Consider the following 57,671-nt stretch of genomic DNA (forward strand, 5'->3'; position numbering starts at 1 on the left):
AAGCCCTGGAGAAGGGGATGGAGACCAAGGCGGTGGAATTCGTGAAGAGCGGCGCGGAAATCTACCGCAAGGTCTGATCGTCCTCGGAATCGCTGACGAAAAAGCGGGGCGTGCCGGAAAGGCACGCCCCGCTTCGTTTTCCAATCACCCTGCCCGCAGAACCAGGCCAGGCGCGGCGTTCCACGATGGCACGGCGGAAGTCCGCGCCAGTCCTTGCGTTTCAGGCAGTCAGGTTTTTCAGCACTTGTTGGCGGTAAGCCCCGCCCGCTTGCACAAGGGGGCGAAAGCCGCCTCCACCGCCGGGTCCTCGCGCCCCGGGGGCAGGCCCGCCAGACGCCGGGCCGAGCGCAGTTCGGCGCGGCCGGTGGAGCCTTGCAGTTCGAGCCAGGCCCGGGGCAGGGTGTCGAGCATGGCGGTACCGATGCGGTCGAGCTGGGGGCGGATTTCCTCGGCCAGGTCCGGCGCCGACTCGGGAGGCAGGACCGTGCCTTTCTTCCAGGCGGCGAAATGGGCTCGCTGGCGCACCTTGGCGGCACTGATCTGGGCTTCGAAAAAGGCCCGCGCGTCGGCCCGCCGGGCCTTGCCCATGCCCCGCGCCGCCGCCCGCCGGTCCAGGGATTCGAGCAGGGCCGCCTCCCGGGGCGGGTCCTCGATGGCGCCGTGGTGCAGCCACTTGTAGGCGGCTACGTCGTCCATCAGGGCCAGCCGCTCGGCCATCAGCCCGGCCAGCCGGTCCAGGGATTCGCCGGCCTGGGCGGGCGGGGCGCACAGGGCCAGGCAGGCGAGCCAGGGGGCCGCCCCGCGGACGGCGCGCCGCCAGGAAAACAACGGAATGGTCGTGGTCATCGGGGTATCCATCGGGCCTGGATGCGCTCGAACTCGCCGGAGGCCTGGGCCAGGTGCAGCCACTGGTCCACCCAGGCCTTGAGGGCGAAGTCCCGGGGCAGCAGGAAGGCTTTTTCCGAGTAGTCGAAGGGAGCGTCGGGATGGACGGCGCACAAGGCCGGACGCAGCTTCTGTTGCAGGCGCGCCTCGACCGCGTCGGTGATCATCAGGTCGGCGCGCCCGGCGACGATCTCGTCGAAGATGGTGGTGTTGTCCGGATGGACGCTGATCTGGGCGGCCTTCAGGTAAGCCCGGGCAAACCGTTCGTTGGTGCCGCCCGGGTTGACCACCGCCCGGACACCCGGCCGGTCGATTTGGGCCAGGGTCTGGAAGCGCTGCACGTTCTCGCAGCGGGTGATCGGCGTCTTGCCGTCATGCAGGTAGGGGGCGGAGAACAGGGCCCGCTTCTGCCGCTCCAGGCTCACCGAGACGCCGCCCACCGCCAGGTCGAACTTGCCGGCGGCCAAGTCGGCCATCAAGGCGGGCCAGGAGGTCTTCACCCACTGCACCTTGACGCCGAGGGCCGCCCCCAGGGCTTCGGCCAAGTCCACGTCCATGCCGACCAGGGTCCCCCGCTCCACCTGCCAACGAGCGAACGGGGCGTAGTCGCCGGGGGTGCCGACGCGCAGCACGCCGCGCTCGAGCACCGCATCGAGGCGGCTCGCCTCCTCCGCCCCGGCACTGCCCGACACGACAGCGGCCCCGACACCGAAGGCCAGCGCGCCCACCAGCGCCAGGCGGCGCAGGGCCGCCCGCGGCGTCATTCGCCTGCCTCCGGCGACACTTCCGATACCCCCGACGTTCCCGCCGTCATAGCCTCGGCGGTCCATTCCTGGAGCAGCCGGTAGCCCACCGCCAGCAGGGTCGGGCCGAGGAAGACGCCGATGAAGCCGAAGGCCACCACGCCGCCCATCACCCCCATCAGCACCAGCACGAAGGGCAGACTGGCGCCCCGGCTGATCAGGAAAGGCTTGAGGAAGTTGTCCACGCTGCTCACCACCAGGGTGCCCCACAGGGCAAGGAAGATGGCCCAGCCGGTTTCGCCCTGGGTGTACAGCCACAAGGCCGCCGGGCCCCACACCAGGGGCGGGCCGACGGGCACCACCGAGAGGAAGAAGATGGCCAGGCCGAGCAGCACCGGCGCCGGCACCCCGGCGATCCAGAAACCGATGCCACCCAAGACGCCCTGGGCCAGGGCGGTGCCGAGGATGCCGTAGACCACCCCGGTGACCGTGTCGCCGGCCACCCGGGTCAGGCGTACGCCCTTTTCCCCGGCCATGCGCTCGAATACGGCATTGAGGCGCACCGCCAGGTGTTCGCCGTGCACGAACATGAAGAAGGCGATGAAGATCGACAGGGACAGTTCCAGCAGGCCCGTGCCGAGCAGGCTGCCGGCCTTGAGCAGGGCGCCGCCCAGGGGGGCCTGGATTTCCTTGAGCTGCATGGCCAGCCAGGCTTCGTCGTGGATCGCCAGCAGCCAGTAGGCCTCGGCCCGCTCGCCCACCAGGGGCAGGTCCCGCACCCAGGTTGGCGGCAGGGGCAGCCCCTTGGCGCGCAGGTTGAGCACCAGGTCGCGCAGTTCGCCGGCGTTGTCCGACAGGGTGACGCTGACCACCGCGAAGGGCGCCAGCAGCACGCCGATGGTAAGCAGGGTGAAGACCAGGGTGGCCAGGGTGCGCCGCCCCCCCAGGCCCCGTTCGATCCAGCTGAGCAGGGGCCAGCCCGAATAGACGAGGATGGCGGCCCAGACCATGGCGGTGAGGAAGGGGCGCAGCACGGCGAAGCAGCCGACGATGAGCAACGCCAGGGCAACGAAGGCGAGCCAGCGGTCGGCGATCTTGGCAAACATGGTCATGACGGAATTCCGGAAGGTCCGGCGACAGGGGCCGGGCACCGGCGATTATAGGGTCTAGCCCCGGCAGCCGGAGGCCCGCGTCGCGTCCGGAACTTCGCCCGCCGCCCCTATTCCAATGGTTTGCCGCAACGTCAGGCGCATGTGCTTGTGGAATGACCATTTTCCTGCCATGTTTATGACGTTCGGGCGATCCGCCCCAGCGGCTGCTGGCGGCCCGGGCACCGGACCCGGGCAAGGGCCGGCGCTGTGGCGGACAACGATCACGGGAGCCAAGATGGTCACCTCCAGCACGACAGCCGCCTCCGACGACGAAGGCGGCGACGAACTCCTTGCGTTCGCCGACGAAGGCGCACCGGCCAGCGCCATTCCCGGCGAAACCCGCTGGAAGGTCCTGGCCATCGACGACGACCCCGATTTCCAGCGTTCCATGGCCTTCAGCCTGCGCCACTTCGCCTCCCGGGAAGGCGGGATCGAACTGCTGCAGGCCTACAACACCGCCGAGGCCGCCGCCATCCTGGCCCGGGAGCGGGACATCGCCGTGCTCCTGCTCGACGTGGTGATGGAATCCGACGACGCCGGCCTGCGTCTGGTCCGTTCCGTGCGCGAGACCATGGGCAACGCCGAGGTGCGCATCGTCCTGGTCACCGGCGCCCCCGGGGTGGCGCCGATGAAGGACGTGATGGCCGGCTACGACATCAACGACTACTGGACCAAGTCCGAACTGTCGGTGGACCGGCTCTACACCCTGCTGGTGGCCAACATCCGTGCCTACCAGCACCTCACCAGCGTCTCCCGGGCCCGGCGCGGGCTGCAAATGATCGTCGAATCGAGCAACACCCTGGTGGCCTCCCGCACCCTGGGCGAATTCTCCAGCCGCATCCTGCGCGAGATCGCCCAGCTGATCGGCGTGCCCCCCGAGGGCATGATCTGCGTCGAACAGCGCGGCGAGTACGACCCGATGCCCCAGGTGCAGATCATCAGCGCCGCCGGGCGCTTTTCCCCGGCCATCGACCACCACCTGGAAGAACTGGGCGAGCCCGCCATCGAAGCGGCCATCCGCCGCTGCCTGAGCGAACGCGGCCACATCGCCCTGTCCGACTGCCGGGTGCTGTTCTTCCCCAGCTCCCTGGCCTCGGCCAATTACGCCGCCTATCTGAGCACGCCGCGCCCCCTGGACGACACCGAGGAAGAATTGCTGCGGGTGTTCACCGTCAACATTCGCAGCGGCCTGCACAACGTGGCCCTGGTCAGCCGGCTCGACGAAATGGCCTTCCAGGACCCCCTGCTCGGCATCGCCAACCGCAACGCTCTGGAACGGTCCTTGGAAGACCTCTACAACGTACGCTGCAAGAGCGGCTCCTGCCCCGGTAGCTGTTACACGCCGGGCTACGTGCTGTTCCTGCTCGACATCGACGAGTTCTCCACGGTCAACCTGACCCTGGGCTTCGAGCAGGGCAACCGGCAACTGCGCGAGGTGTCCCGCCGGCTGCGCGCCGGCCTCAGCCCCACCCTGCTGATCTCCCGGCTCCACGACGACATCTTCGCCATCCTCGGTCCGGCGTCCGAAGTGACGGAGGAGCGCATCAACCACCTGCTCGGCCTGCACGGCGGCGACGGCCCGCCCCAGTTCGTCAGCATCGGCTCGGCCCGGCTCGACCTCACCCAGTTCCGCGGCACCCCGGCGGACGCCATCGTGGTCGCCTCCCTGCTGCTCAAGACCGCCAAGCGGCGCGGCTTTTCCCAGCACGAGGACTACGTCCCCGGCCTGGAAACCGCCACCGCCGAGCGCTACCGCCTGGCCATGGCCCTGCGCGATGCCCTCGGCCGCGACGAAATCCGCATCGCCCTGCAACCCCAGGTGGAAATGGCCACCGGCCGCCTGACCGGGGCCGAAGCCCTGGCGCGCTGGACCCTGCCCGACGGCGAAACGGTGTCGCCGGGCCTCTTCATTCCCCTGGCCGAGGCCACCGGGCTGATCGTCACCCTGGGCGAGCGGGTGATGCGCCTGGCCGCCCGGGCGGCAGTACAGATGGCAGCGCACGGGCTGGCCGGAGTGCGGGTGGCGGTCAACGTTTCCACCATCCAGTTTGCCCGTGAAAGCCTGCTCCAGGATTTCCTGCGCATCCTCGGCGAAGAGGGTGCCAGCCCGCGGCAGATCGAGATCGAGATCACCGAATCCCTGGCCATGCAGGACACCCAGTCCATCCAGCTGCGCCTGGAAGCTTTCCGCGCCCAGGGCTTCGAGATCGCCATCGACGACTTCGGCACCGGCTTCTCGTCCCTCTCCTACCTGCGCCGCCTGCCCATCGACCGGCTCAAGATCGACCAGGCCTTCGTCGCCGAGATCGGCACGGTGCCCGACGACTGCGCCATCGCCGACATGGTCATCCAGGTGGCCCGGCGCATGGGCATGGGCGTGGTGGCCGAAGGGGTGGAAACCCCCGACCAGGTCGACTGGCTGCGCCACCGGAACTGCCTGGACGCCCAGGGCTACCACTACGGCTGCCCCATGCCCCTGGAGGACCTGCTGCGGTGGCAGACGGCCCGGACCTGAACGGCAGCGCGCCATCCCCGGCCGTCGGCCGCACCCGCCGGCGGAGACCGTTGCGGCGCCTGTGGCGCACCGGCCTCCGCCTCTGGCGGGTGCGCCGTGCCTTCCTGCTCAACCTCCTGCCCTGGGCGGCGGCCACGGTGCTGATCTGCGCCCTCACCTACGACCGCCTCTCCGCCGTCCGCCTCGAACCCTTGCGCCTGGCCCAGAACGACCTGGCGGTGCAGGGCATGACCGTGCTCAGCCGCTGGAGCGGCTTCCTCAAGCGCGACCTGATGTTCCTCGCCCGGGACCCGGCCCTGGCCCGGGCCCTGTCCAACGGCGACCTGGGCGAAGTGGCCGCCCGCTGGCAGAGCTTCGCCGACACCTCGGGCATCTACGACAAGATCCGCTGGATCGACGAAACCGGGCAGGAACGCCTGCGCGTCAATTTCGAGGACGGCCGCGCCGTCCAGGTGCGTACCGACAAGCTGCAGGACAAGCGCCACCGCCCCTTCTTCTTCGAGACCATGACCCTGCACCCCGGCCAGGTCTACTACTCGCGCCTCGACCTAAACAGCGAGAACGACCAGATCGAGCTGCCCTACAAGCCCACCCTGCGGATCGCCACTCCCCTCTACGACAGCAAGGGCAACGCCCGGGGCATCCTCACACTCAACTTCCTCGCCAAGGTACTGCTCGAACGCCTCGGCCAGATGCCCAGTTCCTTCGGCCTGGAACTGCACCTGGTCGACCACGAGGGCTACTGGCTGCTCTCCCCGGACCCGCAGCAGGCCTGGGGCTTCATGCTCGGCCACCCGGAACACGCCCTGCCGCGCAGCCAGCCCGCGTTGTGGCAGACCATGCAGCTGCGGACCTCGGGCCAGTTCGCCGATGCCGGCGGACTGTGGCTGTTCGACACCTATTCGCCGGTGGACGGAGACCCGGCCGCCCTGCTCGAAACCGGCGGCATCACGCCCCCCACCTGGCGGCTGGTGGTGCACGCCCCCCAGGACATCATCGACGAGCTGCGCCAGGGCATCCTGCTGCGCTGCGTGCTGATTGCCATACTGCTGCTCGGCATGATCAGCCTGTTCACCGCCCGGGTCGTCCTCGCCACCCACGAGCGCAACCAGGCCCTGGCCCGGCTGCGCCGGCGCAGCGACGAGCTGAACACCGCCAACGCTTCCCTGAGCGATGCCCTGGAACGGCAGCAGGCCATGCAGACCGAGCTGGTGCGGGCCGAAAAGCTCTCGTCCCTGGGGCTGCTGGTGGCCGGGGTGGCCCACGAGCTGAACACCCCCATCGGCGCCGCCGTGGTCGCCAATTCCACCCTGGAAAAGGCCCGGGAAGCCCTGGACCAGGAACTGGCCGCCGGCCTGCGCCGCTCCACCCTTGCCGAGTTCCTGGCCCAGGTCGCCGAGGGCAGCCGCATGATCGGCCACAACCTGGGGCGGGCCGCCGGCCTGATCCGCCTGTTCAAGCAGCTGGCGGTGGACCGGGCCTCGGTGGAACGGCGCAGTTTCACCCTGGCCGACGCGGTGGACGACACCCTGCACATCCTGCGCACCCGCTTCAAGACCAGCCCCCACAGCCTGGTCACCGACATCCCCGCCGACCTGATCCTGGAAAGCTACCCCGGCCCCCTCGGCCAGACCCTGGAAAACCTGGTGGGCAACGCCCTCACCCATGCTTTCCCCAACCAGGGCAGCGGCGAGGTGCGCATCGCCGCCCGGCGCCTGCCGGACAGCGGCCAGATCGAAGTGACGATCCGCGACAACGGTACCGGCATCGCCCCGGACCAGCTCGAACGGATCTTCGACCCCTTCGTCACCACCCGGCGCAGCCAAGGCGGCACCGGCCTGGGCCTGCATCTGGCCCACCACCTGACCACCGAACTGCTCGGCGGCAGCCTCACCGTGACCAGCGTGCCGGGCCAGGGCACCTGCTTCACCCTCACCCTGCCCCTGCGCGCCCCGGGCAACGGCGCCTGACCCGCCGCCCGCGCGGGCGTTGCGGCGGGCCGGGTATCATGGCCGCCATGAACTGCCGTCCCGCCTGTCGTCCTCACTGCGCCGCCTGCTGCATCGCCCCCTCCATCGCCGGACCGATCCCCGGCATGCCCGGGGGCAAGCCCGCCGGAGTGCCCTGCGTCCAGCTCACCGCCGATCTGGGCTGCGCCCTGTTCGGCCGCCCCGAGCGGCCAGCCTGCTGCGGCGGACTGCAACCGTCGACGGAAATGTGTGGCGACAGCCGGGAAGCGGCCCTGGCCTGGCTGACCGAGCTGGAAGCCCTGACCCGGCCCGACTGACCTCCCTATCACCCTCACCCGCCACGCCGCCACCGCGCGCGGCGCCGGCTTCGCCACGTCGAGGATTCCCATGAGCGCTCCCCGCCTGTTCACTCCCCTCGCCCTGGGCCGCCTGACCCTGGCCAACCGCATCGTCATCGCCCCCATGTGCCAGTACTCGGCCGAGGACGGCAACGTTGGCGACTGGCACCTGATGCACCTGGGCAACCTGGCCCTGAGCGGCGCCGGGTTGCTCATCGTCGAGGCCACCGGGGTGACGCCGGAAGGGCGCATCTCGCCCTTCTGCGCCGGCCTGTGGAGCGACGCCAACGAGGCCGCGTTCGCCCGGGTGCTGGCCGCCCTGCGCCGCCACTCCCCGATCGCCCTGGGCATCCAGCTGTCTCACGCCGGGCGCAAAGGCAGCAGTTCGGCGCCCTGGACCGGCATCCGCCAGCTTTCCCGGGCCGAGGGCGGCTGGCTGCCCCTGGCGCCCTCGGCCCTGGCCGGCCGGCCCGGCGAAGCACCGCCGGCGGCCCTGGACGCCGCCGGGCTGACGCGCATTCGCGACGCCTTCGTGGCCGCCGCCCGGCGCGCCGACCGGCTCGGCTTCGACCTGATGGAGCTGCACGCCGCCCACGGCTACCTGCTGCACCAATTCCTCTCGCCCCTCTCGAACCAGCGCGACGACGCCTACGGCGGCTCCCTGGCCAACCGCATGCGCTTTCCCCTGGAGGTGTTCGACGCGGTGCGCGCCGCCTGGCCGGCGGGCAAGCCCCTGGGGGCGCGCATCTCCGCCACCGATTGGGTGGAAGGCGGCTGGAGCGTGGACGAGAGCGTCGAATTCACCCGGGCGTTGCAGGCCCGGGGCGCCGACTTCATCCACGTTTCCAGCGGCGGCCTGGATTCCCGGCAGCAGATTCCCGCCGAGCCCGGCTACCAACTGCCCTTCGCCGCCCGCATCAAGGCCGCCACCGGGCTGCCGACCATCGCCGTGGGCCTGATCACCGACCCGCACCAGGCGGAGCGGGTGGTGGCCGAGGGCAGCGCCGACCTGGTGGCCCTGGCCCGGGGCATTCTCTACGACCCGCGCTGGCCCTGGCACGCCGCCCAGGCCCTGGGCGCCCGGGTGAGCGCCCCGCCCCAGTACTGGCGCTGCGCCCCGGCGGAAGCGCCGCACCTGTTCGACACCGGACGGCCCGGCTGATAGCCCGGTCCCGCGCCGGGTCAGCTCCGGGGCCGGGAGCCGGGGCGGGCCTGCCGGTATAATCGTCGCCTTTCATTTACGGCCTTCGCCCCCGGCCCCCCATGGACCTCCTGCTCCTGCTCAAAGCCCTCATCCTCGGCCTGGTCGAGGGTTTCACCGAATTCCTGCCCATTTCCTCCACCGGCCACCTGATCCTGGCCGGCGACCTGCTCAACTTCAACGACGACCGGGGCAAGCTGTTCGAGATCGTCATCCAGTCCGGCGCCATCCTGGCGGTGTGCTGGGAATACCGGGCGCGCATCGTCCACGTGCTCGGCAACCTGGGCCAGACCTGGGCCCAGCGCTTCGTGCTCAACCTGGCGGTGGCCTTCCTGCCCCTGGCCCTGATCGGCCTGGCCGTGGGCAAGGCGATCAAGGCCCACCTGTTCAACCCGGTGGCGGTGGCCACGGCCTTCATCGTCGGCGGCCTGATCATCCTGTGGGCGGAAAAGCGCCGCCACACGGTGCGTGTCCAGGAAGTGGAAGACCTGACCGTGGTCGACGCCGTAAAGCTCGGCTTCGCCCAGGCCCTGGCCCTCATCCCGGGCACCTCCCGTTCCGGCGCCACCATCATCGGCGGCCTGTTCATCGGCCTGTCGCGCAAGGCGGCCACCGAGTTCTCCTTCTTCCTCGCCATTCCCACCCTGACCATGGCCACCCTGTACGAGCTGTACAAGGAACGGGCCCTGCTCTCCGCCGACGACCTGGGCATGTGGGTGGTGGGCTTCGTCGCCGCCTTCGTCTCGGCCTTCCTGTGCGTGCGCTGGCTGCTGCGCTACATCGCCAGCCACGATTTCACCGTATTCGCCTGGTACCGCATCGTCTTCGGCATCGTCGTGCTGGCCACCTGGCAGATGGGAGCGGTGAGCTGGTCGGCGGGCTGACCGGCACCGCGGCGCCGGACGGGGCCCCGCCTCAGCCGGCACTGCCCGCCGCCCTCGCGCCCTGGGCCGCCCCCGGCCCCTGGGCAGTGACGGTGGAGGACGGCGAGGTTCCCGGGCTCACCCCGGACGCCCCCCTGGCAATCCGCGCCTACCGGCCCCGGCCCGACGTCCGCCTCCCCCTGCGCGGCGTCATCGCCTACTCCCACGGCCTGGGCGGGGATCGCCGCTCCGGCGCCGCCTGGCTGTCCCACTGGTCCAGCCACGGTTTTCTCGGCGTGGCCCTGACCCACCGCCACGAACGGCCGATCGACGGCTCGCCCCTGCAACTGCGCCGCGCCCTGCGCGAGGCCCTGGCCGCAAAGGCACTACGCACGCGGGTTGCCGAGATGCATGCCCTGATCGCCGCGCTGGTGGCCGATCTCCAGACCACCCCTCTGGAAACGCCCGTCCCTATTGGAGTTGCCGGCCACTCCTTCGGCGGCGTCACCGTCCAGGCCCTGGCCGGCGAGCGGCGCATCCACGACGACCTGGCCCCGGCCGAGGCGGCTCATCCGGGTGCCGCCGCATCGGGCACACCCGCCAGCGCCGCCAACGCCACCAACGTTTTCCACGCCCCGGTGGCGAACCTGGGGGCCGCCCTGGCCTTCTCCCCCTCGGCCCGGGCCAACCCGCTGCCCCTGGCCGAGCGTTTTGCCGGAGTGGCCGCGCCCTTCATGTCCCTGACCGGCACCCAGGATGCGGGCCTGTTACGCGGCGACATCGACGCCGCCAACCGTTGCCTGCCGTTCGAGCACATGCCGGCGGGCGGCAAGTACCTGTTCGTCGCCGCCGACGGGCGCCACCCGGACTTCGCCGGCGAGGCGGTCGAGGCGGGCACGGCAAGGAGCGCCCCGCCGTTCCAGCCCTGGCTGCTCGCCCTGTCCACCGCTTTCTGGGCCGCCCATTTGGGCAACGACCCCGCCGCCCGGAATGCCCTGGCGGCCCTGGCCGGCGATCCCTCCGCCCTGGCGCCGCACCGCTTCGCCGCCAAATAATCCGGGCCGGTCCGGACGCCCCGGCCCGCCCCAGACCACCCCATTCCCCGAGATTCGCCATGCCTCCCATGCTCCTGTATCTGCACGGTTTCCGCTCCTCACCCCAGTCCTGGAAGGCTCGCCTGCTCGGCGAGGCGATGGCCGCCCGGGGCCTGGCCGATGCGTTCGTCTGCCCGACGCTGCCCGACCGGCCGGCAGAGGCCATCGCCCTGGCCGAAGCGCTGATCCAGCAGGCCCAGGCGGCCGGCCGCCCGGTGGTGCTGGCCGGCAGTTCCCTGGGGGGCTACTACGCCACCTGGCTGGCGGAAAAGCACGGCCTCAAGGCCATCCTGATCAACCCGGCGGTGGCCGCCCCCACCTCCCTGGCCGACTACCTGGGGCCCCAGACCAACCTGTACACCGGCGAGGTATTCGTGTTCACCGCCGCCCACATCGCCGAGCTGGAAGCCTTGCAGGCACCCCGCATCACCCCGTCCCGCTACCTGCTGCTGGTGGAAACCGGCGACGAGGTGCTCGACTACCGGGAGGCGGTGGCCCGCTACGCCGGAGCCGAGCAGCGGGTATTCGACGGCGGCGACCACAGCTTCACCCGCTTTCCCGAAATGATTCCCCAACTCCTTGAGTTCGCGGGGATTGCCGCGTCACACGAGGGCGGGAACGGCCCGGCGGCAAAGGTATAATCCGCGGATGTTTATCCTGTTTGAAGAAGACGGCGCCTTCAAGGCCGGTTCCGTGCTTGCCGACAACGACGCCACCCTGCAGGTGGAGTCGGCCTCGGGCAAGCGTTCCAAGATCAAGGCCGCCAACGTGCTGCTGCGCTTCAAGGAGCCGTCGCCCACGGCCCTGCTCGGCCTGGCCGAGAGCGAGGCCGCCGGCATCGACCCGGAATTCCTGTGGGAATGCGCCGGCGAGGGCGAATTCGCTTTCGCCGAGTTCGCCCAGGACTACGTGGGCCACGCCCCCGGCGCGGTGGAAGCCACCGCCGTGCTGCTGGCCCTGCAAGCCGCCCCCATCTACTTCCACCGCAAGGGCCGCGGCCGCTTCCGCAAGGCGCCGCCGGACATCCTCAAGGCCGCCCTGGCTGGCGCCGAAAAGAAGCGCCTGCAAGCCGAGGCCATCGAACGCATGGCCGGCGAGATCGCCACCGGCACCCTGCCCGACGAGTTCCGCAACCAGGTGGACGCCCTGCTGTTCAAGCCGGACCGTAACCGTCCCGAGGTGAAGGCCCTGGAGGCCGCCATGGAGCGCAGCGGCAAGTCGGCCCAGGCCCTGCTGTTCGCCGCCGGTGCCTTCCGCTCGGCCTACGAGCTGCACTACAAGCGCTTCCTGTTCGACCAGTTCCCCCAGGGCACCGGTTTCCCCGAGATCGAGATTCCCCACGCCCCGGACGACCTGCCCCGGGCCGAGGTCCAGGCCTTCTCCATCGACGACGCCGCCACCACCGAGATCGACGACGCCCTGTCGGTGACGCCCCTGCCCGGCATCGGCTGGCGCATCGGCATCCACATCGCCGCGCCGGGCCTGGGGTTCGGCCTGGGTTCGCCCCTCGACGGGGTGGCGCGCAAGCGCCTGTCCACGGTGTACATGCCGGGTAACAAGATCACCATGCTGCCCAGCGAAGTGGTGGACCGTTTCACCCTCTACGGCGGCCGCGACTGCCCGGCCCTGTCGCTCTACCTGACCGTCTCCGACACCTGGGAGATCCTCTCCCACGAGTCCCGCTGCGAGGTGGTGCCGATCGCCACCAACCTGCGCCACCAGGATGTGGAGCCCCTGTTCAACGCCGAAACCCTGGCTGGCGGTCTGGCCGAGTTCCCCTTCCGCGACGAGCTGCTCACCCTCTACCACTTCGCCTGCGCCTGCGAGGGCCGGCGCGGCAAGCCCTCGGCCACCCAGGGCGTCAACGACTACAACTTCGACATCGAGGGCGACCTGGAGAACGATCCGGACGGCTGCCGGGTGCATATCAGCGAGCGCCCCCGGGGCAGCCCTCTGGACAAGCTGGTGGCCGAGCTGATGATCGTCGCCAACTCCACCTGGGGCCGGCTGCTCGCCGACCAGAAGATTCCCGCCTTGTACCGGGCCCAGGTCGGCGGCAAGGTGCGCATGACCACCTCGCCCCTGCCCCACGAGGGCCTGGGGGTGGACTGCTACGCCTGGAGCACCTCGCCCCTGCGCCGCTACGTGGACCTGGTCAACCAGTGGCAGCTGGTGGCCGCCGTGAGCGGCAAGACCCCGACCTTCTCGGGCAAGTCTGACGTGCTCTTCGCCGCCATGCGCGACTTCGAGCTGACCTACGCCGCCTACGCCGACTTCCAGCGCGGCATGGAGCGCTACTGGGTGATCCGCTGGCTGGCCCAGGAGGGTATCGCCCAGCTGGACGCCACGGTGCGCAAGGAAAACCTGGTGAAGGTGGACCGCCTGCCCGGCCTGCACCGGGTACCGTCCCTGCCCGAGCTGGCCCCGGGCTCCCGGGTGACCCTGGCGGTGGACAAGACCGACCTGCTCGACCTGACCCTGGACTTCCGCTTCGTCGCCGCCCTGGGCGCCACCGCCGAGGTCCTGCCGGCCGACCTGGATGGGGACGATGGGGACGCCGGGGAAGAAGTGGAAGCGGCGCCCGCCGCCACCGCCGTACCGGGGGAAGCGGCAGCGCCCGACGCCCTCCAACCCGCCCAAGCCGACGGAGCCGCCTGAGATGAACAGCACCGCCCTGCCCTTCGCCCCCATGCCGCCGGCCGCCAGTTCCCGGCCGCTGATGGTCGGCATCGGCGCGTCGGTGCTGCTCCACGCCGTGCTGCTGTCGCTGCACTTCCAGTTCCCCGACGCCTCCCGGGCCCTGCGCGACAAGGCCCTGGACATCGTGCTGGTCAATGCCAAGTCAAAGCGACCGCCCAGCAACGCCCAGGCCCTGGCCCAGAACAACCTGGACGGCGGCGGCAACACCGAACAGGAGCGCCGCGCCAAGACGCCCCTGCCCCCGGCGCCGGAACACCGGGACGGCAACGAGCTGGAGCGCAAGCAGCGCCGCGTCCAGGAGCTGGAAGCGTCCCAACGGGCGCTATTGAGCCAGGCCCGCAAGTCCCCGGCCAGTACCGCCCGTGAGGCCCGGGAAACCGCGCCGAACGCGCCGCCCCCGTCCCCCGTGTCGGGCAAGGACCTGGCCAGCAGCGCCCTGGCCATGGCCCGCACCCTGGGCGAGATCGACCGCCAGGTGGACGACTACAACAAGATGCCGCGCAAGCAGTTCGTCGGCGCCCGCACCGCCGAATACCGTTTCGCCAGCTACGTGGAAGCCTGGCGGCAGAAGGTGGAGAAAGTCGGCACCCTCAACTACCCGGACGCCGCCAAGGGCCGCACCTACGGCACCCTGGTGATGACCGTGGTGATCAAGCCCGACGGCACCGTCCACGACGTGGAGCTGAACCGCCCCTCGGGCTTCAAGGTGCTGGACGAGGCCGCCCGGCGCATCGTCCAGCTCGCCGGTCCCTACGCGCCCTTCCCCCCGGAAATACGCCGCGACACCGACCTGCTCTACATCACCCGCACCTGGTCCTTCACCCAGGGCGACCAGCTCCAGTCCAAATAACCACGTTCCCACGTCCGCCATGACCGACCGCTACTGCGTCTTCGGCAACCCCATCGGCCACTCCAAGTCCCCCGCCATCCACGCCGCCTTCGCCGCCGCCACCGGCCAGGACCTGACCTACGAGGCCCGTCTGGCACCCATCGACGCAGCCGACGGCTTTGCCGCGGCGGTGCAAGCCTTCGTCGCCGAGGGCGGCCGGGGCGCCAACGTCACCGTGCCGTTCAAGGAAGACGCCTACCGGCTGGCCGGCGCCCCGGGTAACCGGCTCACCCCCCGGGCGCAACTGGCCGGGGCGGTGAACACCCTGGCCTTCGGCATGGACGGCGTGCCCGTGCTCGGCGACAACACCGACGGAGTGGGCCTGGTGCGCGATTTGACCGATTTCCTCGGCGTGTCCCTGGCCGGCAAGCGCATCCTGCTGCTCGGCGCCGGCGGCGCCGCCCGGGGCGCCCTGGGGCCCCTGCTCGATGCCGGCCCGGCCGAACTGGCCATCGCCAACCGCACCGTGGCCAAGGCCCAGACCCTGGTGGAACTGGTGGCCGCCAGCCATCCCCGGGCCCAGGTCAGCGCCTGCGCCTTCGCCGACCTGGCCGGGCGCCGCTTCGACGTGGTCATCAACGCCACCAGCGCCAGCCTGCAAGGCGAGCCGGTGCCCCTGCCCGCCGGGCTGTACGCCCCCGGCGGCGTCGCCTACGACATGATGTACGGCGCCGACACGCCTTTCCTCGCCCAGGCCCGCCAGCTCGGCGCGGCGATCTGCGCCGACGGGCTGGGGATGCTGGTGGAGCAGGCCGCCGAGGCCTTCGCCCTGTGGCGCGGGGTGCGCCCCGACACCGCCGCCGTGCGCCGCCTGCTGCGCCCGGCCTGATCCCAAGTCCCCCATGCTGTTCCTGCTGCGCTGGCTGAGACGGGGCGTCGTCGCCCTGGTGGCCGTGGCGCTCCTCTACCAGCTGTGGCTGTTCGGTTGGGTGCTGTGGTGGAACTGGGTCAATCCGGACATGACCCGCTTCATGGAAATCCGCCTCGCCGAGCTGCGCGCGAAGGACCCCAAGGCCCAACTGAAGAAGCAGTGGGTCGATTACGCCCGCATCTCGCCCAACCTCAAGCGCGCCATCATCGCCGCCGAGGACGCCCGCTTCGTCGATCACGAAGGCTTCGACTGGGAAGGCATCCAGAAGGCCTTGGAGAAGAACCAGCGGCGCGGCAAGGTGGTGGCCGGCGGTTCCACCATCTCCCAGCAGTTGGCCAAGAACCTGTTCCTCAGCCCGGACAAGACCCCCTGGCGCAAGGCCGAGGAGGCGCTGATCACCCTGATGATCGAGGCCGTCTGGGACAAGCGGCGCATCTTCGAGGTCTACCTCAACGTCATCGAGTGGGGCAACGGCGTGTTCGGCGCCGAGGCCGCCGCCCGCCACTACTACGGACTCTCCGCCGCCCAGTTGGGCAGCGAACAGGCCGCCCGCCTGGCGGGGATGGTGCCCAACCCCCGCTTCTACGACCGCAACCGGGGCGCCCCCGGGCTGGGGCGCAAGACGGCCATCATCCAGGCGCGCATGCCGGCGGCGGAAATCCCCTGACCCGGGGGCGCGGATAGCCCCACCGGCCGGAACTCCGCGCCCTGCCTTGTTTTCCGCTCCCCTGGTCCGCCGTGCCGCGACCGGCGCGGCCCCCGCGGCGACCTCGCCCCAGCCCCAGCAACGGCGCGCCTCTTCGCCCTGGCCGGTGTCAAAATTCTGTCGCCGCCCCGGTGCTAGAATCCTGGGCACCCCGCCGCCCCTTTCTTCCCTCCGCCCAGGCCCGCCATGCCGCCCTTCAACAACGACCACGAGCCGACGCCCCTGGGAGACGCCGACGCGCTGCAGACGCGCCTGTCCGAGGTGCAGACCCTGCTCGCCCGGCACCGCCTGGTGGAAGACCTGGTGCACCGCCAGGAAATGCCCCGCCACGATCTGGTCGAATCCATGGTGCACAAGCGCCACTTGGCCGAACTGCGCGGCAAGCTCGACAAGATGCACCCGGCGGACGTCGCCACCATCCTCGAAGCCCTGCCCCTGGACGACCGCCTGGTGGTGTGGAACCTGGTCAAGGCAGAGCGGGACGGCGAAATCCTGCTCGAAGTCTCGGACGCGGTACGGGAAACCCTGATCGCCTCCATGGCCCCGGCCGAGCTGGAGGCCGCCGCCCAGTCCCTGGATGCGGACGAACTGGCCGACCTGGCACCGGACCTGCCCCGGGAGGTGGTGCAGAACCTGTTCCAGACCCTGCCCCGGGAAGAGCAGGAACAACTGCGCGCCGCCCTCTCGTACCCGGAAGGCACGGTGGGGGCGCTGATGGACTTCGACATGGTGACGGTGCGCGAGGACGTCACCCTGGAAGTGGTGTTCCGCTACCTGCGCCGCTTCGACGAACTGCCCGACCACACCGACCAGCTGTTCGTGGTGGACCGCAACGACCTGCTCAAGGGGGTGCTGTCCCTCTCCCGCCTGCTCGTCACCGAACCCGAGACCGAGGTCACGGCGGTGATGCGCAGCGACGCCCTGCGCTTCACCCCCAACGACCCGGCCGACGACGCGGCCGAGGCCTTCGACCGCTACGATCTGGTGTCGGCCCCGGTGGTGGACGCCGAGGGCAAGCTGGTGGGGCGGCTCGCCGTGGCTGCCGTACTCGACTACTTCCGCGAGGAAAGCGAGAGTGAACAGCTGGCGCAGGCCGGCCTGCGCGAGGAGGAGGACATCTTCGCCCCGGTGTGGAACTCGGTGAAGAACCGCTGGGCTTGGCTGGCCATCAACCTGGTGACGGCCTTCGTCGCCTCCCGGGTGATCGGCCTGTTCGAGGGCTCCATCGAGAAGCTGGTGGCTCTGGCCACCCTGATGCCCATCGTCGCCGGCATCGGCGGCAACTCGGGCAACCAGACCATCACCATGATCGTGCGCGCCCTGGCCCTGGGCCAGCTGTCCACCGACCGCGCCCGGCGCCTGTACCGCAAGGAGATGGGGGTATCCCTGATCAACGGCCTGGTGTGGGGCGGCCTGCTCGGCGTGCTGGCCTGGGTGCTCTACGGCTCCCCCGCCCTGGGCCTGGTGATGACCTCGGCCATGACCCTCAACCTGCTGCTGGCGGCCACCGTCGGCGTGGCCATCCCGGTCACCCTGGCGAGCCTGGGCCGCGATCCGGCGGTGGGCTCCAGCGTGATGATCACCGCCGTCACCGACTCCGGCGGCTTCTTCATCTTCCTCGGCCTGGCCACCCTGTTCCTGCTCTGACGGGTAGAGCCCCAGAAGTACAAGGGCGGCCTTAGGCCGCCCTTTTCATTTTTTGCCCCCCGCCCTTGCCCGGCACGGGGGCCGCCCAAAGCGGCCGGTTCCAGACTCCGGATCAGGCCACCTTCACGGCGCGGGTCTTCTCCAGGCGCACCAGGGTGTCGTCCACGATGTCGTCCAGATCTTGCTCGGACAGGCCGAAGAAGGCGCACACGGCCTGCTTGCCCTTGTCCCACTCGGCCTCGTCGTTGACCCGCAGGAACAGGTTCACGATGCGCTCGGCCAGCAGGTTGATGGCGATCAGGGTGCAGGCTTCGTCGGACAGCCCGGCCTCATGGTCGAGGGAGACGAAGTCGTGGTGCGACAGGATGGCCTGGCAGATCACGTCGGCCAGCCCCCACTGGCGGGCGAACAGGTAGCCCACCACGGCGTGGTTGGTGCCGTAGGCCCCATCCTCCACCTGGGTGTAGCGCAGCCCCTCGGCGGTATTGGCCTGCTTGAGGACGTCCTTGTAGTCCGGGTACTTCTGCATCAGCAGCGGGATGCCGCAATCGTGGAACAGGCCGAAGGAGTAGGCGTTTTCCCGGGACGAGCCGGGCAGTTGCGCCGCCAGCAGGGCGCAGACGCTGGCCGAATAGGCGGCGCTGTCCCAGAAGCGGGCCATGGTCGGGGCCCGGGGGCCGGCAGCCTGGCTGGTCCGCACCAGTTGGCTCACCACCAGGTTGAAGACGTTCTTCAGGCCGAGCAGGTTGAGGGCCTCGCCGACCGAGCCCACCTGGCGGCCGCCGAACAGGGGCGAGTTGGCAATCTTCAGCACCCCGGCGGCCAGGGCCACGTCCTGGCTGATCAGGCGGCCGATGCGTTGCAGGTTGAGGTCCTCCTGCTCCATTTCCCGGGACAGCTGGGTAAGGACGGCAGGGCAGGGAGGAATCTGGACGCCCTTCAGGAGCGTGTCGATCTGGCTTTCGTCGATGGCGTGCATGGGCGGCGGCTGGACGCAGGGTTGCTTGCGTGGATCGCGGCGGGGGCGGGCCCATGCCGGCGGCAAGGTGGAAGACCGCCACCCTAGCACCGAAGTGGTGCTAGGGAAAGAGCAAGGAAAAGGGCGACGAAAAAGGCGGGCTTGCGCCCGCCTTTTTCGTTCCGTTGCCGAGGTTTCCCGGCAGGCCGTTCAGACCGGGGAGCGCAGAGCCGGCGACAGCGGCAGGGCGCAGGCCAGCCGGTATTCCTCCGCCAGCCGGGCGGCCAACTCGGCCACCGTGGGCACGTCGTGGATGTTGGCGACGCCGTGGCCGGCGCTCCACACGTCGCGCCAGGCCTTGGCCTCGTCGGCGTAGTCGTGGTTGGCCGGCTTGCCGCCGGCGGCCAGGCTTTCCTGGGTGTAGCCGGCCTTCTCCAGGCTGGGCCAGAGAAAGTTGGCATTGGTGCCGGACACGACCGGGGTATAGACGATGTCGCGGGGCCCAGCGGTGGTCAGCATGTCCTTGTAGGCCGGCTGGGCCATGGACTCCTGGGTGGCGATGAAGCGGGTGCCCATGTAGGCGAAGTCGGCGCCGAGCACTTCGGCGGCGCGGATGCTGGCACCGTCGGAAATGGCGCCGCCCAGGATCAGGGTACCGTTCCAGAATTCGCGAATCTCGCGGATCAGGGCGAAGGGGCTCTGGGTGCCGGCATGGCCGCCGGCGCCGGCGCCCACGGCGATGATGCCGTCCACGCCGGCCTCGATGGCCTTCTTGGCGTGGTAGGCGTGGATCACGTCGGAGAACACCACGCCACCATAGGCGTGCACCGCCTCCACCACCCGCGCCGGGTTGCCCAGGCTGGTAATGACGAAAGGCACCTTGTGCTTGACCACCAGGGCCAGGTCGTCGGCCAGGCGGGTGTTGGACGGATGCAGGATGAGGTTGACGCCGTAAGGGGCGTGGGTCTCGTCCAGGGTCTCGTTGAGCTGGCCGAACCAGGCGTCCAGGGTGGCCAGGGGCCGGGCGTTGAGGCTCGGGAAAGAGGCGGCGATGCCGGCGCGGCAGGCGGCGGACACCAGGTCCGGGCCGGACACGAGGAACATCGGGGCGACGATGGCGGGCACCGTCATCCGTCCGCGGAAGGCGGCGGGGATGGTCATGAAGCTGTCTCCAGATGGCAGTTTGTGGACGGTGCGAGCACCGCTTCATCCCTCTGCCCGTTTTTTATGGCGACGGCCGCCCGCCCGGGCACGCTCAGTCGAACATGGTGCGGGCGGCTTCGAAACGCTCGGCGTAGTAGCGCGCGTCCAGGCGGTCCACCCGGATTTTGCCACGGGAGTTGGGCGCGTGGACGAAGCGGTTGTCGCCGATGTAGATGCCCACGTGGGAATAGGGCCGGTTGAGGGTGTTGAAGAACACCAGATCCCCCGGACGTAGGTCGGAACCGCCCACCGGACGGCCCCGCTGGGCCAGGTCGGCGGCGGAGCCCATCAGGCGCAGGCCGGCGGCCCGGTCGTAGATGTAGCTGACCATGCCGCTGCAATCGAGCCCCGCCTCCGGGTTCTTGCCGCCGAAACGATAACCGGTGTCGAGCAGGCCCAGGGCGTAGAACACCACCTCCTGGGCCAGGGGCGAAACCTCCCGGGAGGGGTGCGCTATAGTGGAGCGGGAAGCCTCCACCGGCCGGGGGCCGGGCGTGCCGCAGGCCGCCAGGCCCAGCGCCGCCAGCAGGGCGGACAGGCGCCAGACGGCCCGAAAAGCGCGACAGACGGGGTCGAGAGCCATGGTCGGGAGCAGTCATCTTAAAGTGATTTGTTAATAATCGCGCCTACCCAACGGAAAAATCAAGTCATGAGCGAAAATCTCACGCTGCAGGACAACCACCTGTTCAAGCAGCTCGCCTACGTGGACGGCCAGTGGATCGGGGCCGACAGCGCCGCCACATACCCGGTGGCCAACCCGGCCAACGGCACGGTCCTGGCCCGTATTCCCCGGTGCGGCGCGGCCGAAACCCGCCGCGCCATCGCCGCCGCCGAGGTGGCCTGGCCGGCCTGGCGCGCCCGCACCGCCAAGGAGCGGGGCCAGGTGCTGCGCCGCTGGTTCGAGCTGATGAACGCCCACGCCGAGGATCTGGCCCGGCTAATCACCGCCGAGGGCGGCAAGCCCCTGGCCGAGGCCCGGGGCGAGGTGGCCTACGCCGCCTCCTTCGTCGAATGGTTCGCCGAGGAAGGCAAGCGCGCCTACGGCGAGACCATCCCCAGCACCGCCCCGGACAAGCGCCTGGCGGTGATCAAGCAGCCGGTGGGGGTGTGCGCGGCGATCACGCCGTGGAATTTCCCGGCGGCCATGATCACCCGCAAAGTGGCCCCGGCCCTGGCCGCCGGCTGCCCGGTGGTGGTCAAGCCGGCGGAACAGACGCCCCTCACCGCCCTGGCCCTGGCCGAACTGGCCGGCCGGGCCGGCCTGCCCGCCGGGGTGTTCAACGTGGTCACCGGCGACGGCGCCGACGCTCCGGCCATCGGCGCCGAGCTGACCGCCAGCCCGGTGGTGCGCAAGCTGTCGTTCACCGGCTCCACCGCCGTGGGCCGCCTGCTCATGGCCCAGAGCGCCCCGACCCTGAAGAAGCTGTCCCTGGAACTGGGCGGCAACGCCCCCTTCATCGTCTTCGACGACGCCGACGTGGATGCGGCGGTGGAGGGCCTGATGGTGGCCAAGTACCGCAACGCCGGCCAGACCTGCGTCTGCGCCAACCGGGTGCTGGTCCAGGACGCCATCTACGAACGCTTCGCCGCCGCCCTGGCAGCCAAGGCCGGCGCCCTCAAAGTGGGCGACGGCGCCGAGGCGGGGGTGCAGCAGGGGCCCCTGATCGACGCCGCCGGCCTGGCCAAGGTCGAGGAGTTGGTGGCCGACGCCCGGGCCAAAGGCGCCCGGGTGGTTGCCGGCGGCAGTCGGGTCGCCGACGAATGGGCCCGGGACGGCCATTTCTTCCAACCCACGGTGCTGGCCGACGTGACCCCGGCGATGCGCCTGGCCCGGGAAGAAATCTTCGGCCCGGTGGCCCCCCTGTTCCGCTTCACTAGCGAGGACGAGGCGGTGCGCCTGGCCAACGATACCGAGTACGGCCTGGCCGCCTACTTCTACAGCCGCGACGTGGGCCGCTGCCACCGGGTGGCCGAAGCCCTGGAGTACGGCATGGTGGGCGTGAACACCGGCCTCATCTCCAACGAGGTGGCTCCCTTCGGCGGCGTCAAGCAGTCCGGCCTGGGCCGGGAGGGCGCCCACTACGGCCTGGAGGAGTACCTGGAAGTGAAGTACGTCTGCACCGGCATCGCCTGACGGGGCTGCGCCGACGCGGGCGGCGCGGATAAAAAACGGGGGCCGCGGCCCCCGTTTTGCATTGCCGGCCCGCCCCAAGGCAGCCCCTGGCTTGCCGTGCCGGATCAGCCCCGGCCGCTGCCGTGGCGGGCGAACCAGTCGAGCAGGCGCTTCCAGCCCTCCTCGGCTTCGGCCTGGCGGTAGCTGGGCCGGTAGTCGGCATGGAAGGCGTGGCCCGCCTCGGGGAAGACGATGATCTCCGAGCCGCTGCTCCCCTTCTTCAGCAGCCCCTTCATGTCTTCCACGTCGTCCAGGGGAATGCCCTGGTCCTTGCCGCCGTAGAGGCCCAGCACCGGTACGGTGAGGTTCGGCGCCAGATCCACCGGCTGCTTGGGGTTGAGGGCGCTGGGCGCCCCTTCCAGCTTGCCGTACCAGGCCACCGCCGCGCGCAGCTTGGGGTTGTGGGCGGCGTAAAGCCAGGTGACGCGACCGCCCCAGCAGAAGCCGGTCATGTACAGGCGCTTGGCGTCGCCGCCATGGGTGGTGGCGAACTTCACCGCTGCGTCCAGGTCGCCCAGCACCTGGGCGTCCGGCACCTTGGCGACGATGCTGTCGAGGATCAGCTGCACGTTGCTGATCTTGGTGGGGTCGCCCTGGCGCACGAACAGGTCCGGGGCGATGGCGAAGTAGCCCTGGCGGGCCAGGCGCCGGCACACGTCCTGGATGTAGTGGTGCACGCCGAAGATCTCGGAGGCCACCAGCACCACCGGGAAGGGCCCCTTGCCCTCGGGCCGGGCGTAGTAGGCCGGCACCGCCTGGCGGTCGGCGCCGACAAGGGGCTCGATGCCGGTGACCAGGCCGTCGGCCGGGGTGTCGATGGCGGTCTGGGCCATCACCGGCTGGGTGGCCAGGGCGAACCCGGCAACGATGCTGCCGACCAGGAAGTCGCGCCGGGTGAAGCCCACCCGGGGCAACAGGCTGTCGAACTCGGCGCCGGATTCATCTTCAAGCAGGGTCATGGTGCGTTTCTCCGTGGAGGAAAGAGGAAGTAAGGCCATCCATATGGCGGTGCAACACAAACGTCATGGGGTTCGGGGTTATGATCGACCAGGACAGCGTCGGCTGTCACTGCGTAATTCTGACCTTTTACCGCTCAATTCAGGGAAACCATCGCATGAACGCCCAAAACGGCTACGACATCGAAGACCTGCAACCCGGCATGAGCGCGAGCCTGGCCAAAACCGTCACCGAGGCGGACCTGATCCTGTTCTCCGGAGTGTCCATGGACACCAACCCGGTGCACCTCAACGAGGAATTCGCCAAGACCACCATGTTCGGCGGGCGCATCGCCCACGGCATGCTCTCGGCCGGCTTCATCTCCGCAGTGCTCGCCAACAAGCTGCCCGGACCCGGTACCATCTACCTGGGCCAGACCCTCAAGTTCAAGGCCCCGGTGCGCCCCGGCGACACGGTCACCGCCACGGTCACGGTCAAGGAAGTGGACGTGGCCAAGAAGCGCTGCGTGCTGCAAACCGTCTGCACCGTGGCCGGCAAGCCCGTGATCGAGGGCGAGGCGACCACCATGTGTAGCAGCCGCGGCTGACCCCCGATTGACCCCGGCCCGAAAAGGCCGGACGCACCATCCGGCGCCGCCCCCTGGGCGGCGTCGCGTTTGCGCGATAATCAGCACAACAATACGGAGACATTGCCCATGACCGCCCCCATCAGCCGCTTCAGCATCCCCGACCTGGCCGACCTGCCCGAGGACATCCGCGTCAAGCTCCTGGCCGTGCAGGAGAAGGCCGGGTTCGTACCTAACGTCTTCCTCACCCTGAGCCGCCGGCCCGACGAATTCCGCGCCTTCTTCGCCTACCACGACGCCCTGATGGAAAAAGACGGCGGCCTGACCAAGGCTGAGCGCGAGATGATCGTCGTCGCCACCTCCGGCGCCAACCAGTGCCAGTACTGCGTGGTGGCCCACGGTGCCATCCTGCGCATCCGCGCCAAGAACCCGCAGATCGCCGACCAGGTGGCGATCAACTACCGCAAGGCCGACATCACCCCGCGCCAGCGCGCCATGCTCGACTACGCCCTGAAGGTGGCCCTGCGCGCCCAGGAGGTGGACGACGCCGACCTCGCCGCCCTGCGCGCGCACGGCTTTGGCGACGAGGACATCTGGGACATCGGCGCCATCGCCGCCTTCTTCGCCATGAGCAACCGGCTGGCCAACATGACCAGCATGCGGCCCAACGACGAGTTCTACCTGATGGGCCGCCTGCCCAAGGCCGGCTGAGGCGCTGCATTCAAGGGCGCGGCCGCCCCGGCGGCGGGGCGGCGCACACCACCCTTGATCCAGGTCAGGCAGCACCCGGCCGTCGGCGTTATGCTGAAAGTCGTAGTAATAAAAAATTAACCAGAACCCCGCTCTCCCGCCATGGTGTCCTTTCCCTTCAGCGGCGGCCCGGAAACCCCGGTCCGGCCCGACGACGTCATCATCACCAAGACCGACCCCCAGGGCCGCATCACCTACGCCAACCGCACCTTCATGCGCATCGTCGGCGCACCGGAATCGGCCCTGCTCGGCCGCCCGCACAACATCATCCGCCACCCGGACATGCCCCGGGGCGCCTTCCGCCTGATGTGGAAGACCCTGGCCGGCGGCAACGAATTCTTCGCCGCGGTGAAGAACTGCACCGCCAGCGGCGGCTTCTACTGGGTGTTCGCCAACGTCACGCCGGACTACGACGCCAGCGGCAAGCTCCAGGGCTACTTCTCGGTGCGCCGCCACCTGCGCCAGGAAGCCCGGGTCGCCATCGAGCCGGTTTACGCCCGCATGCGCGCCATCGAACAGGAAGCCGGCAAGCAGGCCGGCCCGGACAAGTCGGTGGAATGGCTGTCCGCTGAGTTGGCCAAGCAGGGCGTCAGCTACGAGCGCTTCGTCCTCGACATCGCCGGCTATGGCCTGGAGGGCGGCAAATGAGCGCCAGCCGCCAGAACATCCCCTTCCTCAGCACCCAGCTCAAGCTGCTGCTGGTCTTCCTCAACGCCCTGGTGATCGCAGCCGTGGTGGCCGCCTACCTGGTGCCGGATTGCGTGATCGCCCTCGCCGCCATCCCGGTGGCGGCCCTGACCATCACCGCCGTGGCCATCCGCGCCGCACGCCGCCCCTTCCAGGTGCTGATGGTGATCCGCGAGCAGCTGGCCCACGCCCGCCAGGGCGAACTGCACCACCGCGCCACGGAAACCCGGGGCCTGGGTGAAATCGGCCTGGTGGCCTGGGAACTGAACGACTTCCTCGACCTGGTGGAGACCTACTTCAAGGAGATCAACACCAGCTTCCGCCGCGTCAGCGGCGGCGACTACAGCCGCCGGCCCATCTCCAGCGGCATGCCGGGGGTGTTCTCCACCTCCCTCGATAACGTGGCCAAGGCCGTCCAGGCCATGGGCGAGAACGACCGCTACGTGCGCCAGAACCGCCTGTCGTCGAAGCTGCACACCCTCAACACCGACAACCTGCGCGCCAACCTGGTCTCCACCCAGACCGACCTGCAACGCATCACCGACGCCGTCGGCGCGGTGAGCGACATCGCCCGGGAAAACGCCGACTCGGCCCGCACCAGCCTGACGATGAGCGAAAACCTGGGGGGGCATCTGGACACCATCGCCACCACGGTATCCACCGTCGGCGACGCCGCCGACGCCCTGCGCCACGAATGGCAGGGCATCGAGCGGGCCTTGGCGGGCATCGCCGCCATTGCCGAGCAGACCAACCTGCTGGCCCTCAACGCCGCCATCGAGGCGGCCCGGGCCGGCGAGGCCGGCCGCGGCTTCGCCGTGGTTGCCGACGAAGTGACCAAGCTGGCCAGCCGCAGCAAGACCACGGTGGATGACGTGCAAAAGGTGCTCGGCACCTTGTCGGCGCGCATCGAGGCCATGCACAGCGAGGCCGGCAGCGCCGGATCGGTGGCCGAGACGGTGCGTACGGCGGTGGAAGACTTCCGCCAGCGCTTCGCCCGGGTGGCGGAAACTTCCGCCGAGGTGATCGACCGGGTCGCCGGCGTGGAAAACCGGGCCCTCATCTCGCTGATGAAGGTGGACCGGGTGGTGTTCAAGCAGGAGGCCTACCATGCCCTGGCCGACGAAAACGCCCAGACCCTGAGCACCGCCGAGGATTGCCGCCTGGGCCGCTGGCTGACCGGCGAAGGGCGCGAGCGCTTCGGTCACTTGGCTGCCTTCAACGCCCTGGCCGCCCCGCAACAGGCGATCCACCAGGGCGCCAGCCAGGCCGTGGCCGCCCTGGCCGCCAGCGACGACGACAAGGTGGTGCAGCAGATGAGCAAGCTGGAAGCCTCCAGCCGCGACCTGCTCGGCCTGCTCGACCGCCTCGCCGAGGAAGGCCACGCAATAGCCTGATAAATCGGCCTGGGCCGAAATCCAAAGAAGGTGGTTGCACACTTTCCCTGTCTCCGCCCCGCACCTTGCGGGGCGTATTTTTTTCAGGGCACCGAAGCGGCACCATCAATTCCTATCTACCGCGGATTACGCCAACAACCCTCTATATATGGCAGTAGATTCACAATCGCGCACTCTAAACAACACCCTGCAAGAACTCCATTTGTGCCGGCAAACACACTCGATTCAAATCGTAACGATCGACAATCGTCTGCCGTGCATTCTTGCGAAGTTGAATTACATCTTGTGGTTCTGCTAGGGCCTCAATGATTTTTAAAGAAATTTCCTCTGGATTGAACATATCCACCAGCCACCCATTCTCTCCATCGCGAATAACCTCCTGAACCGGCGCCGTGCGTGAACCAATCACAAGACAACCAGCAGACATCGCCTCAAGCATCGACCAAGAAAGAACAAAAGGATAGGTCAGATATACGTGCACGCTCGAAATCTGCAAGATGGTGAGAAACATCGAATACGGCACTTTTCCCAAAAAATGCACCCGGGACAAGTCTAGAGAATCGCCCAATTCGTCGAGCAATTGCTGCTGGTATGTTTGCCCATTTTGCAGGCGCGTTCCATAGCTAACATCATCCCCTCCAACAATTAGCACTCGCGCCCCTGGCCGAGCATCGAGAACCCTCGGGAGGCTGCGCATGAAGCTGGGGAACCCCCTGTACGGCTCTAGATTTCTGGCAACGTAGGTTATCACCTCGTCGCTTGGAGAAAGCTCAAGCGACGGCAAGCGCACGCGCGCACGGGTGTCAGGACGCACGAGATCCGTATTAATTCCCTCGTGCACCGTCTGCAGTTTCCCGTGATATCGCGACGGATAAGTCGACTTCTGCCACCACGTCGGACATTGACCCCAGTCAGCCGCCTCCAAGCCCAACAAATTCCCAAAGTTTTTAGTGCGAATCCGGGGCAGGGTATCGAATATCAGTTCCTCACCCGGTGCAAAACCGACGTCAGCCCCCTCTGCCTGGTAGAAGAATTCGAAATACCCAATCAGAGGTGAGCGAGGAAAGACATCCTTCAAATACCAGATTTCTCCCCAGCCATTGTGGCCAAGCATGACATCCGGCGTAAAACCGGACGACCGCAAGTCCAAGGCTACACGTGCAACCGCCTGTGCATTCAACACCCCAAGTTCAGCATCGCGAAGATAGTGGTGTGTTCCTTTTTGTGGTTGTCGTGCCGGTCGATAGACAAACTTCTTCACTCCAGGCAAGTCCGCATCGTGCCTTTGTGTAAGGCACACCACCTGATGCGCTGGATTTGCTGCCAAGTGCCTTGCTAAATGCAGATACTGTCCAGGGAAATTCTGGTGAACGAAAAGAAACTTCATGGCCGTGAAACAGGGCATCCCTTTCTCGCCATCCGTCAGCAAAAGGTCAGCCCAGATTATCCACAATGGTTATCTCGATGGAATTCTACCTTCAGTAACTTTGCTAGCAACAGCTGCACAACAATAAAGAAAAAAAACAATGGGGACTACGCGTTCCGAACAACCAAGGGACTGCTTAATTTCTGATGGGGATACAGGCATTCCCGCAGAACCAGGCTCGATTTTTATACTGACAACATGGCCGCACCGCCTCTCACACGGAGGGCGCGATGCCTCGCCGCTTTCTTGAACTCGTCACCTCCAGGCGGCCCCAAGCAACCTCCTCCTCCGCTCCTGGCGAGGAGAGTTATGCCTTTTCCGCCCAAGACCTGGTCTGGGCAATGGGCAGCTTCTGCGCACTCAACCGCAAGCCTTTCGACCCCGAACTGCTGCTGAGCCAATTTCCGCCGCCATACGGCGCCGGCACATTAATTCACGCCGCCCGGGCAATCGGATTCCGCATTCGACGCCAGAAAATCGCTGCCGAGGCCCTTGGGCAGCTCACGCTGCCCTGCCTGGTGATCCTACGGGAAAACACCACACCTCCCGCCGCCACGACCTCCGCCAGCCATACCTCGTCCCTCACCCCTGAAATCGAAGCACAGTCCGAAGCACCGCCGCCGACATGTCGGCCAGCCATCGTCATACAAGCCGGCGCCGACAAAATCACATTCTTCGCTGCCGGCACCAATAGCCCGCAGACGCTTACGCCAACCCAATTCGCCGAGCACTACACTGGCATTGCCTTCCAACTGGCATTGGCGTCGGCACCAGTCCGGGATCCGGATGGTGCGGCAATCGACACAGGAAAATTCGGCTTTCGCTGGTTCATTCCCGAACTCCTCAAGCATAGGCATGTCTGGCGCGACGTGCTCATCGCCTCGCTGGTCATCCAACTGCTGGCGCTGGGTACGCCGCTCTTTACCCAGGTCATCATCGACAAGGTAGTGGTCCATCGCACTGAAAGCACCCTGCTCGTGATCGGCATCGGCCTGGCCGTATTCATGATCTTCTCGTCGTTGCTTACCTGGGTGCGGCAATACCTGGTGCTGCACACCGGCAACCGGGTCGACGCCGTGCTGGGCGCAGCGGTCTTCGACCACCTGTTCAAGCTTCCGCCACGCTATTTCGAGCATCGGCCTACCGGCGTCATCGCCGCCCGGCTGCATGGCGTCGAGACGATCCGAGAGTTCGTGGCGAGTGCGGCTGTGACACTGATCCTCGACCTTCCCTTCCTGCTGCTCTTCGTCGGGATCATGTTCTACTACAGCGTCGGCCTCACCTTCATGGCTCTGGCATTGATCGGCTGCATCGTCGGCCTCAGCCTCGTCATGGCGCCGGTCTTCCGCGCCCGGCTGAACGAACAGTTCCTGCTCGGCGCCCGCAACCAAGCTTTCGTGACTGAATACGTTTCCGGCCTGGAAACGGTCAAGAGTCTGCAAATGGAGCCCCAGCTCAAGTCGCGCTACAGCGACTACCTCGCGGATTACCTGCGCTCAGGCTTCCGCATGAAGCAGATCGCCAACACTTACAACGTGGCCGCAAATGGCATCGAGCAATTGATGACGTTGCTCATCCTCGTGGTCGGCGCCTACACGGTGATGAACGGCAGCGACTTCACCATTGGCATGCTCATCGCCTTCCAGATGTTCGCCAGCCGGGTATCTCAACCGATGCTGCGGCTCGTCGGGCTATGGCAACAGTTTCAGCAGGCCAATCTATCCGTACAGCGCCTGGGCGACATCATGAACGCCCCCACCGAACCCTATTCGGTCCTTCCCAACCGCCTGCGTGAAGGACAAGGAAAAATCGAGATAGAAGATCTCAGCTTTCGCTACGGCGAAGACCTGCCTTTCCTCTACCAGGGTTTCCACATGGCGGTAACCCCCGGAGAGATCGTGGCCATCATGGGGCCCTCGGGGTCGGGGAAGAGCACGCTCAGCAAGCTGCTACAAGGTTTCTACGCACCCTCCAGCGGCACGATCAAGCTCGATAGGCACGACATCCGGCACCTCTCGGCCAACGAACTGCGCCACACCTTCGGCGTCGTGCCGCAGGAGACGGTGCTCTTCTCGGGCACGCTCTACGACAACCTCCTGATGGCCAACCCGCATGCGACCTTCGAGCAGATCACCAAGGTATGCCGCATGGCAGAAATTCATGAGGTGATCGAACGCCTGCCGCAGGGTTACCAGACCGAAATCGGCGAACGGGGCGCGGGCCTTTCAGGCGGACAGAAACAACGGCTTGCCATTGCCCGGGCACTGCTGAAGCAGCCCAAGGTGCTGATCTTCGACGAAGCGACCAGCAGCCTCGACGCGCAGACGGCAGAGCATTTCGCCACGACGATCAATCAACTGAAGGGCAAGGTGACGATGCTGTTCATCACCCATGCCATGCCAAAAGCGTTGCAGGTCGACCGCCTCATACACATCGGCAACCCGTCCTCCCACAATGCCGAACACCAAAAACGGTCACCGGGGTGATCCGGCCTCCCGCACCGCCGAGAACCCATCCGTTTCATTCATGTGAAGGTAACCACCCCATGAAACAAGGCCTGCTTCTGCGCACAGGCCGAAAATTCCATGTGCGCCATGGTTGCATGGGACTCTGCCTCCTGATTCTCACCGCCTGCAACGCCCTCGTCGGCGGCGTCATCGGCACCGCTGACCGTATCGACGATGCCCGCGAATCCCAACGCATGAGCAGCATCTCTGAGGAGTCCCAGGCCCGTTACAAGGCAATGGCTGATCGCGGCGATCCCAGAGGCCTCTATTACATGGCCTTTGTACATGCCGCCAAGCATATGGATGATCCAGGGAGCGATGCCTATACCGTTAAGCAAATGTACGAAGAAGCGGTGGCCAAGGGATCGAATGACGCCAAGGCAATGCTCGGGAATATGTTGGTCTGCGGCGACACAGGCAGCCTGTGGACCGGGGGATGCCTGGGCGGGCTGCCTAAATCAGCCCGTGATCCCAAGCGCGGCCTAGCCCTCCTCAAGGAGGCCGCAGAGAAATCCTGCTCCTTCACCGAACCCTTGATGGCCTACGGCCTGTGTCGAGAACGGGAGGCGTCGATTCCAAACATGATCAAACTCATTTATCGAGATGGGGATGGCGGCATTCCAAAAAACCCTGAGCAAGAAGCATATTGGCGTAGCCGGGAAGCAACCTGCAAACCCAAGATTGATGAAATCAATCGTCAGCGCGGCTGCAACTGATTGCCAATAACTCAGTGCAGAGACTACATCATGGCCAACTCAATCAATGAAGACAATGGAATGGCGCTCGCATATCCAAATCACTCGAAGAAACGTAGTTTGGAATCAGGTACCCGCATGATGTCCCACATTCGCCTCGGCGGTCTGGCGCTGGTACTCCTGCTATTCACCGCCTGCAACTCCCTCGTCGGCGGCGTCATCGGCACCGCTGACCGTATCGACGATGCCCGCGAATCCCAACGCATGAGCAGCATCTCCGAGGAATCCCAAGCCCGCTACAAGGCAATGGCCGATCGCGGCGATCCCAAAGGCCTCTATTACATGGCATTCGTGCATGCCGCCAAGCATATGAATGACCGTGGAGGCGATGCCTATACCGTTAAAAAAATGTATGAAGAAGCGGTAGCAAAAGGTTCGAATGATGCAAAAGTTAGTTTAGGAAATATGCTTGTCTGTGGCTCGACGGGAATACTTTGGGGTGGAGTTTGCTCTGGGTCCTTACCGGAAGTAGATCGCAACCCCAAACGAGGACTTATTTTACTAAAAGAAGCGGCTGAAAAATCATGCTCTGTAACTACTCCTCTAATGGCCTACGGCCAATGTCGAGAACGAGAAACCTCAATCGCGAGACTTATTAAGCTTATTTATCGAGAAGGAAAAGGTGGAATTCCTAAGGATTCCGAACAAGAAGCATATTGGCGTAGCCGGGAAGCAACCTGCCAACCCAAGATCGATGAAACCAATCGCCAGCGCGGCTGCAACTGATTGCCAATAATTCAACCCAGGGGACTACATCATGGCCAACCCGATCAATGAAAACAACGGCATGGCACTCGTACGTCCAAATCGCTCGATGAAACGTAACTTGCAGCCACCCTCCCGCGTGATATCCCACATTCGCCTTGGTGGCCTGGCGCTGGCACTCCTGCTATTCACCGCCTGTAACGCTCTCGTCGGCGGCATCGTCGGCACCGCTGATCGTATCGACGATGCCCGCGAATCCCAGCGCATGAGCAGCATCTCCGAGGACTCCCAGGCCCGTTACAAGGCAATGGCCGATAGTGGTGATCCCAAAGGCCTCTATTACATGGCATTCGTACATGCGGCCAAGCATCGGAGCGATAGAGGAGGCGATGCCTATGCCGTTAAGCAAATGTATGAAGAAGCGGTGGCCAAGGGATCGAATGACGCCAAGGCAATGCTCGGGAATATGTTGGTCTGCGGCGACACAGGCAGCCTGTGGACCGGGGGATGCCTGGGCGGGCTGCCTAAATCAGCCCGTGATCCCAAGCGCGGCCTAGCCCTCCTCAAGGAGGCCGCAGAGAAATCCTGCTCCTTCACCGAACCCTTGATGGCCTACGGCCTGTGTCGAGAACGGGAGGCGTCGATTCCAAACATGATCAAACTCATTTATCGAGATGGGGATGGCGGCATTCCAAAAAACCCTGAGCAAGAAGCATATTGGCGTAGCCGGGAAGCAACCTGCAAACCCAAGATTGATGAAATCAATCGTCAGCGCGGCTGCAACTGATTGCCAATAACTCAGTGCAGAGACTACATCATGGCCAACTCAATCAATGAAGACAATGGAATGGCGCTCGCATATCCAAATCACTCGAAGAAACGTAGTTTGGAATCAGGTACCCGCATGATGTCCCACATTCGCCTCGGCGGTCTGGCGCTGGTACTCCTGCTATTCACCGCCTGCAACTCCCTCGTCGGCGGCGTCATCGGCACCGCTGACCGTATCGACGATGCCCGTGAATCCCGGCGACTGGCATCAATCTACGGTCAATCAGTCGCTCGGTACAAGGCAATGGCCGATCGCGGGGACCCAAAAGGTCTGTATTACATGGCCTTCGTACACGCATTTGAACATAGAAACGATAGAAACGACCCCACGGGTGATGCCCAGACTGTTAAGCGGATGTATGAAGAAGCGATAGCCAGGGGATCAAACGATGCAAAAGTTGCCCTAGGTAACATGCTGATATGTGGTGCAACCGGAATTTTGTGGACAACTGCATGCTTCCCTAATATTGGACTTCCTGAAGTAGAACGTGACCCTTTTCATGGTCTTGAATTGCTGAAAGAAGCAGCAGAAAAATCATGTTCAGTCACCGAACCTCTAATCGGTCTTGATCAATGTAGAGAAAGAGAAGCTTCTATTGCTACGAAAATCCGTATTATTTATCGAGACGGGAAGGGAGGAATCCCTAAAGACCCTAAGCAAGAAGCATATTGGCGAGACCAAGAATCGGTATGCGAGCAAAAAATTGATGAGATCAACCGCCAGCGTCGCTGCTATCAATAAAGCCAAATAAATTCCAGGGGATAAATATGCCAAAATCAACAGCAATCAATGAATCTTCAGGAATGGCGTTAGCTTACCAGTCGTATCCAGAAGCTGCTAATAAACAAGCATTACCGATCCCAGCTGGATGGGACTCCCTGGGTGAGAGTGCTGAAGGTTCATTAGGACTAACTGATACTTGGAATCAGCAATTTGGTAGCAATAATAAACTTGAAAACCAGTTCGTCGTATTCGTCAACGAAAAAGAGCATCAGGTCGTCATTTCATTCAAAGGTTCAGACGCCGGCAGTAACTGGCAATCCGACCTGCTCGACGCCGGCGCTGCCGAATTCGCCAAGATCTGGCCCAAAGCGCAGGAAGCCTACGACCTCCTGAGTGGCAAGAAGCCCATCCTCAACCCGGACGGAACGCCCGTCCTCGACAAGAATGGCATGCCCGTCAAATCGCCTTATGCTGACTGGACCTTCATCACCGCCGGTCACAGCCTGGGCGGCGGCATGGCCCAATCGTTCGCATTGCGCAACGGCCTGGATGCCTACGTCTATAACAGTCTCCCGATCGCCAACGACACGATCAACGGCACCGCGCTCGGCAACGTGGTCACCGACCGGACGACCGGCGCCACCACACCCAAACCCTTTTTCGCCAGCGAGAGCGACTTCCAGGCCAAATACGATGCCTGGATTGGCGGAAACCACCACGTCTACGACGTCCGCACCCCCAACGACATCGCGACTTTCTTCTACCCGACCTTCGGCCGCGGCAAGTATTTGAGCACGATGTCCGGCCAGGCGCCGGACATGCTGCCCGGGGTGGAAATCCCCATGCAAATGAAGCTTGCATTGGGGCTGTCGATTCTCGCCGGCAATGCCGGGGCTCTGGTGTCGCTGGCCAGCCTGACCTTCGAAGCGCTCGATCACATGATGGGCACGCTGCGCGATGCGGCACTGAACGTCGGCCTCGATACCAACGGGCGGTTCCTGCGACTGCCCGGGCAAGAACTGCTGGCACAGATGCCGACCCTTGTGCGCAACCAGCTGTCCGCCATTGGCGCGGTGTCGGCAAGCAACATCACCGAAGTCGGCAACGGCTTTGTCAGGCTGGCGACATCGACGGGCGATTACTACATCAAGTATGTCCAGGCAGGGGACACGACCGGCAACCCGGGCGATGTCATCGTCCAGTACGACAATTTGCGCAAGGAGATGACGTGCAACGTGAACCGTCCCGGGGACGGCTTCTCGATTGTCGAATACGACGCTTCTCACAACGAAGTGTCCCGTACCAAGACGATCCTCAACGCCAAGGACAAGCTCGAGGTCACCGAATACTGGAGCAAGGACGACCCCGCGGCGCACAAGACCGAAACCCGGAAGCTCACGCCGGACGGGTGGCAGGACACGATTTCGGGTGGTAGCGGGCAGGAAAAATACGTCATCGCCACCCAGGGCGACCTCAAGGGCCAGCAGGTCCTGCGGGACATCAGCCCCAAGGGAACGATCTGTGTGGGCGAAAAGCCGTTGGCACCCGATGTGGCGACACTGATCCACATCAGCACCAACATATGGCAGGACAGCGAGGGCACCCTGTATCGCTTTCAACCCGGCGCAAGGAATGGGGTCGGAACGCTGATGGTATCCGGCGGCACCCTGGGCACGAATACGTTGGAAATCGATGGTTTCGATTTGTCGGCGGCGCAAAGCGACACGGGATATGCCGGTATTCGGCTGGGTTCCACGAAGCTGGCCATCGAACCGGGCACATGCCGTGCCACCGATGCGTTTTCAACGAGTAACGACACGCCTGCCAACGTATCGGCATCCGCAACGGGGACGCTACAGACCTTTACCGTCGTGGCTTCCGCCGTCAGCGACAAGGCCCGGCAGATCGTTCTCGCCCTGAGCGACAGTGCGGCGGGCTTTGCGTCCATTTTCGGCATCAACACCGGGGCCGACTATATTCCCTTCGGCAATGGGCCGATCACGTTGACCATTCCGGCCGGCAAAGACGGCGTCACGGTTGCGCTGGTCAATACGGGCGATCGCTCGGCCGCTGCCTCGGCCCAGCTTACCGCCACCATTGTCGATCCGGGCGCCGCGGTACCGGCCAGCAGCAATGTGTTCACCGTCGACTTCCAGGCGAATGGCTTGCCCTCGGGGGGGCGTCCCGACCACACGATCGTCGGGGACTTGCAGCCGATCAACTATGGTTCCGATACCAACCCGCAGTACCACATGGACGAGTTCGGGAACCTCGTGGTCGATCCCGCCAGCCCTGCGCCCGGACGGAACGATACGCTGTACGGCAGCAGCGGCAACGATCTCATCCAGGCCGGCGGCGGCACCAACCTCGTTCGCGCCACCCAAGGCGGCAATGACACGGTGGAAGGCCAGGGGGGAACGGGGGCCATCATCGCCGGCAGCGGAAACAATGCCCTCTATGGCAATGCCCGCGAGACTTTTGCGCAGGCTCTTGAAAGAGCCGGCCATGGTCAGGCCACCGGACAGTATGGCTATCTCTTCGCCATGGGCGACGGGGCCAATACCGTGGTCGGCGGCAACGGCAACGACCTGGTACTGACCGGCGGCGGGAACAACCTGGTCATCCTCGGGCCAGGCAACAGCACCGTGCTCGGCGGCGAGCACGTCGTCGACGCTGCCACGGACTGGAATACGCTCAACCAAGAGGCGATCCTGACGCTCAATCGGATCAATGCGCGGCCGGCCAACACATTTGTCGTTCCCCAAGGCTGGTCGCAACAGCAATATACCCACTGGTTAAACGGCACTCCATTCGGCACCAGCCGCGATACGATTTTCGGCGGCAGCGGCACAAACCTAATCAGAACGAGCAACGGCGACAACTATGTGGATGCCGGCACCGGAAATACCTCGGTTTATGGCGGCGGCGGCAACGACACCATCTTTGGCAGTTCCGGAAACGGCGTGCTCTGGGGCGGCGGCGGAAACGACTACATCGACGGGGAATCCGGTAACCATGTGATCGTCGGCGGCCAGGGCGACAACACCATCTACGGCGGCAGCGGCAACGACACGATCTATGCGGGAGACGATGGCGACAACTGGGACAGGGCCGAGACGGGCAACAATTACGTCGAAGGTGGAAGCGGCAATTGCCTCATTTTCGGCTCCGGCGGCAACGACACCCTGATTGCCGGCTCCGGCAACAGCACCATCTACGGCGGCAGCGGCAACGAATACATCGAAGGAGGTTCCGGACACTGCGAGCTGTTCAGCAATAGCGGTACCGGAAAGGGTGGCTCCGGACGCGACACTATGGTTGCGGGCGACGGCGACACCACTATCCACGGTGGCGATGGCGTCGATTTCATCTACGGCGGTACAGGCGTCGACGTGATCTACGGCGGCAACGGCACCCAGGAAATCCATAGCGGCAACGGCGGTACGGCCGAGCGGCCGACACAGATTTTGGTCGGCTCGGGAACGAGTACGGTGTACGGTGGATCGGGAGTCCTGCAGGTGACCGGTGGCAGTGGTTCGGACACGCTGATCGCCGGCGACGGGGAAACCACGCTGACCGGCGGTTCCGGTACGGAAGTGATGTATGCCGGGGCAGGCAGGGATCTCCTGATTGCCGGCTCCGGCAACGATACCCTTTATGGCGGAACCGGCGAGGCTACCTTGCAGGGCGGCAGCGGAGATGCATTGCTGGTGGCCGGTGAAGGTGCAACGACCCTGATCGGCGGAACCGGGCAGATGACCTATCAGGTCGATCCTGGTGCTGGCGAGACGGTGATCAAGGTGGCGAAGGCCGGTGACACGCTGCAGTTTGGCGGCGGCATCACGCTGGATGACATCAACCTCATTGCCGCGCTGTCCGACGATGGGCATCCAGTGCTCGAAATCGACCTCGCGACCGGTGGAACGATCTGGATCGTCGATGGGTTGATCGCCGCCATCGACCGGTTCGCCTTTGCCGACGGTTCGGTACTGTCGCTCAAGGATCTCATGCAGGCCGCGAACACGGGGTCGGGCCCCAGGCGGGGAGCGCAGGGGAGCTTGATATTGAACGCCGCTGGTGGCGGCAACCTGGTGGCGGGAAGCGACAACGACACGCTGGTGGCCTTCGGTGCCAACACGACCCTTACGGGCGGAAACGGCAACGATACCTTCTTCATCAACGACACCACCGACGTCATCATCGCCAAAGCCGGCGGCCACAATAACGTCAAAACCTCGGTCTCTTACGTCACGCCGGATAACGTCGAAATGCTGGTCGGCACCGGTACCGACGCCCTCGTGCTCACCGGCAATGCTCTCGGCGGTACTGTAATCGGCAACACCGGCCATGACACGTTGGTCGCGGGGGCTGGCAATGCCACGCTGATCGGCAACAGCGGCAATGACGTGTTTATCGTGAGCAAGGCGGCCGATGTCGTGCGCGCCAAGGCGGGTGGCGTCAACACGGTGGATACGAGTGTCGATTACGTGGCGCCCGAGAATGTCCAGCAACTGCGCGGTACTGGCAGCCAGGCTATTCGACTGACCGGCAACGGCCTCGACAATCTCATCGTTTCCAATGGCGCCAACGACACGCTGGTTGCCGGCAGCGGCAAGGCCACGCTGGTCGGAGGTGCCGGGAACGATACCTTCATCGTGAACAACTCGGCCGACGTCGTGTTGGAACAGGAGGGGAACGGCTTCGACACCGTCCTGTCGTCGGTCGATTATGTCCTGCCCGACCACGTCGAACAGTTGGTGCTGACCGGCAGCAACGCGCTTACGGCTCGGGGAAATGCAACCGGTGGAACGATCTATGCGAACTCCGGGAACGATACCCTGATCGGCGGCACCGGAAACACGACCCTTGTCGGCGGCACAGGCAAGGACACCTTCGTTCTGGAGGCAGGGACGGGCGCCACTACCGTCGTCGACAATTCGGCGGCAGGCGCCGTCGTGCGGCTCGGCTTCGGCGTCGGCCTGGGCGATCTTAGTACACAGCGAGACGGAAACGACCTGATCCTGACGATTCGCTCGACACCCAGTTCAATGCGCTTGCAAGGGTATTACGCCGGCACATCGGCAAGCTGGCAGATCGTCGACGCCCAAGGGGTCGCAACAACTCCTGACGATTTGGTCCAAGCTCTCGGCGAAAACAGCTGGCTGACAAACCGCAAGCTTGATTTCTTCACGTCGATGCGGATGGGAATTATTGGAATGCTGGAAGGCCAGGGGTTTACCCAGCTGGCTAATGGCTCGCTCTATAAAGCGCCAAATGTTCCAATAGCATACAACGAAACAATAGCAACCGATCGAGTCACTACGACTCTTGAAAGTCTGACAGCCAATTCTTCTGTGGTGTCATCAAGTAGTACGACATATTCCCAATATTTCGTGCTGAACGCATCCTATGTTTATCCAGCAGCCACAATCGATGGGAATTACACCTTGTCGATTGTCGACACCAAGGCAAATATTGAGCAGCACCAGAGCCTTATTGGTGACTCAACTTATATTGACTTACCACCCATCGAGAACAACTCAACGAATTCAATTGCCTGGATGCAACTAAGCTGGGGACAACCACACGCTCTTGGATCGTCCACCACTTCGCAGACATGCATAGACATCAGTCCTTACACCATAGTTAATGGCCAGCCCTTATTCTTGGGCCTCATCACAGTCAATGAGATCAGCTATGCTGCTTATCATGCTACTGTCACCGGTCTGACGGAAACCCCCCCGCCGGGCTCCGATTTATACGTAAGCCTGCCCAAAGCACTACAGACCTGGTTTTACCACGACACTCAAACTTATAACCTTAACGAGTTGGACCTGACGAATGGTGATCACGTCGTATCAGCCAACTCCTACAGTGCTGTTATCGGCGGCATCGGCAATAATACAATTTATAACGCCGGATTTGCCTACGGCGGCATCGGCAATGCCCACCTTTCCGGTGGCGGAACACTGATTGCGGGAATTGGCGATCAATATCTTGAGAATGGTACGACGATGATCGTCGGGGACGGCCACGATACAGTCATTGCCGGAGCCGGAGATACTATTCAGGTGTCGGCAGCCAACACCGGCATGGACATCCTCATCGGGACTGCTGGCAATTCATTTGCAGTGGTGAATGCCATCTACCAGGCCCATGGAATCGATCAGTGGCAGGAAGCCTATGAGCACGCCGGCCAGATACATTTCTATGAGATCGAGACGTTCAGTGAATATTTCGACTCATTCGCCGAAGGCTGCGCAGCCTACCATCAGCGATGGCCATGGATTGACTTACAAGCGATATTCGAATCCGGGCTCATGACGATAACGACCATTGACCCGTTGCCATTCCTGATCCAGATACCGGGCCAGGAACTCACCCCAAGCTCCTACTATGAAAACGCACATCTACCGACCATCACCTTGAGCGGTGAGAGCTTTGAGGCCTTGCAACCCTATCTGGATACAGGCGTGCTCGTTTCTCCAACGGTCAGCTTTGGAGAAGGGATAACCCTCGCCAATTTGAAATTTTCATGGGGATCCATCAATTCACCGATAGATGGCATATCCCGTATAACGCTTGATATATCCTGGGGGAACGACCAGGGCGTTCGCATCTTGATGCCAAACTTTACCGATCCACTCGGTAGTGGCATTCAGAGTTACGTATTTTCCGACGGTACGAAATGTTCCCTAACCGATCTTGTTTCCCTTGCTCCTCCGCCCCCCGATTTCGACCCTCAATTCTTCCACTTTGAGCGGGGCTCAGGCACCAAAGCGATAAACACTTTCAATCTTCCTAGCATCACTGGTATCAGTATAGGAGCCAATTTGGCTTCATCTGCCCTGGCCGTGCAATTGGATGGCCACGACCTTGTCATTGGAGAACATGAGGGTTCCGACACACTTCGTATTCCTAATTGGTTTGATGAGCAGTGGTGCACGGCACCGGCCATCATCAAGTTTGCTGATGGAACGTATTGGGATACGCAAACAATTAACCGAATGCTGAATGTTGTCGATGGCGGTGCTGGAAACCAAGTGGTTAATGGTATTCCAGGACTTCCCTCGATGTTGCTGGCGGGATCGAACGATACACTGATTGGCGGTTCACACAGCGACACTTATGTCTACATCGCCGGTAGTGGCGAAATACATATTGTGGATCAAGGTGGCGGCACGCTACAGTTCGGTGCCGACATTACGCCGGACATGATCAGTCTCGGTGTCGGTTCTTGCCTGCTACGCATTGGTGACCAAGGGGACATGATCCACCTCGATGGCTTCGACCCTACCCATGCGGATCAATTCGCAAGCGTACAAAAATTTTCTTTTGCCGACGGCACCGTATTGACCTACTCACAATTGATTTCGAGAGGGTTCGATATTTATGGTTCTTCTGGCGATGAAACTCTAACCGGTACCAATCTCGACAATCGTATCTACGCCGGCAGCGGCAACGATATCCTAATCGGCAGTGGCCGGTATGACACACTTTACGGTGGTGCAGGCCAAGATACCCTTATTGCCGGAAACGGCTGCGATCTTCTGATCGCCGGAAGCGGTGATACGACTCTGGTAGCGGGCATAGGAATGGATACGCTCGTCGCCGGCAGTGGTATCGATACGTTCGTAATCGATATAGCCGACACCACGACTGTCATCGATGAATCTACAAAATACGGCAATCAAGGAATTGGCAGCGATGTTATTCACATTACCGGCCAAAGTAATGGCATCGGCGCCAAAAATGTAGGTATCGATGTGGCGGGGAGGGATGTCCTTTTCCATATTGGGGAAACAACCCAGATCCGGCTCCAGAATTATCTCGACTCTGCCGGCTCCCCTCTTGGTCGCCTGGAATTTGATGACGGCAGCAGCATAGTGGCGGAGTCGGTCGGAGGCGGCGACTATTGGTTTGCCAGTTATGACCGTGACGGGATCAAGCTTGGGGAGACGATCGTAGCTCCAGCAAATGATTCTGCCCCTACGGCGCCTGCCAACTCGCTCAATCGAGGAAGCGATCCCAATAAACTCGAACCCCAGGCATTTGCTTTTAGCTCAACCACGGGCGGAAATACTTCGCTAACGGCTTGGCAACTCGCCGATGCTCAGCTAACGAGCCATCTTGCAAACAGTGAGAATTCAGCAATGGGGAACGATCTCACGTATTACGGGATGCCAGGTAGCCTAAGCAGTATCAATATCGCCGCCTCCGACATGGCGATCGCCAATACTCAATTCGGGAAATCACCTCAGGCCTTCCTGTCATCTGCCAATCTCAGCAACGGAGGGTCACAGCTGCTCTAAGACCAGGGGCAGCGACAGGGCGTCACAAGCCCTGCCGCCAAACATTTCGCGATTTGAAGTTATCCATGCGTCGGGAAACATATTCCCGACGCTCATCAACTTATGTCCCACTCTTCCACACTCTCGTCAGACGCTCTCGATTTTGCTCCTGGTCTCCTTTCCATCCAGGAAAGCCCACCAGCGCGCTTGCCAAGAGCAATTCTTTTCATCGTGAGCATCCTGTTCGGCATCTTGGTGCTCTGGGCAATGTTCGGCCGGCTAGACATTATTGCCAGTGCAGAAGGAAGGCTGGTACCGCAAACCTATGTAAAGATCGTCCAGCCCGCGGATGCCGGGATCGTACAGGAGATACTCGTACGCGAGGGCGAAGCAGTACAGGCAGGGCAGGTGCTTCTGCGTCTCGACCGCCAAGTGGCGGAGGCCGACCAACGTACGCTCAATACCGAAGCAGCATTACGCGCCCTTCAACTGCAGCGAATCGGTGCCGAGCTCGGCAATGCGCCATTCCAGCCCCGAAACGACATACCGTCCGACCTGGCTGCGTCAGTGACAGCTCAATATCACGATCATCGCAAGGCATATGAGGATGCAATCAACCAAGCAACTGAACGGCTGAAGAAAGCCAAGCGCGATCATGAGGCAGGTGTTGAAACACTGGAAAAGCTAAAAGAGGCAGAACCCATTCTCAAAGAACAAGCCATGGCCTACACAGAGATGGGCAAAGATGGCTATGTTCCACAGGTGATGATGCGAGAAAAGCAGCGGGAACACCTTGAGAAGGCACGCGAACTCAACGCCCAACAAGCCACCGTTGCATCACTGGCCGCTGCGGCTGCCGAAGCAACTAAACAACTTGATCAGGTCACTTCGAAATATCGCAGCGACCTGCAGAACGAACGGATAGACGCTGAAGGCCAATATCGAAAATTACAGCAAGAGCTCGTGAAACAAGCTCATAAGGTTGACCTGCTCGAGCTCAAGGCACCACAAGCAGGTGTTGTAAAGGATTTAGCCACCCACACCGTTGGAACTGTTGTTTCAACTGGAACCGTTTTACTTTCCTTAGTACCTGAGAGTGAGCCGCTAATCGCCGAGGTCAGAGTAAAGAACGACGATGTTGGCTTTGTATATCCAGGGCAGATAACCAAGCTCAAATTGGTCCCTTATCCATTCGAAAAATATGGCCTGATGGAAGGAACTGTCGTCCACGTTGGCCCTGATGCCGATGAAGCTGACCCTCATGCCTCGGGCAGTAAGGATGGAAACAAGAGCACGCCGCAAACACCTGCATACAAGGCACTTATATCACTCAAAAATCAACGACTTGACACCCAGGGGAAGAGCTTCAAGCTTGTACCAGGCATGCAGGTTATCGCTGAAATCCACCAGGGACGTCGCAGTGTATTTGAATACCTGCTTTCGCCAGTACAAAAAACTCTCCATGACAGTGGGCGGGAGCGATAAGAATGTCCTTAGTGGTGAAATGGTGCCTCTTGAGGTGCCTATATACCTGCGCTTTTTACGCTTTTTTTGGTAATGCATGGTCAGTAGATTTACTGACACTCTATCGTATCGCCCAAAACGATGATCCAGTCTTCGAGATTGCCCGCCATACCAGGGAGGCCACTGAACAGAAAGTTCCACAAGCCCGAGCTGGACTACTGCCAGCCCTGAGTATCTCTGGCAATGATGGTCGCACGCGAGCTCAAACCACGTTCTCCAATCAGTCCACGGTTGATCGAAATGTGGACGCCTGGACTTGGACTCTTCAACTTACGCAACCGCTTGTCCGCCTGCAAAACGTCTTTGCCTATCAGCAATCGACTCTGCAGGCTGATGCCGCTGAGGCGCAATTTACACAAACTCTGCATGAGTTGATCCTCCGCCTTGCACAAGCATATTTCGATACGCTAATTGCAGAGGAAGCCCAGATGGCAGCCGAGGCACAACTGCGTGCGCTAGATGAACAGTGGCGACAAGCAAAACGCGGTTTCGAAACAGGGGTGCGAGCAATCACGGACATGCACGAAGCACGCTCCCGTCGTGATGATGCCCGTGCATTGAAAATTGCGGCAGAAAACGAGGTTGAAATAAAACACTCAGAACTAGAGCGGATCGTCGGGCCTGTTAACGGCAAACTAGCTGCTTTAGGTAGTGCAGCAATCATGCCTGAGCCACAACCCGCGGATGTACAACAGTGGGTAATGCAAGCACGAGAGCAAAATCCGGCAGTGCGCGCACAAAAAAGCACCGTAGACGCCGCTGAGGCTGAAATTAGCCGTAATCGTGCGGAGCATCTGCCAACCGTCGATCTGGTTGCCTCCCGTGGAGCAAGCTACAGCTCGGGTAGCCTGACAACCCCGCTTGATTATTCAACCAACACACGCTCAATGCTGGCTAGCGTACAGATCAACGTTCCCTTGTTTTCCGGTGGCGCAACAAATGCACGCATTGAGGAAGCAATTGCCAATCGGAGTAAAGAGCTTGCCCGATTAGAAGACACCCGGCGTCGGGTAACGACAGACACGAGGCAAGCATACGCCGCCATAATTAATGGACAGGCGCGTATCGAGGCACTGGAATCAGCCCAAATCGCGGGAGAAAATGCTGTCAAAGGAAACCAAGTGGGTTACCGCATCGGCCTGCGCACGAATATGGATGTGCTCACCTCCGAGCAACAGCTGTTCGCGACACGGCGAGACCTGTCCAAGGCGCGCTACGACATCTTGCTCCAAGGCTTGAAGCTCAAGGCTTCGGTTGGCACCTTGACTGAAAGTGACGTAGTTGAGGTGAATCGTTTGTTGCAGGAACGATAAGCCCGCCCCTCTACTGAGTACCTGCTAAGTTGCATAAGGGATTACAGACTCCTGGCGCTACCAGAGCCATAGTCCCAACTCATAAAAGCACGATGTCGTACTGCTCCTGGGAATAGCCCGGCTCGGCCTGGAGCGAGATGGGCTTGCCGATGAAGTCGGAGAGCATGGCCAGGGACTGGGATTCCTCGTCCAGGTACAGGTCGATCACCGCCGGGGCGGCGATCACCCGGTATTCCCGGGCGTTGAACTGGCGGGCCTCGCGCAGCAGCTCGCGCAGAATCTCGTAGGTGACGGTGCGCGCCGTCTTCACCTCGCCCCGGCCGCCGCAGGTGGGACAGGGCTCGCACAGCACGTGGGCCAGGGATTCCCGGGTGCGCTTGCGCGTCATCTCCACCAGGCCCAGAGCGGTGAAGCCATTGACCGTCATGCGCGTGTGGTCCCGGGCCAGGGCCTTGTTGAACTCGGCCAGCACCGCGTCGCGATGCTCCGGGGTCTCCATGTCGATGAAGTCGATGATGATGATGCCGCCCAGGTTGCGCAGGCGCAGCTGGCGGGCGATGACGTGGGCCGCTTCCAGATTGGTCTTGAAGATGGTGTCGTCGAAGTTGCGGTGGCCGACGAAGCCGCCGGTGTTCACGTCGATGGTGGTCATGGCCTCGGTCTGGTCCATGATCAGGTAGCCGCCGGACTTGAGTTCGACCCGCCGGGCCAGAGCCTTCTCGATCTCCTCTTCCACCCCGTGCAGGTCGAACAGGGGCCGTTCGCCGGTGTAGTGTTCGAGCAGCTCCAGCACCGTGGGGGTGTACACCTCGGCGAACTGGGTGAGCTTCTGGAAGTTCTCCCGGGAGTCGATGACGATGCGCGCCGTCTCCGGATTGACGAAGTCGCGCAGCACCCGCTGCCCCAGGGACAGTTCCTGGTAGAGCAGGGCCGGCGGCGCGGAACTGCGCGCGGCGTCGCGTATGTCGCGCCAGATGCGGCGCAGGTACTCGATGTCCCGGGCCAGCTCGTCGTCGGTGGCGCCCTCGGCCATGGTGCGGACGATGAAGCCGCCGGGCTCGTCCTCGGGCACCAGGCGGGTCAGGCGGCCCTTCAGGGCCAGGCGTTCCTGCTCATCGCCGATGCGCTGGGAAATGCCGATGTGCTTTTCCTGGGGCAGGTACACCAGCATCCGCCCGGCGATCGAAATCTGGGTAGACAGCCGCGCCCCCTTGGTACCGATCGGGTCCTTGATCACCTGCACCAGCAGGCTCTGGCCCTCGGACAGGATGCGCTCGATGGGCTTGGCCGCGCCGTGCCCGTGGCCGCTGCCATTCTCCCCGGGCTCCCGGGGCATCAGGATGTCGGCCACGTGCAGGAAGGCGGTGCGCTCCAGGCCCACGTCGATGAAGGCCGACTGCATCCCCGGCAGGATGCGCACCACCTTGCCCAGGTAGATGTTGCCGACGATGCCGCGGCTGGCGGTGCGCTCGATGTGCAGTTCCTGCACCACCCCCTGCTGCATCACCGCGACGCGGGTTTCCTGGGGGGTGAAGTTGATGAGGATGTCTTCGGCCATGGTGGGAGCGGTAAAATTGGTCGGACCGCAGGCGCGGCGCCCCGGATCGGGGAATGCCGCCGGCTGCGGCTTTTGCTTTTCCGGATTCTAACCCAGTGCCCCGCCCCTCCCCTTCCGCCGCCCTTTCTGCCGCCCCACCCACCACCCGCCGCGCCCCCGAACTGCTGGCCCCCGCCGGCTCCTTGGCCATGGCCGGCACCGCCTTTTCCTTCGGCGCCGACGCGGTCTATGCCGGCCAGCCGCGCTACAGCCTGCGCACCCGCAACAACGAATTCTCGACCCTGGACGCCCTGTCCCGGGGCATCGCCGGCGCCCACGCCCAGGGCAAGCGCTTCTACCTGGTGAGCAACGTCATCCCCCACAACGCCAAGGTCAAGACCTACCTGGCGGACCTGGCCGAGGTGGTGGCGTTGCAGCCCGACGCCCTGATCATGGCCGACCCGGGGCTGATCGCCATGGTGCGCGAGGCCTGGCCCGAGCTGCCGATCCACCTGTCGGTCCAGGCCAACACGGTGAACTACGCGGCGGTGAAGTTCTGGAAGAGCGTCGGCGTCGAACGGGTGATCCTGTCCCGGGAGCTGTCCCTCGACGAGGTGGCGGAAATCCGCCAGGAATGCCCGGACACCGAGCTGGAAGTGTTCGTGCACGGCGCCCTGTGCATCGCCTACTCGGGCCGCTGCCTGCTCTCGGGCTACTTCAACCACCGGGACGCCAACCAGGGCACCTGCACCAACTCCTGCCGCTGGGACTACAAAGTGCTGCCCGGCGAGGAACAGCCCAGCGGCGACGTGGCCCGGCTGCAACCGCCCCCCGCACCGCCGCCTGCCGCCGCCCCCGCCGGCCAGGTCTGGCTGATCGAGGAAAGCCAGCGCCCCGGCGAGCTGATGCCCATGGAAGAGGACGAGCACGGCACCTACGTGCTCAACTCCAAGGACCTGCGCGCCATCGAGCACGTTGCCCGGCTGGTGGAGATCGGCGTCGATTCGCTCAAGATCGAGGGCCGCACCAAGTCGCCCTACTACGTCGCCCGGGTGTGCCAGACCTACCGCCAGGCCATCGACGACGCGGTGGCCGGCCGGCCCTTCGACGCCACCCTGCTGTCCGAGCTGGAAGGCCTGGCCAACCGGGGTTACACCGGCGGTTTCTACGAACGCCACCCGGACCAGGCCTACCAGAACTACCTGCGCGGCCATTCCGAATCGGACCGCAGCCTCTACGTCGGCGACGTGGCCGGCTACGATGCGGCCCGGGGCCTGGTCGAGGTGGTGGTGAAGAACCGCTTCGGCCGCGGCGACCGGATCGAAGCGATCCACCCCGCCGGCAACCGGGAATTCGTCGTGGAGCGGCTGGAGAACGCCGCCGGCGAGGCCATCGAGGTGGCCCCGGGCAGCGGCCACCGGGTCTGGCTGCCCCTGCCGGAGGACCTGGCCGGCGCCTTCCTCGCCCGCTTCGTTTAAGCGGCGGAGCGCGCACCGGCCATGGCCCACCTGCTCGCCGCCATCACCGGCCACGGCTTCGGCCACATCGCCCAGACCGGCCCGGTGCTGGCGGCCCTGGCCGAGCGGCTGCCCGGCCTGCGTCTGACCGTGGTCAGCGGGGCACCGGAAGCCAAGCTGCGCCAGCGCCTGCCGGAAGGCTTCACCCTGATCCCCCGGGCCCTGGACTTCGGCTTCGTCATGGCCGACCCGCTGCGCATCGACGCGCCCGCCAGCGCCGCCGCCTACCGGGCGCTCCACGCCGACTGGGACGCCCGGGTGGCGGCCGAGGCCGCCTGGCTAGCCGGGCTACCCGGCGGCGCCCCGGACCTGGTCCTGAGCAACGTGGCCTACCTGCCCCTGGCCGCCGCCGCCCGGGCCGGCATTCCAGCGGTGGCCATGAGTTCGCTCCACTGGGCCGACCTGTTCGCCCACACCTTTTGCGATGCCCAGGATGCCGCCTGGGCCGCCCCCATCCACGCCCAGATGGCGGCGGCCTACCGCAGTGCCCGGGCCTTCGTGCAATTGACGCCGGCCATGCCCATGGCCGACCTGGACAACCGGGTCGTGGTGGGCCCGGTGGCCCGCCTGGGCCGGCGCCGCCGCGACGAATTGGAGCACCTGCTCCCCCCCGGGCCGGACGGCCACCGGGGGCCGGCGGTGCTGGCCGCCCTGGGCGGCATTCCCCAGCCCGCCGGGCAGATTGCCTTGCAACGCTGGCCCCGCCGCCCCGGCTGGCGCTGGCTGGTCCATGCCGCCTGGCTGGCGGCCCTGCCGAAGGGCGTGCGGGCCGAGCGATGCGACCTGGTGGCCTACGAGCCGCTGGGCTGGGATTTCACCGATCTGCTGGCGTCGGTGGACGCGGTGGTGGGCAAGCCGGGCTACGGCACCTTCGCCGAGGCCGGCTGCAACGGCATCCCCATGCTCTACGTGCGCCGCCCCGGCTGGATGGAACAGGACGCCCTGATCCCCTGGCTGGCCGCCCACGGCCGCTGCCGGGAGATCGATGAGACGCAACTGCGCGACGGCGACGTCATCGCCGACCTGGAAGCCCTGTGGCGCCAGCCGACCCCGCAGCCGCCGGCCCCGGAGGGGGCCAATCAGGCAGCCGAACTGCTGGCGGGGATGCTGACGCGCGGGTGATTCGGGAGTGTGCGAGGCGTGCAATGCGCCTCTGATGATCCCGGCGGGCGCCGGGGCGTATCGCCTGTTGCCGCTATGAAGCCGGCTCCGATTCCGGCTCCGCACGACGGGAAACCGCCTGCGACATATTAATTTTCTTCATGTTTTACAACAGGCGCATCGCCAAACTCTGCGACTGGCGCGGACCTTTGTTTTCGCTCGACCGGAAACATGAATTTTATTAATACATCACCCTTGCCCGGCACGAGCGGCCGGACCGCGGCCCGGCCCCCCAAGACGCTTCAGACGCCCTCGAAGCCGATGCGACGCAGCAGTTCGCCGGTCTCGAACAGGGGCAGGCCCATGATGCCGGTGTAGCTGCCTTCCATGTGGGCGACGAACAGGGCCGCCCGGCCCTGGATGCCGTAGCTGCCGGCCTTGTCCAGGGGCTCGCCGGTGGTCACGTAGCGGCGGATTTCGGCGTCGCTCAACTCGCGGAAGCGCACCCGGCTCTCGGACAGGGCCTCCACCCGCTGGCCCGCCGGGGTGGCCACCACCACCGCGGTGAGCACCCGGTGGGCGCGGCCGGACAAGAGGCGCAGGGTGCGGGCGGCATCGTCACCGTCCAGGGGCTTGCCCAGGATCTGGCCATCGATTTCCACCGTGGTGTCCGCCGACAGCACCGGCTGGGGCTGCAACTTGCGCCAGCCGAGGATGCGCAGGCCGTGCTCGGCCTTGGCCCGGGCCACCCGCTGCACGTAGGCCACCGGGTCTTCGCCGGGGTGCGGCGTCTCGTCCACCTCGCCGTCCGCCCGGGCGCCGGCGCGGAACAGCAGGGTGTCGAAATGGACGCCGATCTGGGTCAAAAGCTCGCGCCGCCGCGGGCTGCGGGAGGCGAGGTAGAGGCGTTGCGGGGCGTTGATCATGGCGTCGGCGCTTGGGGAATTCATAAGGGTCGGAGTCGGCATGCGGGCGGGGTGCCGCTCACCGCGACGGCGGCCGGACGGCGTGGCCCCGGGCTCGCCCCGGAGTCGCCATATGTCCGCTCATTCCCGGTGGTAGGGATGGCCCTTGATCAGGCTGGCGGCGCGGTACAACTGCTCGGCCAGGATCAGACGGGCCATGGCGTGGGGCAGGGTCATGCTGGACAGGCGCAGCAGGCTGTCGGCCCGGGACTTGATCGCCGGGTCCAGCCCGTCGGCGCCACCGATGACGAAGGCCAGGTCGCGGCCTTCGTCCATCCAGCGTTCGATGCGCTCGGCGAAGCGGGCCGTGGTCAGGTCGTCGCCGCGCTCGTCCAGGGCGATCAGGCGGGCGTCCTTGGGCAGGGCGGCCTCGATGCGGGTGCGCTCGGCGGCCATCAGCTGCTCCCGGGTCTTGCCGCCGGCCCGGGGCTCGGGCTTGATTTCCAGCACCGCCGCCGGCAGTTCCCGAGGCATGCGCTTGAGGTATTCCTGACAGCCGGTTTCGACCCAGCCGGGCATCTTGTGCCCGACGGCGAGAATGTGCAGCTTCATCGCCGCGCCCAGGCTCAGGCGGCCTCGGGCGGCTCGACCAGGGGGGAGGCGGTGCGCCGCGGCGGACGGGCGGCCCACAGTTCTTCGAGGGCGTAGTACTGGCGCACGGCGGGCTGCATGACGTGGACGACGATGTCGCCCAGGTCTACCAGCACCCATTCGCCGCCGCCCTGGCCTTCCACCGAAATCACCTCGAGGCCGCCTTCCTTGGCCTTTTCCTCGACGTTGCGGGCCAGGGCGTTGACCTGGCGGTTGGAGTCGCCGCTGGCGATGACGATGCGGTCGAACAGGGAGGTGAGCTTGCTGGTGTCGATCACCTCGATGTCCTTGCCCTTGATGTCTTCGAGGGCGTCGACCACCAGGGCCACGGCGGATTGCAGTTGGGAAGCGTCCATCAAATCAGTTCTATTGGGGGGAAACAGGTTGTAAAAATCGGGCAACGCGCCGCCAACGGCGGCGAACGGCGGTGCCGCGGGCTATTCGGGGCGATAAAGCCTATTCGCCGCAATATAGTCGATCACGCTCGACGGCAGCAAATAACGCACGCTGCGGGCCTCGCCCAGGCGGGCGCGGATGTCGGTGGCGGAAATCGCCAGGGGCGCCATGGGCAGAAAGACCAGGCTGCCGGCCGGGCCCTCGCGCAGGGACGCGCTGCCCCCCGGGGCGAGGCGGCGGCCCTCGATCAGCTCGGCCAGTTCCGCGTCCGCCGGCATGCCTTCGCCGGCGGCCACCTTGGCCGGGTCGAACTGGAAGCCGGGGCGGGTGAGCACCGCCAGGTGGGCCAGTTCGACGATGTCGCGCCAGCGGTGCCAGCGGGTGAAGCCGAGGAAAGCATCGGCGCCGAGCAGTAGCACCAGGGGGCGGGCGCCTTCCAGGCCGCGCAGGCGCTCCAGGGTGGTGACGGTGTAGGACGGGGCGTCGGATTCCACCTCGGCGCTGTCCACCGAGAACGCCGGGTTGTCGGCGGTGGCGGCGCGCACCATGGCCAGGCGGTGGCGGCTGGCCACCCGGGGGCCGGTCCGGTGGGGCGGCTGGCCGGCGGGAATCCAGCGCACCTCGGGCAGGCCGAGCTGCTCCCGGGCCTCCTCGGCCAGGCGCAGGTGGCCCAGGTGCACCGGATCGAAGGTGCCGCCGAAAATGCCGAGGGGCTGAAAAGGCGCGACTGGCGCGGCGTTCGACGTGGGCATCGCCAAAGTCGGCTCAGGGCGCAGCATTCGGGCCGTCCTGACCGGAGCCTGGCTCCGGCTCCTGGCGCGGCGCTTCGGCGTCGGGCCGGGGGGGCTGTTCTTCCGCGGCCTCCTGCCCGTCGTCGGCCTCGACGAAGACGTCCCGGTAGCTCAGGTAGAAGCTGGCGAAGAAGATCGGCGCCATGGCCATCAGGAAGGGCACCGAGAACAGCACCGCCAGTCCGGCCTGGTCGGGCAGCAGGCTCACCACCAGGCCGGGCAGTACGCCGCCCACCAGGATCAGGCTCAGGCCATAGACCAGGAAGGCGCGCCAGTTGCGCAGGCAGGCGAAGAAGCTGAAGAACAGGGCCTTGCCCAGGGAATGGCCGTGCCAGGCCACCAGCTGGGGGGCGTACCAGAAGGCCATGAACACCGGCACGTAGATCGCCAGCCCAACCTGGGCGGCGCCGGCCAGCCCGCCCAATTCTTCCGGGTCGGGGCGCACTCCGGTGGTCATCCAGCGCATCAGGGTGCCGCCGTCGAGCAGGGACACCAGGGACAGCACCAGCAGCGAGGCCAGGAAATTGAGCCCGCCCAGGGCGATCAGGGGCCCCGGCCGCTGGCGCAGCCCGGCGAACAGCAGGTGCGGCAGGGCGGTATGGCGGGTGTCGATCGTGCGGCAGGCGGTCAGCACCCCAACCGACAGGGCCGGCACCAGCAGGGTGGCGACCACGCCGCCGAGCACCGGCACCAGGTTGACCGCGCCGAGGATGAACCAGTAGCCGACCACCATCAGGGCCAGCACTCCCGGGTTGCGGCGGAACAGGGCGAAGCCTTCGCTCACCCAGCGCCAGCCGCGCGCGGCGGGAACGATGCGGGCGATCAGCATCTCAGGTGCCGAGGAACACGTCCCGGTAGGAGACGTAGATCGAGCAGGCGATCACCGGCGCCGCCACCACCAGCCCCAGGCCCAGGGACAGGGCACCGAAGAACAGGATGAGCATGATGAACAGGCCGTAGACCAGGAAGGCCACGCCGTTGCGGGCCACCGCCTCGAAACTGGCGCGCATGGCGTTGCGGGCGGTCATGTCGTGGAAGTAGGCCAGGGCCGGGGCGTACCACACGGCCATGACCAGGGGCACCGAGCTGACCAGGACCACCACGATGGCGAACAGCACCCCGGCCACGGCGATGCCGGTGCCGAGCAGGCCGCCGCCGGCGACAGCCTGGACCGAGCCGCCAAAGGTGGCGGCCCAGCCGATCAGGATGCCGATGGCGATGATCGCCAGCCAGCCGACCATGAACAGCACGCCGACGCGCAGCACCGGGGCGTGCTTGGGCGAGAAGGCCGAGAACATGTCGGCCACGTGGGCTTCCTCGCCCCGCTCGATGCGCCGCGCCGCCGCCATCAGGCCGGCCAGCAGCACCGGCACGAACCAGTGGGCGGCCAGTTCGCCAACCACGGGGAAGATCATCACGCCGACGACGATGACGAAGAACAGGGCGCCCATGGCCAACCACACGCCCGGCTGGGCGATGAACAGGGCCCAGCCTTCGCGCAGCCAGTCGATGGCGCGGCCGGCGGGCACGACCCGGGATTCGCCTTCGAAGGGCGGGGCGGACAGGGGGAAATCGGGGGCCGTCATGGCAGCGGTACTCGCAGAGGAAGGCGCGGGACGCGAAAGGCGAAGCGATAAAAGGAGGGGATGGGTGGCACGTCAACGGGCCGCGGCGCGACCGGCCAGGCCGCGCCGGCGGACGAGGGGCCGGATCAGAAGGTGCCGATCACCCACATCGGCGGGCGCACCCCGGAATCGAGGGCGTCGCGCCGGGCGAAGTTGCCGTCGCCCCGGTCGTCGATCAGGTAGTACGGGGGGCCGACCTTGGGCGTCACCTTGACCATGTAGAGGCGGCCCCGGATGCGGTATTCCTCCACCGTGTCCTCGTCCCGCTTCTTGATGGTCACCTCGGGCTCGATGGCGGCGTCGAAGGGCGCCATCTCCGGGGGCGGGGGCGGCACGTTGGGCAGGGGGGTGCGGCCGGCAGCGTTCTGGGCGAAGGCCGGGGCGGCGAAGACGAGGCCCAGGAGGGCGGCGGCGAGGGTGCGCTTCATGGCGGGCATCCTGGGGGAGCTTCCCCGAGTGGTTATCTGGTTATTGGTGAGACGGCCGGCAGCGGCGGAGGTTCGCAGCGGCCGGCGGCCGGCATCCCATTCCGCCTGCATCGCGGCAACGAGACCGAACGAGGCACGGGGCCGAAGCGTCATGTGTCATTTTACCAGCCCAGCCCGGGTTCCCCTAAACCGGCCTGCCCGGCGCCGTGGAACGGGGCGGAACGGGACGGGCCGCACCCCGCGCAGGGCGGCCGTTGGCTGGAAGCCACCGGCCCCGTCGCCCCCTCGGCACAGCCGGGCGATGGCGGCGCCGTGAAGAACTCCGGCCCAAGGGCCGGAGCATCGAAACCACAATACGGGGGTGCCTTCGGCGCCGTAGGGACGCTGCCTCGCTTGACCTCGGCCTGAAGGCCGAGGCTTGCGCGTTGGCCTGTGGTCACAGGTTAAGCAGCATCTCCCGCTCTTCGGGCAGGGGCTCGAAGCCCCGGGTCTCGTAGTGCTTGAAGATGGCATTGACCACCTGGTCCGGATCGTCGATCACCTGGATCAGGTTCATGTCCTCGGGGGAGATCATGCCCTCGCCCACCAGCCGGTCGCGGAACCAGCCCACCAGCCCGCCCCAGAAGCCGGTACCGACCAGCACCAGGGGAATCTTGCGCCCCTTGCCGGTCTGGATCAGGGTCAGGGCCTCCATCACTTCGTCCAGGGTGCCGAAACCGCCGGGCATCACCACGTAGGCGTTGGCGAAGCGCACGAACATGTACTTGCGGGCGAAGAAGTGGCGGAAGGTCTGGGAAATGTCCTGGTAGGCGTTGGACTTTTGTTCGTGGGGCAGCTGGATGTTGAGGCCCACCGAGGGGCTCCTGCCAGCGAAGGCGCCCTTGTTGGCGGCCTCCATGATGCCCGGCCCGCCACCGGAGATGACCGAGAAGCCGGCATCCGACAATTTGCGGGCGATGCTTTCGGTGAGGGCGTAATAGGGGGAGCCCGGCGGTACCCGGGCGCTGCCGAAGATCGACACGGCGGGGCGGATCGGCGCCAGCCGGTCAGTGGCTTCGACGAACTCTGACATAATGCCGAAAATCCGCCAGGATTCCCGCGCAGACAGGTTTTGCAGGGCGGCTTCGCGTTCGGCGAGGTCAGGCAGTTTGCTTCTTTCGCTCATTCTTCAGGTTCTCTTATGGCTTCCTTGCTGCTCGTCGACGGCTCGTCGTATCTCTACCGGGCCTTCCATGCCCTCCCCGACCTGCGCAATGCAGCCGGGGAGCCGACGGGCGCGCTGTACGGGGTGCTGTCCATGCTACGTCGGCTGGAAGCCGACCACAAGGCGAGCAGCGGCGAGGCAGCCGACTTCCGGGCCTGCATTTTCGATGCCAAGGGCAAGACCTTCCGCGACGACTGGTACCCGGATTACAAGGCCCACCGCCCCCCCATGCCCGAGGATCTGGCCGCCCAGATTCCCGCCATCCACGAAGCCATCGCCGCCGCCGGCTGGCCGATCCTGACCATCGACGGGGTCGAGGCCGACGACGTGATCGGCACCCTGGCCCGCCGGGCCGAGGCCGCCGGCATCGACGTGGTGGTGTCCACCGGCGACAAGGACCTGGCCCAGCTGGTCAGCCCCCGGGTCACCCTGGTCAACACCATGAGCAACGAGATCCTGGACGTGGCCGGTGTGGAAGCCAAGTTCGGCGTACCGCCGGCATTGATCGTCGATTACCTGGCCCTGATCGGCGATACGGTGGACAACGTGCCGGGCGTGACCAAGGTGGGCCCCAAGACCGCGGTGAAGTGGCTGACCCAGTACGGCAATCTGGACGGAGTGATCGCCCACGCCGGCGAGATCGGCGGAGTGGCCGGGCAGAACCTGCGCGACCACCTGGGCTTTCTCCCCCTGGGGCGCCGCCTGGTGACGGTGAAATGCGACGTGGCCGATCTGCCGGCGGTGGACAGCCTCGTTCCCCGCGCCCCCGACGTGGCCGCCCTGGCCGGGCTGTACGCCCACTATGGCTTCAAGACCTGGCTGAAGGAAGCCACCGGCAGCGAGGCGGGCGACACCGGCGGCACGGCCCGTGCCGCCGCCGAGGCGGTGGCCGCCCAGGACCCCACCGCCCTGGTGGCCGACGGCCGCCACCGCGACAGCTACGAGACGATCCTCGACGAGGCCGCATTCGACCGCTGGCTGGCGCGCATCGACGCCGCCGAGCTGGTCGCCCTGGACACCGAAACCACCAGCCTGGACCCGTTCGCGGCACGCATCGTCGGCATGTCCTTCGCCCTGGCCGCGGGCGAGGCCGCCTACCTGCCCCTGGCCCACTGCGGCCCGGGCGCCCCCGCCCAGCTCGACCGGGACGCCGCCCTGACCCGACTCAAGCCCTGGCTGGAATCCGCCGACCGCGCCAAGGTGCTGCAGAACGCCAAGTACGACCAGCACGTCTTCGCCAACCACGGCATCGCCCTGGCCGGAGTGGCCCACGACACCATGCTCGAGTCCTACGTGGTGGAGGCCGACAAGGGCCACGATCTGGAGCAGTTGGCCAAGCGCCACCTGGGTCTGGTGGGTATCGCCTACACCGACCTGTGCGGCAAGGGCGCCAAGCAGATCGGCTTCGACCAGGTGGCGGTGGACCAGGCCTCGGCTTACGCCGCCGAGGACACCGACTTCACCCTGCGGGTGCATGAACGGCTCTATCCGGCCATCGCCGCCGACGCGGGGCTGATGCGCATCTATCAGGATATCGAGCTGCCCTCCCGGGAGGTGCTGTTCGCCATGGAGCGCACCGGCATCCTCATCGACAGCGCCCGGCTCGACGCCCAGAGCCACGCCCTGGGCAAGCGCCTGCTGGAACTGGAGCAGGAAGCCCAGGTGCTGGCCGGCCAGCCCTTCAACCTCAATTCGCCCAAGCAGCTGGCCGAGATTCTGTTCGTCAAGCTCGAACTGCCGGTGAAGAAGAAGACCCCGGGCGGCACCCCCTCCACCGACGAGGAAGTGCTCTCGGAACTGGCCCTGGACTACCCCCTGCCCAAGCTGCTGCTCGAATACCGCAGCCTGGCCAAGCTCAAGGGCACCTACACCGACAAGTTGCCGAAGATGGTGAACCCGGTCACCGGGCGCATCCACACCCACTTCTCGCAGGCCACCGCGGTGACCGGGCGGCTGTCGTCGTCGGACCCCAACCTGCAGAACATCCCGGTGCGCACCCCGGAAGGGCGACGCATCCGCGAGGCCTTCGTCGCCCCGGCCGGCCATGTGCTGGTGTCCGCCGACTATTCCCAGATCGAGCTGCGCATCATGGCCCACCTGTCGGAAGACGCCGGCCTGCTGGCGGCCTTTGCCGCCGGCGAGGACGTGCACCGCGCCACCGCCGCCGAGATCTTCGGCATCACGCCCCTGGAAGTGACCAGCGAACAGCGCCGCTACGCCAAGACCATCAACTTCGGCCTGATCTACGGCATGAGCGCCCACGGCCTGGCCCGCTCCCTGGACATCGAGCGCAGCGCCGCCCAGACCTTCATCGACCGCTACTTCGCCCGCTATCCCGGCGTGGCCCGCTACATGGAGGAAACCCGGGCCCGGGCCCGGGACCAGGGCTACGTGGAGACCGTATTCGGCCGCCGCCTGCAACTGCCCGACATCCGCGCCAGCCAGGCCGGCCGCCGCCAGGGCGCCGAACGGGCGGCGATCAACGCGCCGATGCAGGGCACCGCCGCCGACCTGATCAAACTGGCCATGGTCGCCGTGCACCGCTGGCTCGCAGACGAGGGCCTGCAGAGCCGCCTGCTGCTACAGGTCCACGACGAACTGGTGCTGGAAGTGCCCGATGCCGAACTACCGCGCATCCGCGCCGAACTCCCCGGCCTGATGGCCAAGGTCGCCGACCTGCGCGTGCCCCTGGTGGTGGAAGTGGGGGCGGGGGCGAACTGGGAAGAAGCGCACTGAAAGGCGCACTGAGCCGCCCCACGCCGCCATGCTTTTCTGGACCCACCACCCCATCTACGACGCCCTGGGCGTCGGTGCCTACCTGAACGACCTGGAGGGCGAATACCGGGCCCTCTCGCCGGGACAGAGGGCCAGGCAACTCAAGCGCGTCGTCGAGCGGGAGTTGCTGCTCCGCCTGACCGGGCAAAAATGGCGCCAGACGAAGCGCCTGCCCGCCGGCACCCGGCGCATCCTGTGGGTGTATGACTGGACCACCTTGGGCGACAGCATCATGGACCTGTCCCAGCGCTTCGCCTTCCCCGACGAGATCGCCATAGACCTGTGCATCACCAAGGGGCCGGCCGAACTGTTCGACGGAGACAGCCGCTTCCGCCACATCTACCGGCGCATCGAGGACTGCCCACGGGACTACGACTTCATCCTGCTCCACTGCATCAGCACCACCTC

Annotated in this window: 46 protein-coding genes (1 of these 46 running past the window's edge); 29 read left to right on the forward strand and 17 right to left on the reverse strand. The window is 65.4% G+C overall.

Going from position 1 to position 57,671, the window contains the following annotated elements:
• Positions 1-237: 237 nt before the first annotated feature.
• Genes aroQ through LWW89_RS06525 form a run of 3 tightly spaced genes read right to left on the reverse strand, consistent with a single transcriptional unit; the run spans position 238 to position 2,740 of the window.
• Positions 238-846: a gamma subclass chorismate mutase AroQ gene (aroQ, locus tag LWW89_RS06515; RefSeq protein ID WP_293262978.1), complete on the reverse strand. Its 609-nt coding sequence runs from the start codon at positions 844-846 to the stop codon at positions 238-240.
• Positions 843-1,649 carry a transporter substrate-binding domain-containing protein gene (locus LWW89_RS06520; RefSeq protein WP_293262980.1) on the reverse strand — a complete coding sequence of 269 codons (807 nt, stop codon included), beginning with the start codon at positions 1,647-1,649 and terminating at the stop codon, positions 843-845. Before LWW89_RS06520 ends, aroQ begins: the two co-directional genes overlap by 4 nt.
• Entirely contained in the window at positions 1,646-2,740 is a 1,095-nt protein-coding gene (locus tag LWW89_RS06525) for an AI-2E family transporter (protein WP_293262982.1), read from the reverse strand. Before LWW89_RS06525 ends, LWW89_RS06520 begins: the two co-directional genes overlap by 4 nt.
• Positions 2,741-3,014: 274 nt before the next feature.
• Between LWW89_RS06525 and LWW89_RS06530 the strand changes: the two genes are divergently transcribed.
• The 12 genes from LWW89_RS06530 to mgtE all read left to right on the forward strand — a co-directional run bounded on the left by LWW89_RS06530 (position 3,015) and on the right by mgtE (position 17,573).
• Positions 3,015-5,294, forward strand: a complete 2,280-nt coding sequence (locus LWW89_RS06530; protein WP_293262984.1) for an EAL domain-containing protein — start codon at positions 3,015-3,017, stop codon at positions 5,292-5,294.
• 89 nt (positions 5,295-5,383) lie between these two features.
• On the forward strand, positions 5,384-7,264 hold the full coding sequence (locus LWW89_RS06535; protein ID WP_293262986.1) for an ATP-binding protein: 1,881 nt from the start codon (positions 5,384-5,386) through the stop codon (positions 7,262-7,264).
• Between the two features lie 38 nt (positions 7,265-7,302).
• A complete protein-coding gene (locus tag LWW89_RS06540) occupies positions 7,303-7,581 on the forward strand; it encodes a YkgJ family cysteine cluster protein (RefSeq protein ID WP_293262988.1) in 279 nt (92 codons plus the stop codon).
• 70 nt (positions 7,582-7,651) lie between these two features.
• A complete protein-coding gene (locus tag LWW89_RS06545; protein WP_293262990.1) occupies positions 7,652-8,764 on the forward strand; it encodes an NADH:flavin oxidoreductase/NADH oxidase in 1,113 nt (370 codons plus the stop codon).
• A 101-nt stretch (positions 8,765-8,865) separates the two neighbouring features.
• Complete coding sequence (locus LWW89_RS06550) at positions 8,866-9,687, forward strand: undecaprenyl-diphosphate phosphatase (RefSeq protein ID WP_293262992.1); 822 nt, start codon at positions 8,866-8,868, stop codon at positions 9,685-9,687.
• A gap of 86 nt (positions 9,688-9,773) precedes the next feature.
• Positions 9,774-10,721 (forward strand): hypothetical protein, encoded by a 948-nt coding sequence (locus LWW89_RS06555; protein WP_293262994.1) that lies wholly within the window; start codon positions 9,774-9,776, stop codon positions 10,719-10,721.
• Positions 10,722-10,780: 59 nt separating this feature from the next.
• Entirely contained in the window at positions 10,781-11,401 is a 621-nt protein-coding gene (locus tag LWW89_RS06560) for a YqiA/YcfP family alpha/beta fold hydrolase (RefSeq protein WP_365781113.1), read from the forward strand.
• A 7-nt stretch (positions 11,402-11,408) separates the two neighbouring features.
• Positions 11,409-13,418, forward strand: a complete 2,010-nt coding sequence (locus LWW89_RS06565; protein WP_293262996.1) for an RNB domain-containing ribonuclease — start codon at positions 11,409-11,411, stop codon at positions 13,416-13,418.
• Between the two features lies 1 nt (position 13,419).
• Entirely contained in the window at positions 13,420-14,310 is an 891-nt protein-coding gene (locus LWW89_RS06570) for an energy transducer TonB (RefSeq protein WP_293262998.1), read from the forward strand.
• A gap of 19 nt (positions 14,311-14,329) precedes the next feature.
• Positions 14,330-15,178 (forward strand): shikimate dehydrogenase, encoded by an 849-nt coding sequence (gene aroE / locus LWW89_RS06575; RefSeq protein WP_293263000.1) that lies wholly within the window; start codon positions 14,330-14,332, stop codon positions 15,176-15,178.
• Between the two features lie 13 nt (positions 15,179-15,191).
• Positions 15,192-15,887 (forward strand): monofunctional biosynthetic peptidoglycan transglycosylase, encoded by a 696-nt coding sequence (gene mtgA / locus LWW89_RS06580; RefSeq protein ID WP_293263002.1) that lies wholly within the window; start codon positions 15,192-15,194, stop codon positions 15,885-15,887.
• A 225-nt stretch (positions 15,888-16,112) separates the two neighbouring features.
• Entirely contained in the window at positions 16,113-17,573 is a 1,461-nt protein-coding gene (gene mgtE / locus LWW89_RS06585) for a magnesium transporter (RefSeq protein ID WP_293263004.1), read from the forward strand.
• Positions 17,574-17,685: 112 nt separating this feature from the next.
• Here mgtE and LWW89_RS06590 read toward each other — a convergent pair whose 3' ends face one another.
• From LWW89_RS06590 to LWW89_RS06600, 3 genes are all read right to left on the reverse strand, one after another.
• Complete coding sequence (locus tag LWW89_RS06590; RefSeq protein ID WP_293263006.1) at positions 17,686-18,552, reverse strand: HDOD domain-containing protein; 867 nt, start codon at positions 18,550-18,552, stop codon at positions 17,686-17,688.
• Between the two features lie 189 nt (positions 18,553-18,741).
• Positions 18,742-19,692, reverse strand: a complete 951-nt coding sequence (locus LWW89_RS06595; RefSeq protein ID WP_293263008.1) for a nitronate monooxygenase — start codon at positions 19,690-19,692, stop codon at positions 18,742-18,744.
• 94 nt (positions 19,693-19,786) lie between these two features.
• A complete protein-coding gene (locus tag LWW89_RS06600; protein WP_293263010.1) occupies positions 19,787-20,317 on the reverse strand; it encodes a C40 family peptidase in 531 nt (176 codons plus the stop codon).
• A gap of 66 nt (positions 20,318-20,383) precedes the next feature.
• Between LWW89_RS06600 and LWW89_RS06605 the strand changes: the two genes are divergently transcribed.
• A complete protein-coding gene (locus LWW89_RS06605) occupies positions 20,384-21,868 on the forward strand; it encodes an NAD-dependent succinate-semialdehyde dehydrogenase (RefSeq protein WP_293263012.1) in 1,485 nt (494 codons plus the stop codon).
• A gap of 104 nt (positions 21,869-21,972) precedes the next feature.
• Here the strand turns inward: LWW89_RS06605 and LWW89_RS06610 are convergent, their stop codons facing one another.
• Positions 21,973-22,866 (reverse strand): dienelactone hydrolase family protein, encoded by an 894-nt coding sequence (locus LWW89_RS06610; protein ID WP_293263014.1) that lies wholly within the window; start codon positions 22,864-22,866, stop codon positions 21,973-21,975.
• A 155-nt stretch (positions 22,867-23,021) separates the two neighbouring features.
• Here LWW89_RS06610 and LWW89_RS06615 point away from each other — a divergent pair, with 155 nt between their 5' ends.
• From LWW89_RS06615 to LWW89_RS06630, 4 genes are all read left to right on the forward strand, one after another.
• Positions 23,022-23,450 carry a MaoC family dehydratase gene (locus LWW89_RS06615; RefSeq protein ID WP_293263016.1) on the forward strand — a complete coding sequence of 143 codons (429 nt, stop codon included), beginning with the start codon at positions 23,022-23,024 and terminating at the stop codon, positions 23,448-23,450.
• 108 nt (positions 23,451-23,558) lie between these two features.
• The gene (locus LWW89_RS06620) at positions 23,559-24,140 is read left to right on the forward strand and encodes a peroxidase-related enzyme (protein WP_293263018.1); all 582 of its coding nucleotides are present in this window, start codon (positions 23,559-23,561) and stop codon (positions 24,138-24,140) included.
• A 141-nt stretch (positions 24,141-24,281) separates the two neighbouring features.
• Complete coding sequence (locus LWW89_RS06625) at positions 24,282-24,827, forward strand: PAS domain-containing protein (RefSeq protein ID WP_293263020.1); 546 nt, start codon at positions 24,282-24,284, stop codon at positions 24,825-24,827.
• Positions 24,824-26,260 (forward strand): methyl-accepting chemotaxis protein, encoded by a 1,437-nt coding sequence (locus tag LWW89_RS06630; RefSeq protein WP_293263022.1) that lies wholly within the window; start codon positions 24,824-24,826, stop codon positions 26,258-26,260. Before LWW89_RS06625 ends, LWW89_RS06630 begins: the two co-directional genes overlap by 4 nt.
• A 175-nt stretch (positions 26,261-26,435) precedes the next feature.
• Here the strand turns inward: LWW89_RS06630 and LWW89_RS06635 are convergent, their stop codons facing one another.
• Positions 26,436-27,665: a glycosyltransferase family 4 protein gene (locus LWW89_RS06635; RefSeq protein WP_293263024.1), complete on the reverse strand. Its 1,230-nt coding sequence runs from the start codon at positions 27,663-27,665 to the stop codon at positions 26,436-26,438.
• Positions 27,666-27,916: 251 nt separating this feature from the next.
• Between LWW89_RS06635 and LWW89_RS06640 the strand changes: the two genes are divergently transcribed.
• From LWW89_RS06640 to LWW89_RS06675, 8 genes are all read left to right on the forward strand, one after another.
• Positions 27,917-30,172, forward strand: a complete 2,256-nt coding sequence (locus LWW89_RS06640) for a peptidase domain-containing ABC transporter (protein WP_293263026.1) — start codon at positions 27,917-27,919, stop codon at positions 30,170-30,172.
• 59 nt (positions 30,173-30,231) lie between these two features.
• Complete coding sequence (locus LWW89_RS06645) at positions 30,232-30,909, forward strand: hypothetical protein (RefSeq protein WP_293263028.1); 678 nt, start codon at positions 30,232-30,234, stop codon at positions 30,907-30,909.
• 30 nt (positions 30,910-30,939) lie between these two features.
• Positions 30,940-31,674 carry a hypothetical protein gene (locus LWW89_RS06650; RefSeq protein WP_293263030.1) on the forward strand — a complete coding sequence of 245 codons (735 nt, stop codon included), beginning with the start codon at positions 30,940-30,942 and terminating at the stop codon, positions 31,672-31,674.
• A 31-nt stretch (positions 31,675-31,705) separates the two neighbouring features.
• Complete coding sequence (locus LWW89_RS06655) at positions 31,706-32,440, forward strand: hypothetical protein (RefSeq protein ID WP_293263032.1); 735 nt, start codon at positions 31,706-31,708, stop codon at positions 32,438-32,440.
• A 30-nt stretch (positions 32,441-32,470) separates the two neighbouring features.
• Complete coding sequence (locus LWW89_RS06660; RefSeq protein WP_293263034.1) at positions 32,471-33,223, forward strand: hypothetical protein; 753 nt, start codon at positions 32,471-32,473, stop codon at positions 33,221-33,223.
• Positions 33,224-33,285: 62 nt separating this feature from the next.
• Positions 33,286-41,517 carry a calcium-binding protein gene (locus tag LWW89_RS06665; protein ID WP_293263036.1) on the forward strand — a complete coding sequence of 2,744 codons (8,232 nt, stop codon included), beginning with the start codon at positions 33,286-33,288 and terminating at the stop codon, positions 41,515-41,517.
• Between the two features lie 102 nt (positions 41,518-41,619).
• The gene (locus LWW89_RS06670) at positions 41,620-42,981 is read left to right on the forward strand and encodes an HlyD family type I secretion periplasmic adaptor subunit (RefSeq protein ID WP_293263038.1); all 1,362 of its coding nucleotides are present in this window, start codon (positions 41,620-41,622) and stop codon (positions 42,979-42,981) included.
• Between the two features lie 2 nt (positions 42,982-42,983).
• Positions 42,984-44,333 carry a TolC family outer membrane protein gene (locus tag LWW89_RS06675; protein ID WP_293263040.1) on the forward strand — a complete coding sequence of 450 codons (1,350 nt, stop codon included), beginning with the start codon at positions 42,984-42,986 and terminating at the stop codon, positions 44,331-44,333.
• Positions 44,334-44,412: 79 nt separating this feature from the next.
• Here the strand turns inward: LWW89_RS06675 and rng are convergent, their stop codons facing one another.
• Positions 44,413-45,891 carry a ribonuclease G gene (gene rng, locus LWW89_RS06680; RefSeq protein WP_293263042.1) on the reverse strand — a complete coding sequence of 493 codons (1,479 nt, stop codon included), beginning with the start codon at positions 45,889-45,891 and terminating at the stop codon, positions 44,413-44,415.
• A gap of 95 nt (positions 45,892-45,986) precedes the next feature.
• Here rng and yegQ point away from each other — a divergent pair, with 95 nt between their 5' ends.
• Together yegQ and LWW89_RS06690 are read left to right on the forward strand one after the other, a co-directional pair.
• Positions 45,987-47,348: a tRNA 5-hydroxyuridine modification protein YegQ gene (gene yegQ / locus LWW89_RS06685; protein WP_293263044.1), complete on the forward strand. Its 1,362-nt coding sequence runs from the start codon at positions 45,987-45,989 to the stop codon at positions 47,346-47,348.
• Between the two features lie 21 nt (positions 47,349-47,369).
• Entirely contained in the window at positions 47,370-48,509 is a 1,140-nt protein-coding gene (locus tag LWW89_RS06690; RefSeq protein ID WP_293263046.1) for a hypothetical protein, read from the forward strand.
• A 281-nt stretch (positions 48,510-48,790) separates the two neighbouring features.
• Here LWW89_RS06690 and LWW89_RS06695 read toward each other — a convergent pair whose 3' ends face one another.
• The 8 genes from LWW89_RS06695 to LWW89_RS06730 all read right to left on the reverse strand — a co-directional run bounded on the left by LWW89_RS06695 (position 48,791) and on the right by LWW89_RS06730 (position 54,449).
• Positions 48,791-49,438 carry a Maf family protein gene (locus LWW89_RS06695; protein WP_293263048.1) on the reverse strand — a complete coding sequence of 216 codons (648 nt, stop codon included), beginning with the start codon at positions 49,436-49,438 and terminating at the stop codon, positions 48,791-48,793.
• Positions 49,439-49,534: 96 nt separating this feature from the next.
• A complete protein-coding gene (rlmH, locus tag LWW89_RS06700; protein ID WP_293263050.1) occupies positions 49,535-50,005 on the reverse strand; it encodes a 23S rRNA (pseudouridine(1915)-N(3))-methyltransferase RlmH in 471 nt (156 codons plus the stop codon).
• A gap of 14 nt (positions 50,006-50,019) precedes the next feature.
• Positions 50,020-50,400 (reverse strand): ribosome silencing factor, encoded by a 381-nt coding sequence (rsfS, locus tag LWW89_RS06705; protein WP_293263052.1) that lies wholly within the window; start codon positions 50,398-50,400, stop codon positions 50,020-50,022.
• Between the two features lie 81 nt (positions 50,401-50,481).
• Complete coding sequence (gene nadD / locus LWW89_RS06710) at positions 50,482-51,192, reverse strand: nicotinate-nucleotide adenylyltransferase (RefSeq protein WP_293263054.1); 711 nt, start codon at positions 51,190-51,192, stop codon at positions 50,482-50,484.
• A gap of 13 nt (positions 51,193-51,205) precedes the next feature.
• The gene (locus tag LWW89_RS06715; RefSeq protein WP_293263055.1) at positions 51,206-52,060 is read right to left on the reverse strand and encodes a BPSS1780 family membrane protein; all 855 of its coding nucleotides are present in this window, start codon (positions 52,058-52,060) and stop codon (positions 51,206-51,208) included.
• A 1-nt stretch (position 52,061) separates the two neighbouring features.
• A complete protein-coding gene (locus LWW89_RS06720; protein WP_293263056.1) occupies positions 52,062-52,817 on the reverse strand; it encodes a BPSS1780 family membrane protein in 756 nt (251 codons plus the stop codon).
• Between the two features lie 125 nt (positions 52,818-52,942).
• The gene (locus LWW89_RS06725; RefSeq protein WP_293263057.1) at positions 52,943-53,284 is read right to left on the reverse strand and encodes a DUF2782 domain-containing protein; all 342 of its coding nucleotides are present in this window, start codon (positions 53,282-53,284) and stop codon (positions 52,943-52,945) included.
• Positions 53,285-53,720: 436 nt separating this feature from the next.
• The gene (locus tag LWW89_RS06730) at positions 53,721-54,449 is read right to left on the reverse strand and encodes a TIGR00730 family Rossman fold protein (protein WP_293263058.1); all 729 of its coding nucleotides are present in this window, start codon (positions 54,447-54,449) and stop codon (positions 53,721-53,723) included.
• Between the two features lie 15 nt (positions 54,450-54,464).
• Here LWW89_RS06730 and polA point away from each other — a divergent pair, with 15 nt between their 5' ends.
• Positions 54,465-57,224 carry a DNA polymerase I gene (polA, locus tag LWW89_RS06735; protein ID WP_293263059.1) on the forward strand — a complete coding sequence of 920 codons (2,760 nt, stop codon included), beginning with the start codon at positions 54,465-54,467 and terminating at the stop codon, positions 57,222-57,224.
• 28 nt (positions 57,225-57,252) lie between these two features.
• A protein-coding gene (locus LWW89_RS06740) for a glycosyltransferase family 9 protein (protein ID WP_293263060.1) crosses the window boundary here: on the forward strand, positions 57,253-57,671 show its start. The gene runs 679 nt beyond the window's last position; the window shows 419 of its 1,098 coding nt (coding positions 1-419); it begins with the start codon at positions 57,253-57,255; the stop codon falls past the right edge of the window.

It is taken from the genome of Oryzomicrobium sp. (assembly GCF_021287045.1).
GTDB lineage: Bacteria > Pseudomonadota > Gammaproteobacteria > Burkholderiales > Rhodocyclaceae > Oryzomicrobium.

Excerpts from the sequence above, each read along its gene's own strand:
- aroQ (WP_293262978.1), bottom strand. The coding sequence starts at position 846 with ATGACCACGACCATTCCGTTGTTTTCCTGGCGGCGCGCCGTCCGCGGG.
- LWW89_RS06520 (WP_293262980.1), bottom strand. The coding sequence starts at position 1,649 with ATGACGCCGCGGGCGGCCCTGCGCCGCCTGGCGCTGGTGGGCGCGCTG.
- LWW89_RS06525 (WP_293262982.1), bottom strand. The coding sequence starts at position 2,740 with ATGACCATGTTTGCCAAGATCGCCGACCGCTGGCTCGCCTTCGTTGCC.
- LWW89_RS06530 (WP_293262984.1), top strand. The coding sequence starts at position 3,015 with ATGGTCACCTCCAGCACGACAGCCGCCTCCGACGACGAAGGCGGCGAC.
- LWW89_RS06540 (WP_293262988.1), top strand. The coding sequence starts at position 7,303 with ATGGCCGCCATGAACTGCCGTCCCGCCTGTCGTCCTCACTGCGCCGCC.
- LWW89_RS06545 (WP_293262990.1), top strand. The coding sequence starts at position 7,652 with ATGAGCGCTCCCCGCCTGTTCACTCCCCTCGCCCTGGGCCGCCTGACC.
- LWW89_RS06550 (WP_293262992.1), top strand. The coding sequence starts at position 8,866 with ATGGACCTCCTGCTCCTGCTCAAAGCCCTCATCCTCGGCCTGGTCGAG.
- LWW89_RS06560 (WP_365781113.1), top strand. The coding sequence starts at position 10,781 with ATGCCTCCCATGCTCCTGTATCTGCACGGTTTCCGCTCCTCACCCCAG.
- LWW89_RS06565 (WP_293262996.1), top strand. The coding sequence starts at position 11,409 with ATGTTTATCCTGTTTGAAGAAGACGGCGCCTTCAAGGCCGGTTCCGTG.
- LWW89_RS06570 (WP_293262998.1), top strand. The coding sequence starts at position 13,420 with ATGAACAGCACCGCCCTGCCCTTCGCCCCCATGCCGCCGGCCGCCAGT.
- aroE (WP_293263000.1), top strand. The coding sequence starts at position 14,330 with ATGACCGACCGCTACTGCGTCTTCGGCAACCCCATCGGCCACTCCAAG.
- mtgA (WP_293263002.1), top strand. The coding sequence starts at position 15,192 with ATGCTGTTCCTGCTGCGCTGGCTGAGACGGGGCGTCGTCGCCCTGGTG.
- mgtE (WP_293263004.1), top strand. The coding sequence starts at position 16,113 with ATGCCGCCCTTCAACAACGACCACGAGCCGACGCCCCTGGGAGACGCC.
- LWW89_RS06590 (WP_293263006.1), bottom strand. The coding sequence starts at position 18,552 with ATGCACGCCATCGACGAAAGCCAGATCGACACGCTCCTGAAGGGCGTC.
- LWW89_RS06595 (WP_293263008.1), bottom strand. The coding sequence starts at position 19,692 with ATGACCATCCCCGCCGCCTTCCGCGGACGGATGACGGTGCCCGCCATC.
- LWW89_RS06600 (WP_293263010.1), bottom strand. The coding sequence starts at position 20,317 with ATGGCTCTCGACCCCGTCTGTCGCGCTTTTCGGGCCGTCTGGCGCCTG.
- LWW89_RS06605 (WP_293263012.1), top strand. The coding sequence starts at position 20,384 with ATGAGCGAAAATCTCACGCTGCAGGACAACCACCTGTTCAAGCAGCTC.
- LWW89_RS06610 (WP_293263014.1), bottom strand. The coding sequence starts at position 22,866 with ATGACCCTGCTTGAAGATGAATCCGGCGCCGAGTTCGACAGCCTGTTG.
- LWW89_RS06615 (WP_293263016.1), top strand. The coding sequence starts at position 23,022 with ATGAACGCCCAAAACGGCTACGACATCGAAGACCTGCAACCCGGCATG.
- LWW89_RS06620 (WP_293263018.1), top strand. The coding sequence starts at position 23,559 with ATGACCGCCCCCATCAGCCGCTTCAGCATCCCCGACCTGGCCGACCTG.
- LWW89_RS06625 (WP_293263020.1), top strand. The coding sequence starts at position 24,282 with ATGGTGTCCTTTCCCTTCAGCGGCGGCCCGGAAACCCCGGTCCGGCCC.
- LWW89_RS06630 (WP_293263022.1), top strand. The coding sequence starts at position 24,824 with ATGAGCGCCAGCCGCCAGAACATCCCCTTCCTCAGCACCCAGCTCAAG.
- LWW89_RS06635 (WP_293263024.1), bottom strand. The coding sequence starts at position 27,665 with ATGCCCTGTTTCACGGCCATGAAGTTTCTTTTCGTTCACCAGAATTTC.
- LWW89_RS06640 (WP_293263026.1), top strand. The coding sequence starts at position 27,917 with ATGCCTCGCCGCTTTCTTGAACTCGTCACCTCCAGGCGGCCCCAAGCA.
- LWW89_RS06645 (WP_293263028.1), top strand. The coding sequence starts at position 30,232 with ATGAAACAAGGCCTGCTTCTGCGCACAGGCCGAAAATTCCATGTGCGC.
- LWW89_RS06650 (WP_293263030.1), top strand. The coding sequence starts at position 30,940 with ATGGCCAACTCAATCAATGAAGACAATGGAATGGCGCTCGCATATCCA.
- LWW89_RS06655 (WP_293263032.1), top strand. The coding sequence starts at position 31,706 with ATGGCCAACCCGATCAATGAAAACAACGGCATGGCACTCGTACGTCCA.
- LWW89_RS06660 (WP_293263034.1), top strand. The coding sequence starts at position 32,471 with ATGGCCAACTCAATCAATGAAGACAATGGAATGGCGCTCGCATATCCA.
- LWW89_RS06665 (WP_293263036.1), top strand. The coding sequence starts at position 33,286 with ATGGCGTTAGCTTACCAGTCGTATCCAGAAGCTGCTAATAAACAAGCA.
- LWW89_RS06670 (WP_293263038.1), top strand. The coding sequence starts at position 41,620 with ATGTCCCACTCTTCCACACTCTCGTCAGACGCTCTCGATTTTGCTCCT.
- LWW89_RS06675 (WP_293263040.1), top strand. The coding sequence starts at position 42,984 with ATGTCCTTAGTGGTGAAATGGTGCCTCTTGAGGTGCCTATATACCTGC.
- rng (WP_293263042.1), bottom strand. The coding sequence starts at position 45,891 with ATGGCCGAAGACATCCTCATCAACTTCACCCCCCAGGAAACCCGCGTC.
- LWW89_RS06690 (WP_293263046.1), top strand. The coding sequence starts at position 47,370 with ATGGCCCACCTGCTCGCCGCCATCACCGGCCACGGCTTCGGCCACATC.
- LWW89_RS06695 (WP_293263048.1), bottom strand. The coding sequence starts at position 49,438 with ATGAATTCCCCAAGCGCCGACGCCATGATCAACGCCCCGCAACGCCTC.
- rlmH (WP_293263050.1), bottom strand. The coding sequence starts at position 50,005 with ATGAAGCTGCACATTCTCGCCGTCGGGCACAAGATGCCCGGCTGGGTC.
- rsfS (WP_293263052.1), bottom strand. The coding sequence starts at position 50,400 with ATGGACGCTTCCCAACTGCAATCCGCCGTGGCCCTGGTGGTCGACGCC.
- nadD (WP_293263054.1), bottom strand. The coding sequence starts at position 51,192 with ATGCCCACGTCGAACGCCGCGCCAGTCGCGCCTTTTCAGCCCCTCGGC.
- LWW89_RS06715 (WP_293263055.1), bottom strand. The coding sequence starts at position 52,060 with ATGCTGATCGCCCGCATCGTTCCCGCCGCGCGCGGCTGGCGCTGGGTG.
- LWW89_RS06720 (WP_293263056.1), bottom strand. The coding sequence starts at position 52,817 with ATGACGGCCCCCGATTTCCCCCTGTCCGCCCCGCCCTTCGAAGGCGAA.
- LWW89_RS06725 (WP_293263057.1), bottom strand. The coding sequence starts at position 53,284 with ATGAAGCGCACCCTCGCCGCCGCCCTCCTGGGCCTCGTCTTCGCCGCC.
- LWW89_RS06730 (WP_293263058.1), bottom strand. The coding sequence starts at position 54,449 with ATGAGCGAAAGAAGCAAACTGCCTGACCTCGCCGAACGCGAAGCCGCC.
- polA (WP_293263059.1), top strand. The coding sequence starts at position 54,465 with ATGGCTTCCTTGCTGCTCGTCGACGGCTCGTCGTATCTCTACCGGGCC.